This is a genomic window from Aeromonas sp. SE22, from assembly GCF_038739755.1.
In the GTDB taxonomy this organism is placed as follows: domain Bacteria; phylum Pseudomonadota; class Gammaproteobacteria; order Enterobacterales; family Aeromonadaceae; genus Aeromonas; species Aeromonas jandaei.
This window is the reverse complement of record NZ_JBCGFD010000004.1, coordinates 57,672-112,628: the sequence shown is the minus strand read 5'-3', so window position 1 is coordinate 112,628 and position 54,957 is coordinate 57,672. Positions and strand designations below refer to the sequence as shown.

Annotated in this window: 58 protein-coding genes, 2 tRNA genes and 1 riboswitch (1 of these 61 cut by a window edge); of the genes, 31 read left to right on the top strand and 29 right to left on the bottom strand. The window is 57.9% G+C overall.

What is annotated here, in order from left to right:
• The first annotated feature begins 35 nt into the window (after positions 1-35).
• The 6 genes from pspF to AAHA39_RS09980 all read left to right on the top strand — a co-directional run bounded on the left by pspF (position 36) and on the right by AAHA39_RS09980 (position 6,462).
• The gene (gene pspF / locus AAHA39_RS10005) at positions 36-1,076 is read left to right on the top strand and encodes a phage shock protein operon transcriptional activator (protein WP_320655946.1); all 1,041 of its coding nucleotides are present in this window, start codon (positions 36-38) and stop codon (positions 1,074-1,076) included.
• Positions 1,077-1,159: 83 nt separating this feature from the next.
• Positions 1,160-2,755: an ABC transporter substrate-binding protein SapA gene (sapA, locus tag AAHA39_RS10000; protein WP_201914228.1), complete on the top strand. Its 1,596-nt coding sequence runs from the start codon at positions 1,160-1,162 to the stop codon at positions 2,753-2,755.
• Positions 2,756-2,757: 2 nt separating this feature from the next.
• Positions 2,758-3,717, top strand: a complete 960-nt coding sequence (locus AAHA39_RS09995) for an ABC transporter permease (protein WP_041210362.1) — start codon at positions 2,758-2,760, stop codon at positions 3,715-3,717.
• A gap of 35 nt (positions 3,718-3,752) precedes the next feature.
• On the top strand, positions 3,753-4,646 hold the full coding sequence (locus AAHA39_RS09990) for an ABC transporter permease subunit (RefSeq protein WP_033114661.1): 894 nt from the start codon (positions 3,753-3,755) through the stop codon (positions 4,644-4,646).
• Positions 4,646-5,644 (top strand): peptide ABC transporter ATP-binding protein, encoded by a 999-nt coding sequence (locus AAHA39_RS09985; RefSeq protein WP_041210364.1) that lies wholly within the window; start codon positions 4,646-4,648, stop codon positions 5,642-5,644. The genes AAHA39_RS09990 and AAHA39_RS09985 overlap by 1 nt, the downstream gene beginning before the upstream one ends.
• Before the next feature lie 32 nt (positions 5,645-5,676).
• The gene (locus tag AAHA39_RS09980) at positions 5,677-6,462 is read left to right on the top strand and encodes a peptide ABC transporter ATP-binding protein (RefSeq protein WP_033114706.1); all 786 of its coding nucleotides are present in this window, start codon (positions 5,677-5,679) and stop codon (positions 6,460-6,462) included.
• Positions 6,463-6,567: 105 nt separating this feature from the next.
• Here the strand turns inward: AAHA39_RS09980 and htpG are convergent, their stop codons facing one another.
• From htpG to AAHA39_RS09960, 4 genes are all read right to left on the bottom strand, one after another.
• Complete coding sequence (gene htpG, locus AAHA39_RS09975) at positions 6,568-8,481, bottom strand: molecular chaperone HtpG (RefSeq protein WP_320655945.1); 1,914 nt, start codon at positions 8,479-8,481, stop codon at positions 6,568-6,570.
• 166 nt (positions 8,482-8,647) lie between these two features.
• Complete coding sequence (recR, locus tag AAHA39_RS09970) at positions 8,648-9,250, bottom strand: recombination mediator RecR (protein ID WP_005346280.1); 603 nt, start codon at positions 9,248-9,250, stop codon at positions 8,648-8,650.
• 184 nt (positions 9,251-9,434) lie between these two features.
• Positions 9,435-9,522 (bottom strand) — tRNA-Ser (locus AAHA39_RS09965).
• 134 nt (positions 9,523-9,656) lie between these two features.
• Positions 9,657-10,082: a YbjN domain-containing protein gene (locus tag AAHA39_RS09960; protein WP_033114573.1), complete on the bottom strand. Its 426-nt coding sequence runs from the start codon at positions 10,080-10,082 to the stop codon at positions 9,657-9,659.
• Positions 10,083-10,270: 188 nt separating this feature from the next.
• Here AAHA39_RS09960 and AAHA39_RS09955 point away from each other — a divergent pair, with 188 nt between their 5' ends.
• The gene (locus AAHA39_RS09955; RefSeq protein ID WP_219277309.1) at positions 10,271-11,608 is read left to right on the top strand and encodes a flavohemoglobin expression-modulating QEGLA motif protein; all 1,338 of its coding nucleotides are present in this window, start codon (positions 10,271-10,273) and stop codon (positions 11,606-11,608) included.
• A gap of 68 nt (positions 11,609-11,676) precedes the next feature.
• Here the strand turns inward: AAHA39_RS09955 and AAHA39_RS09950 are convergent, their stop codons facing one another.
• Positions 11,677-12,258 (bottom strand): thymidine kinase, encoded by a 582-nt coding sequence (locus tag AAHA39_RS09950; RefSeq protein WP_041207468.1) that lies wholly within the window; start codon positions 12,256-12,258, stop codon positions 11,677-11,679.
• 91 nt (positions 12,259-12,349) lie between these two features.
• Positions 12,350-13,930 carry a Na+/H+ antiporter NhaC family protein gene (locus AAHA39_RS09945; protein ID WP_320655944.1) on the bottom strand — a complete coding sequence of 527 codons (1,581 nt, stop codon included), beginning with the start codon at positions 13,928-13,930 and terminating at the stop codon, positions 12,350-12,352.
• Between the two features lie 88 nt (positions 13,931-14,018).
• A riboswitch (Lysine riboswitch) is annotated at positions 14,019-14,190 on the bottom strand.
• Positions 14,191-14,492: 302 nt separating this feature from the next.
• On the opposite strand from AAHA39_RS09945, the gene AAHA39_RS09940 reads away from it, so the two are divergent.
• Positions 14,493-14,897 (top strand): H-NS family histone-like protein, encoded by a 405-nt coding sequence (locus AAHA39_RS09940; RefSeq protein WP_033114565.1) that lies wholly within the window; start codon positions 14,493-14,495, stop codon positions 14,895-14,897.
• A 68-nt stretch (positions 14,898-14,965) separates the two neighbouring features.
• On the opposite strand, the gene AAHA39_RS09935 is transcribed toward AAHA39_RS09940, so the two are convergent.
• The 5 genes from AAHA39_RS09935 to AAHA39_RS09915 all read right to left on the bottom strand — a co-directional run bounded on the left by AAHA39_RS09935 (position 14,966) and on the right by AAHA39_RS09915 (position 17,842).
• A complete protein-coding gene (locus AAHA39_RS09935) occupies positions 14,966-15,529 on the bottom strand; it encodes a cob(I)yrinic acid a,c-diamide adenosyltransferase (protein ID WP_320655943.1) in 564 nt (187 codons plus the stop codon).
• Entirely contained in the window at positions 15,526-15,756 is a 231-nt protein-coding gene (locus tag AAHA39_RS09930) for a DUF3820 family protein (protein WP_033114563.1), read from the bottom strand. The genes AAHA39_RS09935 and AAHA39_RS09930 overlap by 4 nt, the downstream gene beginning before the upstream one ends.
• Position 15,757: 1 nt before the next feature.
• Positions 15,758-16,429, bottom strand: a complete 672-nt coding sequence (gene queE / locus AAHA39_RS09925; protein ID WP_320655942.1) for a 7-carboxy-7-deazaguanine synthase QueE — start codon at positions 16,427-16,429, stop codon at positions 15,758-15,760.
• Between the two features lie 61 nt (positions 16,430-16,490).
• Positions 16,491-17,198, bottom strand: coding sequence for a 7-cyano-7-deazaguanine synthase QueC (queC, locus tag AAHA39_RS09920; protein WP_320655941.1), 708 nt, complete (start codon positions 17,196-17,198; stop codon positions 16,491-16,493).
• 20 nt (positions 17,199-17,218) lie between these two features.
• On the bottom strand, positions 17,219-17,842 hold the full coding sequence (locus AAHA39_RS09915) for a tRNA-uridine aminocarboxypropyltransferase (RefSeq protein WP_320655940.1): 624 nt from the start codon (positions 17,840-17,842) through the stop codon (positions 17,219-17,221).
• Here AAHA39_RS09915 and rrtA point away from each other — a divergent pair.
• A complete protein-coding gene (gene rrtA / locus AAHA39_RS09910; protein WP_320655939.1) occupies positions 17,841-18,398 on the top strand; it encodes a rhombosortase in 558 nt (185 codons plus the stop codon). The two genes, AAHA39_RS09915 and rrtA, sit on opposite strands and share 2 nt — an antisense overlap.
• A gap of 9 nt (positions 18,399-18,407) precedes the next feature.
• Here the strand turns inward: rrtA and pyrF are convergent, their stop codons facing one another.
• The 6 genes from pyrF to cmk form a co-directional block, all read right to left on the bottom strand.
• Positions 18,408-19,109, bottom strand: a complete 702-nt coding sequence (gene pyrF / locus AAHA39_RS09905; protein WP_320655938.1) for an orotidine-5'-phosphate decarboxylase — start codon at positions 19,107-19,109, stop codon at positions 18,408-18,410.
• A gap of 18 nt (positions 19,110-19,127) precedes the next feature.
• A complete protein-coding gene (gene lapB, locus AAHA39_RS09900) occupies positions 19,128-20,294 on the bottom strand; it encodes a lipopolysaccharide assembly protein LapB (protein WP_320655937.1) in 1,167 nt (388 codons plus the stop codon).
• Between the two features lie 9 nt (positions 20,295-20,303).
• Complete coding sequence (locus AAHA39_RS09895; RefSeq protein WP_041207461.1) at positions 20,304-20,588, bottom strand: LapA family protein; 285 nt, start codon at positions 20,586-20,588, stop codon at positions 20,304-20,306.
• A gap of 157 nt (positions 20,589-20,745) precedes the next feature.
• Entirely contained in the window at positions 20,746-21,030 is a 285-nt protein-coding gene (gene ihfB / locus AAHA39_RS09890; RefSeq protein WP_005299934.1) for an integration host factor subunit beta, read from the bottom strand.
• 92 nt (positions 21,031-21,122) lie between these two features.
• Positions 21,123-22,793: a 30S ribosomal protein S1 gene (gene rpsA, locus AAHA39_RS09885; protein ID WP_005299919.1), complete on the bottom strand. Its 1,671-nt coding sequence runs from the start codon at positions 22,791-22,793 to the stop codon at positions 21,123-21,125.
• 95 nt (positions 22,794-22,888) lie between these two features.
• The gene (cmk, locus tag AAHA39_RS09880) at positions 22,889-23,581 is read right to left on the bottom strand and encodes a (d)CMP kinase (RefSeq protein WP_041207460.1); all 693 of its coding nucleotides are present in this window, start codon (positions 23,579-23,581) and stop codon (positions 22,889-22,891) included.
• A gap of 258 nt (positions 23,582-23,839) precedes the next feature.
• Between cmk and ribA the strand changes: the two genes are divergently transcribed.
• Positions 23,840-24,433 carry a GTP cyclohydrolase II gene (ribA, locus tag AAHA39_RS09875; protein ID WP_033114555.1) on the top strand — a complete coding sequence of 198 codons (594 nt, stop codon included), beginning with the start codon at positions 23,840-23,842 and terminating at the stop codon, positions 24,431-24,433.
• Between the two features lie 78 nt (positions 24,434-24,511).
• Here ribA and AAHA39_RS09870 read toward each other — a convergent pair whose 3' ends face one another.
• Both AAHA39_RS09870 and AAHA39_RS09865 read right to left on the bottom strand, forming a co-directional pair.
• Positions 24,512-25,459 carry a LysR substrate-binding domain-containing protein gene (locus tag AAHA39_RS09870; protein WP_320655936.1) on the bottom strand — a complete coding sequence of 316 codons (948 nt, stop codon included), beginning with the start codon at positions 25,457-25,459 and terminating at the stop codon, positions 24,512-24,514.
• A gap of 76 nt (positions 25,460-25,535) precedes the next feature.
• Entirely contained in the window at positions 25,536-26,411 is an 876-nt protein-coding gene (locus AAHA39_RS09865) for a LysR family transcriptional regulator (protein ID WP_219277320.1), read from the bottom strand.
• Between the two features lie 95 nt (positions 26,412-26,506).
• On the opposite strand from AAHA39_RS09865, the gene AAHA39_RS09860 reads away from it, so the two are divergent.
• A complete protein-coding gene (locus AAHA39_RS09860; protein WP_320655935.1) occupies positions 26,507-27,721 on the top strand; it encodes an MFS transporter in 1,215 nt (404 codons plus the stop codon).
• A 64-nt stretch (positions 27,722-27,785) separates the two neighbouring features.
• Here the strand turns inward: AAHA39_RS09860 and AAHA39_RS09855 are convergent, their stop codons facing one another.
• From AAHA39_RS09855 to AAHA39_RS09835, 5 genes are all read right to left on the bottom strand, one after another.
• Positions 27,786-28,340, bottom strand: a complete 555-nt coding sequence (locus AAHA39_RS09855; RefSeq protein WP_320655934.1) for a VOC family protein — start codon at positions 28,338-28,340, stop codon at positions 27,786-27,788.
• Complete coding sequence (locus AAHA39_RS09850) at positions 28,334-29,098, bottom strand: hypothetical protein (RefSeq protein ID WP_033114550.1); 765 nt, start codon at positions 29,096-29,098, stop codon at positions 28,334-28,336. The genes AAHA39_RS09855 and AAHA39_RS09850 overlap by 7 nt, the downstream gene beginning before the upstream one ends.
• 189 nt (positions 29,099-29,287) lie before the next feature.
• The gene (gene nfsA, locus AAHA39_RS09845) at positions 29,288-30,013 is read right to left on the bottom strand and encodes an oxygen-insensitive NADPH nitroreductase (RefSeq protein WP_320655933.1); all 726 of its coding nucleotides are present in this window, start codon (positions 30,011-30,013) and stop codon (positions 29,288-29,290) included.
• 71 nt (positions 30,014-30,084) lie between these two features.
• Positions 30,085-31,650: an AbgT family transporter gene (locus AAHA39_RS09840; protein WP_320655932.1), complete on the bottom strand. Its 1,566-nt coding sequence runs from the start codon at positions 31,648-31,650 to the stop codon at positions 30,085-30,087.
• Between the two features lie 155 nt (positions 31,651-31,805).
• Entirely contained in the window at positions 31,806-33,746 is a 1,941-nt protein-coding gene (locus AAHA39_RS09835) for a putative bifunctional diguanylate cyclase/phosphodiesterase (RefSeq protein WP_320655963.1), read from the bottom strand.
• Positions 33,747-34,600: 854 nt separating this feature from the next.
• On the opposite strand from AAHA39_RS09835, the gene AAHA39_RS09830 reads away from it, so the two are divergent.
• Genes AAHA39_RS09830 through AAHA39_RS09820 form a run of 3 tightly spaced genes read left to right on the top strand, consistent with a single transcriptional unit; the run spans position 34,601 to position 37,057 of the window.
• Positions 34,601-35,539: a LysR family transcriptional regulator gene (locus AAHA39_RS09830; protein ID WP_041207450.1), complete on the top strand. Its 939-nt coding sequence runs from the start codon at positions 34,601-34,603 to the stop codon at positions 35,537-35,539.
• A gap of 55 nt (positions 35,540-35,594) precedes the next feature.
• The gene (locus AAHA39_RS09825; RefSeq protein ID WP_043851470.1) at positions 35,595-36,617 is read left to right on the top strand and encodes a response regulator; all 1,023 of its coding nucleotides are present in this window, start codon (positions 35,595-35,597) and stop codon (positions 36,615-36,617) included.
• Between the two features lie 8 nt (positions 36,618-36,625).
• Positions 36,626-37,057 (top strand): PAS domain-containing protein, encoded by a 432-nt coding sequence (locus AAHA39_RS09820; RefSeq protein ID WP_033114543.1) that lies wholly within the window; start codon positions 36,626-36,628, stop codon positions 37,055-37,057.
• 95 nt (positions 37,058-37,152) lie between these two features.
• Here the strand turns inward: AAHA39_RS09820 and ltaE are convergent, their stop codons facing one another.
• From ltaE to AAHA39_RS09805, 3 genes are all read right to left on the bottom strand, one after another.
• A complete protein-coding gene (gene ltaE, locus AAHA39_RS09815; RefSeq protein ID WP_320655931.1) occupies positions 37,153-38,172 on the bottom strand; it encodes a low-specificity L-threonine aldolase in 1,020 nt (339 codons plus the stop codon).
• Between the two features lie 112 nt (positions 38,173-38,284).
• Positions 38,285-38,986: a short-chain dehydrogenase gene (locus tag AAHA39_RS09810; protein ID WP_320655930.1), complete on the bottom strand. Its 702-nt coding sequence runs from the start codon at positions 38,984-38,986 to the stop codon at positions 38,285-38,287.
• An 87-nt stretch (positions 38,987-39,073) separates the two neighbouring features.
• Positions 39,074-39,481, bottom strand: coding sequence for a transcriptional regulator (locus tag AAHA39_RS09805; RefSeq protein ID WP_071910606.1), 408 nt, complete (start codon positions 39,479-39,481; stop codon positions 39,074-39,076).
• A 124-nt stretch (positions 39,482-39,605) separates the two neighbouring features.
• On the opposite strand from AAHA39_RS09805, the gene AAHA39_RS09800 reads away from it, so the two are divergent.
• Positions 39,606-40,505 (top strand): aldo/keto reductase, encoded by a 900-nt coding sequence (locus tag AAHA39_RS09800; protein WP_216994461.1) that lies wholly within the window; start codon positions 39,606-39,608, stop codon positions 40,503-40,505.
• Between the two features lie 71 nt (positions 40,506-40,576).
• Here the strand turns inward: AAHA39_RS09800 and AAHA39_RS09795 are convergent, their stop codons facing one another.
• Positions 40,577-40,858, bottom strand: a complete 282-nt coding sequence (locus tag AAHA39_RS09795; RefSeq protein ID WP_071910610.1) for an RNA recognition motif domain-containing protein — start codon at positions 40,856-40,858, stop codon at positions 40,577-40,579.
• Between the two features lie 216 nt (positions 40,859-41,074).
• Entirely contained in the window at positions 41,075-41,617 is a 543-nt protein-coding gene (locus AAHA39_RS09790) for a hypothetical protein (protein ID WP_320655929.1), read from the bottom strand.
• A 106-nt stretch (positions 41,618-41,723) separates the two neighbouring features.
• Between AAHA39_RS09790 and AAHA39_RS09785 the strand changes: the two genes are divergently transcribed.
• The 16 genes from AAHA39_RS09785 to nuoF form a co-directional block, all read left to right on the top strand.
• A complete protein-coding gene (locus AAHA39_RS09785) occupies positions 41,724-42,494 on the top strand; it encodes an amino acid ABC transporter ATP-binding protein (protein WP_320655928.1) in 771 nt (256 codons plus the stop codon).
• Positions 42,487-43,290, top strand: a complete 804-nt coding sequence (locus AAHA39_RS09780) for an amino acid ABC transporter permease (protein WP_042033525.1) — start codon at positions 42,487-42,489, stop codon at positions 43,288-43,290. Before AAHA39_RS09785 ends, AAHA39_RS09780 begins: the two co-directional genes overlap by 8 nt.
• Entirely contained in the window at positions 43,287-44,108 is an 822-nt protein-coding gene (locus AAHA39_RS09775) for a transporter substrate-binding domain-containing protein (RefSeq protein WP_320655927.1), read from the top strand. The genes AAHA39_RS09780 and AAHA39_RS09775 overlap by 4 nt, the downstream gene beginning before the upstream one ends.
• A complete protein-coding gene (locus AAHA39_RS09770; protein ID WP_320655926.1) occupies positions 44,108-44,989 on the top strand; it encodes an amino acid ABC transporter permease in 882 nt (293 codons plus the stop codon). The genes AAHA39_RS09775 and AAHA39_RS09770 overlap by 1 nt, the downstream gene beginning before the upstream one ends.
• Positions 44,983-45,720: a penicillin-insensitive murein endopeptidase gene (gene mepA / locus AAHA39_RS09765; protein WP_320655925.1), complete on the top strand. Its 738-nt coding sequence runs from the start codon at positions 44,983-44,985 to the stop codon at positions 45,718-45,720. Before AAHA39_RS09770 ends, mepA begins: the two co-directional genes overlap by 7 nt.
• Before the next feature lie 44 nt (positions 45,721-45,764).
• On the top strand, positions 45,765-46,370 hold the full coding sequence (locus AAHA39_RS09760) for a LemA family protein (protein ID WP_043851512.1): 606 nt from the start codon (positions 45,765-45,767) through the stop codon (positions 46,368-46,370).
• On the top strand, positions 46,367-47,092 hold the full coding sequence (locus AAHA39_RS09755) for a TPM domain-containing protein (RefSeq protein ID WP_033114532.1): 726 nt from the start codon (positions 46,367-46,369) through the stop codon (positions 47,090-47,092). The genes AAHA39_RS09760 and AAHA39_RS09755 overlap by 4 nt, the downstream gene beginning before the upstream one ends.
• Positions 47,093-47,113: 21 nt before the next feature.
• Entirely contained in the window at positions 47,114-47,731 is a 618-nt protein-coding gene (locus AAHA39_RS09750; RefSeq protein ID WP_320655924.1) for a TPM domain-containing protein, read from the top strand.
• A gap of 145 nt (positions 47,732-47,876) precedes the next feature.
• Positions 47,877-47,964, top strand: a tRNA-Ser gene (locus AAHA39_RS09745).
• 230 nt (positions 47,965-48,194) lie between these two features.
• On the top strand, positions 48,195-48,953 hold the full coding sequence (locus AAHA39_RS09740) for a flagellar motor protein (protein ID WP_033114530.1): 759 nt from the start codon (positions 48,195-48,197) through the stop codon (positions 48,951-48,953).
• Complete coding sequence (locus tag AAHA39_RS09735; RefSeq protein WP_033114529.1) at positions 48,928-49,806, top strand: flagellar motor protein MotB; 879 nt, start codon at positions 48,928-48,930, stop codon at positions 49,804-49,806. Before AAHA39_RS09740 ends, AAHA39_RS09735 begins: the two co-directional genes overlap by 26 nt.
• Before the next feature lie 363 nt (positions 49,807-50,169).
• Complete coding sequence (locus tag AAHA39_RS09730) at positions 50,170-50,574, top strand: NADH-quinone oxidoreductase subunit A (RefSeq protein ID WP_033114528.1); 405 nt, start codon at positions 50,170-50,172, stop codon at positions 50,572-50,574.
• A gap of 29 nt (positions 50,575-50,603) precedes the next feature.
• Positions 50,604-51,278 (top strand): NuoB/complex I 20 kDa subunit family protein, encoded by a 675-nt coding sequence (locus AAHA39_RS09725; RefSeq protein ID WP_033114527.1) that lies wholly within the window; start codon positions 50,604-50,606, stop codon positions 51,276-51,278.
• A gap of 2 nt (positions 51,279-51,280) precedes the next feature.
• Positions 51,281-53,086 carry an NADH-quinone oxidoreductase subunit C/D gene (gene nuoC, locus AAHA39_RS09720; RefSeq protein WP_320655922.1) on the top strand — a complete coding sequence of 602 codons (1,806 nt, stop codon included), beginning with the start codon at positions 51,281-51,283 and terminating at the stop codon, positions 53,084-53,086.
• Between the two features lie 90 nt (positions 53,087-53,176).
• Positions 53,177-53,719: an NADH-quinone oxidoreductase subunit NuoE gene (gene nuoE / locus AAHA39_RS09715; RefSeq protein ID WP_071910629.1), complete on the top strand. Its 543-nt coding sequence runs from the start codon at positions 53,177-53,179 to the stop codon at positions 53,717-53,719.
• Positions 53,716-54,957 carry the 5' portion of an NADH-quinone oxidoreductase subunit NuoF gene (gene nuoF, locus AAHA39_RS09710; protein WP_042033539.1) on the top strand. The gene runs 144 nt beyond the window's last position, so the window shows 1,242 of its 1,386 coding nt (coding positions 1-1,242); it begins with the start codon at positions 53,716-53,718; the stop codon falls past the right edge of the window. Before nuoE ends, nuoF begins: the two co-directional genes overlap by 4 nt.

Below are 54,957 nucleotides of genomic sequence, written 5' to 3'. Positions count from 1 at the left end.
AGATTGACCAGCTTTAACAACCGACAGGGATCACTATGACCACGGCCACGGAAAGCCTGCTGGGGGAATCCAACGCATTCCTCGAGATCATCGAGCAGGCCTCACGGCTCGCCCCGCTGCGCAAACCCGTGCTGATCATCGGTGAGCGGGGAACGGGCAAGGAGCTCATCGCCCATCGCCTACATTATCTCTCGGCGCGCTGGGATCAAAGCTTTGTCACCATCAACTGCGCCACCTTGAGCGAGAGTCTGCTGGAGACCGAGCTGTTCGGTCACGAGGCGGGCTCCTTTACCGGCGCAGCCAAGCGCCATCAGGGCCGCTTCGAGCGGGCCGATGGCGGCACCCTCTTCATCGACGAGCTGGCCACCACCAGCGCCCGGGTGCAGGAGAAGCTGCTGCGGGTCATCGAGTATGGCGAGTTCGAGCGAGTGGGCGGGGCCAAGCCCCTCAAGGTGGATGTGCGGCTGGTCTGCGCTACCAACGAGGATCTCCCTGCGTTGGCAGATAAAGGACTGTTTCGCCACGATCTGCTGGACCGACTCGCGTTTGATGTGATTACCCTCCCCCCCTTGCGGGAGCGACGGGAAGATATCCTGATGCTGGCGGAGCACTTCGCCCACAGCATGACCCGGGAGCTGGGCTATCCGCTCTTTGCCGGTTTCTCGCGTAAAGCAACCCAGCTGCTGCTCGATTACCCCTGGCCTGGCAACGTGCGGGAGCTGAAAAACGTGGTGGAGCGCAGCATCTACCGCCAGGGCAACCCCCAGTTGCCGCTGGCCGAGCTGGTGATCAATCCGTTTGATTCCCCCTGGCGGCCCGTAGCCGCTCGCAGTCAGGAGAGTAAAAGCGAGCCGCAAGGTGTGACAACCGGGGCGTTGCCGCTCGATCTCAAGCAGGCGGTGGCGGAGTTCGAGATTAATTTACTCAAGCAGGCGATGCAGCAATCCCAGTATAATCAGCGCAAAGCCGCCCAACTGCTGGCCTTAAGCTATCACCAGTTTCGTGGCATGCTACGCAAGTATCAGCTGCAGGATGGCGACAACGATACGGAACAAGACCAGAAAGAGTCCGACTGACACCGGTACCAACAAAGCCAGCACAGTGCTGGCGTATTCATATAAAAACAGATGCGTATCAAAAACATGGTTCAACAATGAGAATGCTCACACCCTTGCTGCTCGGTCTGCTGGTTCTGCTCACCGGCTGCAACAAGCAATCCGAAGCTTCCAAGACCGGACTCATCTACTGCGCTGAGGGCTCTCCCCTCTCCTTCAACCCCCATGTTTCCAACACCGGGGTTACGCTGGATGCCAGCGCTCGTCCACTCTACGACCGTCTGCTGGAGGTCAACCCCAATACTCTGGCACTGGAGCCGGCGCTCGCCACCAACTGGCATGTGAGCGAGGATGGCCTCACCTATACCTTGACCCTGCGCAAGGGGGTGAGTTTCCACCACACCCCCTGGTTCAAGCCAAGCCGCACCCTCAATGCCGATGACGTGGTCTTTACCTACGCCCGTCAACTCGACGAGCACCACCCCTATCACAACGTCTCCGGTGGCGACTACCCCTTCTTCTACAGCCTGGGACAGGATCAGCTGATCAAGCGGGTCTACAAGAAGGGGCCGCAGCAGGTGGTGTTCGAGCTGAACCAGCCCAACGCCTCCTTCCTCGCGACCCTGGCCAGCGACTATGCGGTGATCCTCTCCGCCGAATACGCCGAGCAGATGCTCAAGGCGGGAACCCCGGCGCTGCTCGATACCCGCCCCATCGGCACCGGCCCGTTCAGCTTCAAGGAGTATCGCCACAACGAGTTCATCCGCTATCTGCGCCATCCCGGCTACTGGAACGGCCCGGCCCAGATCGAGCAACTGGTCTATGACATCACTCCGCGCTCGTCCAAGCGGCTGGCCAAACTGCTGACCGGCGAGTGCGACGTGATGAGCACACCAGCCGCCAGCCAGCTCTCGGTGATCAAGCAACATCCCGACCTCAGCCTCTCGGTACAGTCGGGGATGAACGTCGCCTTCCTGGCCCTCAATACCCGTAAGCCGCCGTTCAACAACGTCAAGGTGCGTCAGGCCATTGCCAGCACCATCAATATCGACAACCTGTTGCAGGCGGTCTATTTCGATACCGGTCTGCCGGCCAACAGCCTGCTGCCACCGCTCTCGTGGGGCTATAACCCCAGCCTGCCAATGCGCAAGCCGGATCTGACGCTGGCCCGCAAGCTGCTCAAGGAAGCAGGGCTCGAGAAGGGATTCGAGATGCAGGTGCTGGTGCAACCGGACGCCCGCCCCTACAACCCGGATGCGCTCAAGACCGCCCAGCTGATGCGAAGCGATCTGGCCAAGGTGGGCATCAAGCTCAAAATCGTCCAGCAGGCGTGGCCCGTCATCGAGAAACGCTTGGCCGCCGGTCAGTACGACAGCCTGCTCTCTGGCTGGATTGCCGACAACGCCGACCCGGACAACTTCTTCCGCCAGCTGCTGAGCTGCTCGGCGGTCGAGCGGGGCAACAACTACAGCCGCTGGTGCAGCCCGGCCTTCGATCAGCTGCTGGACGATGCGGTCACCACGCCCCAGCTGGCCTTCCGGCTGCGCAACTACTACTACGCCCAGACCCTGCTCAACGAGCAGCTGCCCCTCATTCCGCTGGCCCATGCCCTGCGCACCCAGGTCAGCCGCAGTGACATCGAGGGGCTGATCCTGATGCCCTTTGGCGGCACCTCCTTCAATCAGGCTCATCGGGAGTAAGCATGCTTCTATACACCTTGCGTCGCATCAACCTGCTGCTCATCACCCTGCTGGCCCTGACCTTTGTCGCCTACCTGCTGGACTATCGCCTGCTCGGCCATCAGCTGAGTTTCTGGAGCGGCTACCCCGACTTCCTGCGCCATATTCTGGCCGGGGATCTCGGCCTCTCCAGCGTCTCCGGCCTGCCGGTACTGGACGAAATCCGCCACTACTTCCCGGCGACCCTGATCCTCTGTCTGGCCGCTTTCACCGTCTCGCTGCTGGTGGGGATCCCGCTCGGTACCCTGGCCGCCCTGTCACAGGGCAAGCCGCTGGATCTCTCCATCATGACCGCCGGCCTTATCGGCTATGCGGTGCCGGTGTTCTGGCTGGCTTTGCTGGTGGTGATGCTCTTTTCGCTCGATCTCGGCTGGCTGCCGGCATCGGGCCAGATCAGCCTGCTCTATGACGTGCCCCCCATTACCGGGATCGCCGTCATCGACGTGCTGCTGAGTCAGGAGCCCTGGCGTCAGGCGGCGCTGCACGATGCCCTTCGCCACCTCATCCTCCCCTCGCTGGTGCTGGCGGTGGTGCCCACGACCGAGGTGATCCGCCATGTGCGCAGCTCGCTCATCGACGTGATGAAGCAGAACTACATCAGAGCGGCAGCCAGCCGTGGCCTCTCCAAGTGGCAGATTGTCTGGCGCCATGGTCTGAAAAACGCCCTGCCTCCGGTACTGCCTTTGCTCGGTCTGCAGCTGGGCAGTGTGCTCACCTCCGCCATGATCACCGAGGTGGTGTTCGAGTGGCATGGCATCGGCCGCTGGCTGGTCAGCAGCATCGCCCTGCAGGATTATGCCGCCATTCGCGGCGCGACCCTGGTCATCGCCAGTTTCGTCATCCTGATCAGTGTCAGCACCGAGCTGCTCACCACCCTTATCTATCCGGCACGGCGCAAAGAGCTCTATGCCAAACAAGATTGAACGCGCTCATGGCGTGACCAGGAGCCAGGTACCCTATGCAAGATAAATCGAACATCTATCCCGAGCTCAAGATCCTCTCGCCGCTGGAGCAAACGTGGGCCTCCTACAGCCGCAATCCGCTTGCCATGGCCGGACTGTGGGGCTTTTTGCTGCTGCTGATCATCACCCTGTTCGGCCCGCTGGTGGTGCCCTACGGCATCGATGAGCAGCACGCAGAGCATCTGCTGCTGGCCCCCTCCTGGGCCAACAACGGCAATATCGACTTCTTCCTCGGCACCGACGATCTGGGACGGGATATCCTCTCCCGGCTGGTGGTCGGCGCGCGGCTCACCTTCGGCTGCGCCCTCATCGTGGTGGTGATCGCCATGGTGGTCGGTTCTGCCATCGGCATCCTCGGCGGCATGAGCAAGGGGCTCAAATCGAGCGTATTGCACCATCTGCTCGATACCCTGCTCTCCATCCCCTCCCTGCTGATGGCCATCATCATGGTTGCCATCATGGGGCCCGGCCTTGGCAACACCCTGATCGCCATCACCCTCGCGTTGATCCCGCCGTTTATCCGGGCTACCTACAACGCAGTGCATGCCGAGATGCAGAAGGAGTACATCATCGCCAGCCGACTCGATGGTTCGCCCCCCTTGCGGATCATGCGGCTGGCCATTTTGCCCAATATCGTCGAGACCCTGGTGGCCCAGACCACCCGCACCCTCTCGGCCGCCATCCTCGATATCTCCGCGGTCGGTTTTCTCGGCCTCGGCGCCCAGACGCCCCAATCGGAGTGGGGCGCCATGCTCGCAGACTCGAGCGATCTCATCTATCTCGCCCCCTGGACCGTCACCCTACCCGGCATCGCCATCCTGTTCAGCGTGCTGGTGACCAACCTGGTTGGTGAGGGCATCCGCGAAGCGCTCAAAGAGGGGAATGACTGATGCCGTTGCTAGATATACGCAATCTCACCATCGAGATCGACACCCCGCAGGGCAAGGTGAAGGCGGTAGACAAGGTGAGCCTCACCCTCAACGAGGGGGAGATCCGCGGACTGGTCGGCGAATCCGGCTCGGGCAAGAGCCTGATCGCCAAAGTGATCGTCGGCATCGAAAAGGATAACTGGACGGTGCGCGCCGACCGGATGCGCTTCAACGACATGGATCTGCTGACCATGGCGCCCCGCGAGCGGCGCCGCATCATGGGCCGCGAGATCGCCATGATCTTCCAGGATCCCATCAGCTGTCTCGACCCCTCCGAGGAGATTGGCACCCAGCTGGAAGAGGCGATCCCGACCGATTCGTTCGAGGGACAGTTCTGGCAGCGCTTCCAGTGGCGCAAGAAGCGGGCGATTGCCCTGCTGCACCGGGTCGGGGTCAAGGATCATCGCAAGGTGATGCGCGCCTATCCCCATGAGCTGTCGGATGGCATGTGCCAGAAGGTGATGATCGCCATGGCGATTGCCAACCAGCCGCGCCTGCTGGTTGCCGACGAACCCACCAGTGCCATGGAGTCCACCACCCACTCCCAGATCCTGCGGCTGCTGGACAAGATGAACAAGCTGGGCAACACCACCATCCTGATCATCAGCAACGACATCGCCGCCATCGCCAACCTGACCGATACCATCAACGTGATGTACTGCGGCCAGATGGTGGAAGTAGGTACCCGCGAGCAGATCCTCGAGACGCCGCATCACCCCTATACCGATGCGCTGCTCAAGTCGATCCCCGACTTTGACAAGCTGGTGCGCCACAAGTCGCGCCTCGAAACCCTGCCCGGCGTCATCCCGCCGCTGCAGCACCTGCCCATCGGCTGCCGGCTCGGCCCGCGCTGCCCCTATGCCCAGAAGCAGTGCGTACAGACCCCGGTGATGAACAAGGTGAAGGGACACCAGTTCAGCTGCCACTTCCCGCTGAACATGGAGGAGCCGAAAAAATGATGACCAGCAACGCCCCCGCCAGAGAGGCGCATGTGATTGAGCCCTCCCTGCTGCAAGTGAGGGGCCTGAGCAAAACCTACCAGAACCGCACCGGCCTGTTCCGTCGTCAGGCAGTGGAGGCGATCAAGCCCCTCTCGTTCGATCTCGAAGTGGGCCAGACCCTGGCCATCGTCGGTGAAGCGGGCTCCGGCAAGAGCACCCTGGCCCGCATTCTGGCCGGGATGATTGAGCCCACCAGCGGTGACATCGCCATCGACGGCCAGCTGATGGTGCATGGCGATTACCAGACTCGCTGCAAGCTGCTGCGGATGATTTTTCAGGATCCCAATACCTCGCTGAACCGCAAGATCCGGGTTGGCCAAATTCTGGAGACACCGCTGCGTCTCAACACCGAAATGACCGAAGAGGAGCGCCGTGAAAAGGTGGTGCAGACCCTGCGCATGGTGGGTATGCTGCCCGATCACGCCCTCTTCTACCCGCAGATGCTCTCCTCCGGTCAGCAGCAGCGGGTCGCACTGGCCCGGGCGCTTATCCTCAACCCCAAAATCGTGGTGGCCGACGAAGCACTCACCACTCTGGATATCTCGGTACGCTCCCAGATCATCAACCTGCTGCTGGAGATGCAGGAGACCATGGGGCTGAGCTATGTGCTGGTCGCCAACGATCTGGGTATCGTCAGCCATATCAGCGACGAGGTGCTGGTAATGCATGAAGGGCGCGTGGTGGAGCGCGGCAAGACCCTCAAGGTGTTTGCCGACCCCCAGCACGAGGTGACCCGCCGCCTCATCCAGAACTACAACAACGAATATCGCAAATAGAGAGGAGCCGGCCGCCTCCCCTGCCGCTGTGTTTCACCGTTCTCACACGGCAGGATCAAAAAAGCCCACTGCATGCAGTGGGCTTTTTGTTATCGGAGTCGCGGCTTAGGCTTGCAGCAACAGGCGGTTGATGCGGGAGACGAAGCTCGCCGGATCGTTCAGCCCGCCCTGTTCGGCCAGCTGGGCCTGTTCGTGAAGCAGGGTGACCCACTCGCCAAACAGTGCCTCGTCCTGAATGGTGTCGAGTTTCTTCACAAGCGCATGGTCGGGGTTGAGCTCCAGAATGTACTTCTGCTCCGGTACCGGTTGGCCGGCGGCACGCATCAGCTTGATCATCTGGGTGCTCATGCCGTAGGCGTCGGTGACGATGCAGGAGGGGGAGTCGGTCAGACGATGGGTGACACGCACCTCTTTCACCGCTTCACCGAGGCTCTTCTTGACCCGCTCAACCAGACCGGCGTTGGCTTTTTCGGCCTCTTCCTGCGCCTGCTTGGATGCTTCATCTTCCAGATCGCCGAGATCCAGTTCGCCACGGGTGACGGAGATGAGCTGCTTGCCGTCGAACTCGGTCAGGTGGCTCATCAGCCACTCATCCACCCGCTCCCACATCAGCAGCACTTCGACACCCTTCTTGCGGAAGATCTCGAGGTGCGGGCTGTTCTTGGCAGCGGCATAAGAGTCGGCGGTGATGTAGTAAATCTTCTGCTGACCTTCCTTCATGCGGCCAACGTAATCCTCGAGAGAGACGGTCTGGGCCTCGCCTTCACCAGCGGTGCTGGCAAAGCGCAGCAGCTTGGCGATCTCTTCGCGGTTGGCGTAATCCTCGGCTGGGCCCTCTTTGAGCACATTGCCGAACTCGCTCCAGAACTTGGCGTACTTCTCGGCATCATCTTTCGCCAGCTTGGAGAGCATGGTCAGGACGCGCTTGGAGCAAGCCTTGCGCAGAGAGGCGGTCACCTTGTTGTCCTGCAGGATTTCACGGCTGACGTTGAGCGGCAGATCGTTCGAGTCCAGCACCCCTTTGACGAAGCGCAGGTAGGTCGGCATAAATTGCTCGGCGTCGTCCATGATGAAGACGCGCTGTACGTAGAGCTTCAGACCGTGCTTCTGCTCGCGGTTGTAGAGGTCGAACGGTGCGCGGGCCGGTACGTAGAGCAGGCTGGTGTACTCCTGCGCCCCTTCCACCCGGTTGTGACCCCAGAGCATCGGATCTTCAAAGTCGTGGGCGACGTGCTTGTAGAACTCCTGATACTCCTCGTCCTTGATATCTTTCGGGTTGCGGGTCCACAGTGCAGTCGCGCGGTTGACCTGCTCCCACTCACCCGGGGTGCCGACGATGGTTTCACCATCCTCTTCGCGATCCGGCGTACCCTCTTTGTACATTTCCACCGGCACGCTGATGTGGTCGGAGTATTTGCTCACCACAGAGCGCAGACGCCAGTCGTCGAGGAACTCGTCCTCTTCGGCACGCAGGTGCAGGATAACGTCGGTACCGCGACCGGCTTTGGTCACGTCAGCCACGGTGAAGGAACCTTCGCCTTCCGATTCCCACTGCACGCCCTGCTCCGGAGCAGTACCGGCGGCGCGGGAAACCACGGTCACCTTGTCGGCAACGATAAAGGCGGAGTAGAAACCGACCCCGAACTGGCCGATCAGCTGGGAGTCGCGTCCCTGATCGCCGGAGAGGTTTTTGAAGAATTCTGCGGTGCCGGACTTGGCGATGGTACCCAGGTGCTCGATCACCTGATCACGGGTCATACCGATCCCGTTATCGGAGATGGTCAGGGTACGCTTCTCTTTGTCCACCACCAGGCGCACACGCAACTGGCCGTCGTTTTCGAACAAAGAGGCATCGGAAAGCGCCTTGAAGCGCAGCTTGTCCGCCGCATCGGATGCGTTGGAGATCAGCTCGCGCAGGAATACTTCTTTGTTGGAGTAGAGGCTGTGAGCCATCAGGCTCAGCAGTTGTTTGACTTCAGTTTGAAAGCCGTGGGTTTCGGCATGAACACTTTGGGTCATGGACCAATCCTCAGAAACATCGGGTTGAACATACGCCCAACCTAGATGGGGACAGCGATCCAAATATCAAGGGGGCGAATGCGCAATCCTGCTCATTCGCCCCCTTTTTCCATTCAACTGCCGATTTTCTGATCAAGCCGCAATGATACAGCCCTATGCCCGCCCCTTATTTGAGGCGCTGACGCCCCATCAGGGAGTGGGAGAGCGTGGTGCCATCCACCAGCTCCAGCTCGCCCCCCACCGGCACGCCATGGGCGATGCGGCTCACCTCTACCCCGGCCGCACGGGCCATATCAGCGATATACCAGGCGGTGGCATCCCCCTCGATGGTGGGGTTGGTGGCGAGGATCAGTTCGCTGATCGCCTCATCCTTCAGGCGGCGCTCCAGAATATCGAGCCCCAGCTCCTCGGGGCCGATACCATCGAGCGGCGACAGATGGCCCATCAGCACAAAGTAACGACCGGAAAACTGGCCGGTCTGCTCGATGGCAGCCACGTCCGCCGGGCTCTCCACCACACAAAGCAGACCGTTCTCTTCCCGCTTGGGATTGGCGCAGATATCGCAGCGATCGTTCTCGGTAAAGGTGCGGCAGTGGCTGCAGTGACCAATCTCGGTCAGGGCGCGGGAGAGCAGCTGAGCCAGCCGCAAGCCGCCGCTGCGCTCGCGCTCAAGCAGGGTAAAGGCCATCCGCTGTGCCGATTTGGGCCCCACCCCCGGCAGTACCTGCAGGGCTTTCATCATCTCGTCGAGCAGGGGACTGAATTTCATAACACACCTCACACTGGCCAACCCGCACAACTCTCTGGATAACCGCGGGTAAGCTGAACTGGATAACACAACTGGCGCAGGACTATACCCGAGCCCGCCGCCCATCGCTATCGGCTTGCCAACAGAGTCCACAAAAAACGCGGATAACAAAAAGCCCTGACGTTTCCGTCAGGGCTTTGCAATTTGGCGGTGAGGGAGGGATTCGAACCCTCGATACGTTGCCGTATACACACTTTCCAGGCGTGCTCCTTCAGCCACTCGGACACCTCACCAAATTTTGGTCTGTTGTTTATCGTGTTCAGCCAACACTGTGTTCGCTGCGCCGTTGCGCTGGAACGGGGCGTAATTTAGGGGAAAGCCCCGCCCGCGTCAACGGCTTTTTTGGCAAAACAGAACGTTCGCGGAATTAATGTACAGATTCCGGCGCAACCTGCATTTCAGGCAGGTTGAGGAAGCCCAAACGCTCGCATTCGGAAACCACTTCATGGGTCGCGGCAATGGTGCTCTGCACAAACAGCAGGAACTGCTCGACACTCAGGCCCGCCTTGGTAAACACGGTGTGGCCAATGACCAGACGCGGCAGGTTGTCGTCGATGATATCGAGGAATACCTTGAGCGAGGGGTACTGCATATTAAAGCGACCGAGTTCAGCCACCAGCGGCAACAGGGCCGAAGGACGCACTTCCAGCTCGGATGAGAACAGCAGACCTTCCTCTTCCACGAAGATCCGGCTCTCCTGAATGCCATCGACCGACTGCAAGGAGACAATGTGGATACCATGGCACTGATCGCAAACGTAGTGCTCGATGCGAGCCTGTTGCAACCAACGCATGATCATTTCGGAGCTGGGGATATTCATTATTTCCACGACAAGATTGGGATCGAGGGGCGCAGTCTAAACCAATTTTCCGGCAACCAAAAGCACGCCAGCCCAATAACCGCGCAGCTTGCTTCTTTTTGGCAAGCGCTATGCATATACTCAGCCCAATCCACGGCTACGCTTGCCCCACAGGGGGCCCCATGACCATCCAAGAAAAGTATCGCCTCCATCTGAAATCCCTCTCGGATGAGCTGCTCGCCCTGCAAAAACCCATTCGCATTCTGGATGCCATCAAGTGGCCACGACAGACCCAGGAGCGCTTTCTGGCCGATGGGGGGCGTACCCTGCCCGCCATCGACCGCCGCTTCTACGAGTCCCTCCCGCTTGGCTTTGAGCCACGCAACAAATACCTCGAACTCAAGGAGCTGCGAGACAGGATCCGCAGAAAACTGGGACCACAAGATGATCTGGGGCTCATTCTGCAAGAGACGGTCGATCAATACATGGTGGTGATCGAGATGCTGCGCCAGCGCGGCCAGTCCGATTTTCAGCGTTATAGCCAGCTGCTCTACGGCTCGGCCAGCGATCATCTGCGCGGCGATCGCAAGACCCTCAAGGAGCTGGGTGCTCGCCTGTGCGATATCTTCTCCCTGCCCGGCGCTCGCCATCTGGTACGCCCCTACCCCAAGGAGTTCGAAGGGGAAGCGGCGGTGGCCAAATTGCAGGGCAAGCTGTCGAGCTATTTCAGTGACGGCACAGTACAGGTCAAGCTGAGCGATGGCATCGTGTCGGATGCAGCGGCCGGCGGCGATTACATCAAGCTCAACTCCCACGCCCGCTTCTCCGAGCTCGATCTGCAAGTGCTGGAAGTGCATGAGGGGTGGGTACATGTGGGCACCACCCTAAACGGCCGCCAGCAGCCCTACGCTACCTGGCTGAGCGCAGGTTCGCCGCGTATTACCGCCTGTCAGGAGGGGTTGGCCGTCCTGATAGAGACCCTCACCTTTAGCTCCTTCCCGGATCGGGCCAAGCGCATCTCCGATCGGGTTATGGCCATCGACATGGCCGAGCATGGAGCCGACTTTATCGAGGTGTTTCAGCACTTTGTAGGCCAGGGTACCAGCGAGCACGATGCCTACAAGATCACCCAGCGGGTATTTCGCGGCGGCATGGTCGAAGGGGGCGCCTGCTTTACCAAGGACCTCTCCTATGTGCGGGGTTATGTGGAAACGGTCAACTTCATCCGCAGCGCCGTGCTGGAAGGAGTGCCCGAGATCCTGCCGATGCTGTTTGTCGGCAAGGTGACGCTGGACGATATTCCGGTGATCTATCAGCACTATCTGGAGGGATTGATCGCCGCGCCCCGCTACCTGCCGCCGATGTTTCGCGATCTCACCGGCCTCTATGTCTGGTTTGGCTTTGCCTCCGGCATGTCGCTGGTCGATATCGGCCGAGTACAGCAGCACTTTCGTCAGCTGTTTCACCGCCTGCCAGTGGCTGATCCCATCATTGCCCCCGTCGATATCGAGATCGACTGAACGGCAAATAGAGAAAAAGGGGCGCCAGATTGGCGCCCCATTTTATTCATACCTTGTCCAAACGCGGGTTATTTGAACGCCCGCCCCTCCAGATAGTGTTTGCGGCAGAGCGACACATAGCGATCGTTACCACCGATCTCTACCTGCTCGCCATCGCGCATCACCTGCCCGGCTTCATTGACCCGGGAGTTCATATGCGCCTTGTTGCCACACCAGCAGATGCTCTTCAGCTCTTCGAATTTGTCAGCCAGACAGAGCAGATGGTAGGAGCCGGGAAACAACTCGCCACGAAAATCGGTCTTGAGGCCATAGGCAATCACCGGAATATCCTGCTCGTCAACGATACGGGCCAGCTGATAGACCTGCTCCTTGGTCAGGAACTGAGCCTCATCCACGATAAACACATCGATGTGCTTGTTGGCATGGCGCTCTTTGACCATCTCGAACAGATCGCAGGTATCGCTGAACACTTCCACTCTCAGCTCGAGACCCACCCGGGCACTGATCACGCCGACACCGAAACGATCGTCGATGGCAGGGGTCATGGCCAGCGGGTGCATCCCCCGCTCCAGATAGTTGAAGTGTGCCTGAATGAGCTGGGTCGATTTGCCTGAATTCATGGTGGCAAACTTGTAGTGCAGTGAAGCCATGATACTGTTCCGAAACTGAATTTATGGGGCGCATGCTAACCAAAGCCCCCGCCAAAACCAAGGGGCCCGTGGGCCCCTTGCTCTATTAATGTTATGCCGTCGCGAGCGCTGGCTGCGCTTTGGCCTTTTTCAGGTGGTAACTGGTAAAGAGCACAAACCAGAGGGCGCTGACGCTGAAACCGGCAAAACCGGAGTGCATCAACCCCATCACCAGATAACCGAGAGCGGCACCGAAGGCGATGGCCAGTGCATAGGGAAGCTGGGTCATCACGTGATCGATGTGATGGCAACCTGCCCCCGTCGCAGAGAGGATGCTGGTACTGGAGATGGGAGAGCTGTGATCCCCGAACACCGAGCCCGCCAAAACAGCTGCCAGCATCGGCAGCATCAGACTGATATCGCTCGCTGCAGCCATGTCACCGGCCAGCGGCAACATGATGCCGAAGGTGCCCCAACTGGTGCCGGTGGCAAACGCCATGGCACAGGAGAGGATGAAGACCACAGCCGGCAGCACCTCGATTGGCAGATTGCCGTTGGCCAGAGATGCCAAGTACTTGCCGGTCTCCACATCGCGCACTACGGCACCGATGGTCCATGCAAACAGCAGGATATTGATGGCCGGCAACATGGCCATAACGCCTTGCGGGGCGGCCTTGATCCAGTTCTTGGCGCCGAGCTTCAGACGCATCGCCAAACCGATGGAGACCACCAGACTGCAGATCGCGCCATAGACCAGCGAGGAGCCCACATTGGTGTTTTCAAACGAACCGAGCAAGCTGAAAGGCAGGCCCTTTTCGCTCAGGGCAGCGGCACCCGAGTCAATCATGAAATAGACGGTGGCGGTGGTCAGAGTCAGGATCGGCAGCACCATGTCGATCATGCCGCCATTGCTCTCCTCCGGGCTCTCCATATCCAGCCCGATGGGACGCCCCTTGGATTCATCCCACAGCTTGCCTTCCAGCGCCCACTGTTCGTGTTGACGCATCGGGCCGATATCGAGCTGAAACGCGATGACGACCAGCACCATGATCAGGGTGAAGACAGCGTAGAGGTTCATCGGGATCATCTCGACGAACGCAGAGATGGGGCTCTGATCGGTCAGACCGTGGGCCGCCATGATGCCACCAACCAGCGCGATGATATAAGCGCCCCAGGAAGAGATCGGCATCAATACGCAGACTGGCGCAGCGGTTGAGTCCAGCAGATAAGCCAGCTTGGCACGGGAGATCTGGAAGCGGTCGGTCACCGGACGGCAGATAGCACCCACCGACAAGCTATGGAAGAAGTCATCGATAAAGAAGGCAAACACCATCATGCCGGTGAGGGTCTTGGCCCCTTTGCGGGTCTTGGCGCGCTTGGCGGCCCACTCGGCAAAGGCACGGGTTGCACCGGATACGCTCATCAGGCTGATGAGACCGCCAAGCAGCAGCATAAAGAGCAGCATGTTGATGTTGTCACGGTTGAGTGCGCCATCAACCCAGAAAATCTTCAGCACGGTACCCAGCAGATATTGCAGGGAGTCGAGAGGAGAAAACTGATTGAGCAACAGACTGCCGGTTAAAATACCGACGCCAAGCGACAACAGCACGCGGCGGGTCAGGATCGCCAAGGCGACAGCCAATAAGGGGGGAAGTACGGACCAACCGGAGTCGGCAAAATGACTAATGTCCATGATCTCTTTTCACCTAAAGAAAACAGGTGGAGATCTACCGAGAGGATCTAAAGAAACAAAACCTATGGGGAGGTTATACTCCTCAGCCCCTTCAGGTAGCGCTCCATAGTGGATGACTATGGCAGTCCTGCACCTATTAGATGCAGAACCAGCAGCCCGGTATGATGGCCTGGCCACTTCGGCGCTGACTCCTTTCCTTGTGCATCATCGGCATCACCCTCCGCACAAGTAGTCATAGGCAGCGCGCCTCTACTTAAAGGTATTCGAGAGACATTTTATCCAGCTGGCAGCTTATAGCAAGTTTTTTGATTAAATAATCATGATGTATGACGTTAGCACCCAAAAAGGTAGTCAATTGATGCAGCTTCGCTTCTTTTTGCGACACATTTAACCAATCAAAGCCTCATAAGCATCCATTAATATGATTGAATGCCGAATATAATCTCTCGTGATGACGATTTATCTTCTACTTATTATTTTTGCCCTTCTTGACTTATTTAAAGTGACACGTAAAAATCAGGATGAACATAATATTTCCTTCTGACTTGACGTGGACAATCCTATGAATGAATTTTTGAAAGTGCTGCTTAATATCCGCAGTCTGCGTGCCACCTGCCGTGAACTCTCTCTGGAGCAGCTGGAAGAAGCGCTGGAAAAACTCTCAGCAATCGTTGCCGAACGTCAGCAGGATGAAGCCGCTGAGCGTCAGGCTCGTGAAGAGCATCTGCGTAAAATCAATGAATATACCGAAATGCTGAAAGCTGCCGGTATTGATCCTGCAGAGCTGGTCAGCGCTGTTGCAGCTACTCCAGCCAAGGCAGAAAAAGCCAAGCGCGCCCCTCGCCCTGCCAAATATCGTTATGATGATAACGGCGTAGAGAAGACCTGGACCGGTCAGGGTCGTATGCCTTCTGCTATTGCCAAAGCAGTTGAAGCAGGTAAATCACTGGAAGATTTCGCTATCTGATTTCAGTGATAGATACCAATAAAAAACCTCGCTATTGCGAGGTTTTTTATTGGCTATGTTCTGAATGTTTATCTGCGATCCGTGGCTTTGATCCAGAATACTTCTTGTCCCTTTGACCGGCAGATAAGATAACGGGCAATAGTAAAGAACCAGTCGCTCATCCGGTTGAGATAGGCCAGCGCATCGAGATTCACGCACTCTTCGCGACTCAGGGTCAACAGCAGGCGCTCGCAGTGACGAACTAGCGTCCGCACCACATGGGCCTGCGCAGCCGCACGGGAACCGCCAGGCAGAATAAACTGGCGCAACGGCGGCAAATGTTCACTGTAGCTGTCGATCTGTTGTTCCAGTCTGACAATCCAGCTCTCATTGACTTGCCAAATTGACTCATTTTGGGCTGCGCTGGAAAATGCCAATTCACCGCCCAGATCAAATAGCTCTTGCTGCAACAACTGCAGATCCGCCAATAAACCGGCTTCTTGCTGGGGGATCTCGCAAATCAGCAGACCTATATGAGAGTTGAGCTCGTCAATATAGCCATAGGTTTCTACCCGCAAATGATCCTTGGCCAAACGGGTACCATCTGCCAACCGGGTCATCCCCTTGTCACCCTGCCGGGTATATATTCTCATTCTGACATCCTGTTAATAATGGGAATAATCATCGACTCCAGCCCGTTGAGCTTGATCTCGTATGCAAGAGCCAATGTCTGGCCCAGTTTACCCGCCGGAAAACCACTGCGGGCCATCCACACCAGATAAGGCTCCGGAATATCGATGATGCGCCGCCCCTGATATTTGCCGTAAGGCATTTTATGGCTCAGGGTAAGCAGCACCTGCTCATCGGATAGCCACTCCATATTAATCGATATCCAGATATTTATGGGTCTGAATAGAGAGTCGCCAATTACGTGCAATACAGGTTGCCATCGCGAGCTGGGTGGCTCGTGGTTTCTGACTGATAGGCTGCAATGCAATAACAACATCCGGACGCAGGTTTGCGGTAACCAGCAGAGCGTCAAGCTCTTCAATATGATGTTCTGTTGCCACCGGATGCTTGATCTCGTTGGCCCGCTCAAGCGCAGAGACCAGCACCGGCAACCCGCCTTTCATGCCGATCTTGGGTGATACCGTGACCCAGGTCTGCTCATGAGTCTTGATTTCGCTGGTACCACTGGTTTCAATCTGAACCTGATAACCCGCAGCCAACAGCGCTGACGAGAGCTCGGTCAGATCGTAGAGACAGGGCTCACCACCGGTGATCACCACATGACGCGCCTGATAGCCAAGCTCGACAAAGCTGGCAAGGATCTGCTCGGTTGTGAGCTGGCTCCAGCAATCCGACTCGTTGGAGCGATCCAGCACACGCACTCTGCCCACTTCACGAGCAGGATCGACCACCCAGGTATGTCGGGTATCGCACCAGGGGCAGCCCACCGGGCACCCTTGCAGGCGAACAAAGATGGCGGGCAGGCCGGTAAAGACCCCCTCCCCCTGGATGGTCTGGAATATCTCGTTGATTGGGTAGTGCATCTTGGTCACAGCTTGTTGCAAAAGCCGCGGATTATACCCCAATCATCAGCCAGAGGCAGGCTCATGCTCCGCTTTTCTCACCCAGTCCGGTTTTCTCACGCATTTTGGCCATGATCCCCGCTTTGTCTGCCAGATAACCGTCCAGTCCGCGGCTACGCAGATTACATGCGGGACAGGTGCCACAGCCATCGCCAGCGATGCCGTTGTAGCAGGTCAGCGTCTGCTGGCGCACCGTATCGAGATGGCCATAGTGATCCGCCAGCGCCCAGGTTTCGGCCTTGTCGAGCCACATCAGTGGAGTTTCAAAACGGATGCCGCGATCCAGCCCTAGGGAGACCGCCTGATTGAGCGCCTTCACGAACTCGTCGCGACAGTCGGGATAACCGGAAAAATCGGTCTCGCATACCCCGGTGATCACCGCTTCGGCACCGACCTGATAGGCATAGATAGAGGCCAGCGTGAGGAACAGGATATTGCGGCCCGGCACGAAGGTATTGGGCAGGCCATTATCCTGCAGATCACAGCTCACCGGGATATCGTCACGAGTAAGTGCAGAGATAGCCAGTTCGTTGAGCAAGGTAACATCCATTACCTTGTGAGCGGTGACACCCAGCAGTTGCACCAGATGGCGGGCGGTATCGATCTCTTCCCGATGACGCTGGCCATAGTCGAATGTGATCGCATGAACTTCGTCATAATTGGCCTGCGCCTGCACCAGACAGGTAGTGCTGTCCTGACCGCCACTAAATACCACAACTGCTTTTTTCATACTGAGAACTCCTTGCAATGTCATGTCCGGCGCCCCTCGGCAAAGGCTTGCCACTGGGTATTGAGCCGTTCGAAAAGGGTAAGCAGGGGGGCATAGCGTTCGGGCTCGCCCTCCCATTGAGATAACAGATGGTAGCCCGCCTCTATCGTCGAGAGGGCTTCAGGAAACGGCTTTTTACGAATCGCATATTGCCCTGCGATGGCGCCAAGCCCAATCCGCGGCAAGCGGGCCAGTGCCGGGTTGCTCTGCAACATCCGAAAGGCTTTGCGCCAGGTGCCATCGAGCAGAATAAACGCTACGGCGGTCGCAGCTGGTGAGACGCTCGCCATCTTCTCTCTGAGTTCAGCAGGTGAAATGGACTCTTCATCCGGCCAGAGCAGATAACAGCGCAAAGAGGGGTCGGCAAGCAGGTCGTTGAGCCACCTATCGCCGGAAAAATCCTCCCCGACCCGGATCTCTGCTTGCTGCAGCGAGGCAGCCAGCAGTACTGCGGTGCCCTTTGGGTGGGCCACTTCATAGGGATGCTGAAGAATGAAGAGAGGCGTACGGTTTTCAAGTGGCACGATATATTCACACAGGCACGCTTTGAGGGCTCGGGCACAGCGTGTACAGTATCGACTGTTTTTGTCGTTGGGCTGTTTCATGTCGTCAGAAAAATCTGGATTGCTCTGGGTTATCACGCTCTCTCTCACCAGCTTGCTGCTCTTTTTTACCGTGCCTGATCTCCAGCTCTCCTTCGACCGGACAGAGATTGCTCACGGTGAAGGGTGGCGGATCATAACAGGCAATCTGGCTCATACCAATCTGTGGCATCTGCTGCTCAATCTGGCAGGTTTAATTATCCTCTACTGCCTGTTTCGCGACTACCTGGGCAATAACCGGCTGCCACTCCTGATGCTGCTGCTCTGGAGTGCCGTGGGGCTCGGGATCTGGTTCTGGTGCCCGCACACCCAGTGGTATATGGGGCTGTCGGGCTCACTGCACGGACTGTTTGTCTGGGGAGCCATCCAGGATATCCGCCATGGTCGCCGTACATCGGGTTGGCTGTTGCTGGCTGGCGTGGGGCTCAAGCTGGCAATGGATTTCTACAATGCGGGCGAGAGTCCTATATCGACGCTGATCGGTGCCAGAGTCCACATAGAATCTCATCTGATTGGTGCAGGTGCAGGCCTGCTACTCGGCCTGCACCGGTCTCGGTGACGGCCGGGATTACGCCCCCGCCAGCTCGCGATTGATGGCAGCCAGCATGGCCGCCGGATCTGCGGCCTGAGTGATGGGACGGCCAACCACCAGATAGTCGGATCCCGCATCCACAGCGGCTTTTGGCGTCATCACGCGGCGCTGATCACCTGCTTCTGAGCCGCTTGGACGGATCCCCGGGGTCACTAGCTTGAAATCAGCGCCCAGCAACGCCTTCAGCTCGCGCGCTTCGTTGGCCGAGCAAACCACACCGTCAAGCCCGGACTCTTTGGTCAGCCTGGCTAGCCGGATCACCTGCTCGGCAGGGGTCACATCAAGGCCCAGCGGCGCCATGTCGGATTGTTCCATGCTGGTCAGCACAGTCACCCCAATCAGCAGTGGCGCCTTGTCGCCATAAGGCTGCAGCGCATCGACGGCTGCCCGCATCATTCGCTCGCCACCACTGGCATGCACGTTGACCATCCAGACGCCGAGCTCGGCACTGGCGGCTACCGCCTTGGCGACGGTATTGGGAATATCGTGAAATTTCAGATCCAGAAAGACATCAAATCCCTTGGCAACCAGCAGGCGTACAAACTGCGGGCCAAACAGGGTAAACATCTCCTTGCCAACCTTGAGACGGCACTCGGCCGGAGAAATACGTTCAATGAACGCCAAGGCATCAGCTTCGTTCTGATAATCCAGCGCTACCAGTACTTTTGGATCGAGCATCTCACTTCCTATTGATGGTTATTCACCGTCCAGACCACGGATCGGCTTGATGGAACCCCACTGCCGGCAGGATGGGCACTGCCAGAACAACGAGTGAGTGGCAAAGCCGCACTGCCGACACTTGTGGGTTGATTTGATTTTGATCTGTTCGCCAACCAGCTGCTGCAACAGCTCGAGACTCTCCTTGGCAGGCCCCTCCTCTGCACTGGCCAGCTGAAAGCCGACCAGTTGATAGAACCCTTTCATGGAGGGGTGACGGCGCAACTGGCGTAGCACCAGGGCGCGAGCCTGACTCAAGCCATCGCGCTCCTCGACCAGCTGGGCCAGAGCCAGCGTAACCGTCACGCCAGCATGCTCTTCAACCGCTTTCTCGAGCAGCGGGATCAGGGTGTAAGTACGCCCCAATTGCTGATAGCACTCAAGCAGCTTGGGCATCGCTTCCGAGGCAAAATCGATGTCCTGCTCAAATACCCGCAGCAGCTCCTTGCTGGCCTGTTCATACTCCCCCTCTTCCATTGCCAGCTCAGCCAGACGCAGACTGGCGCGGGCACAGCCCGAATTGACGCTGAGCGCTCGCTTGAACTTGGCAAGCGCAGTGGACTTGTCGCCGTCACGCAGCGCGCTTTCAGCCTGCTCGCAATAAAAGTGGGAGATAGGTTCGGCCAGCTTCTTGCCTTGATACTTTTGCAGGCGAACCGCCACCGAGATGGCATTGTCCCAGTCACGCAGTTGCTGATGGATGATCAACAACTGGGCCAGCGCCGTCTCCTCGAAGTCACTGTCTTCACACAGCTCGTTCCAGAGCGCTTCGGCCCGGTCCAGCAAACCAGCGGCAAGAAAGTCACGGGCCAACTCCTGCAGCGCAAGCTGGCGCTGCTCGCGAGTCAACTGGCGGGTGACCAGGTTCTGGTGGATCTTGATGGCCCTGTCAACTTCACCACGCTGGCGAAACAGGTTGCCGAGAGAGATATGGGTTTCGATGGTTTCACTGTCCACTTCCAGCAGCTGGATAAAGAGATCCACCGCCTTGTCAGATTCATCGGACAGCAAATAGTTGAGGCCCGCCACATATTGGCGGGAAAACTGGTTACTCTGTTTCTGGGTGTCCTGGCGAACACTCCTGCGCCCCATGTACCAGCCATAACCGGCGGCAATGGGCAGCAGCAGGAAAAGCAGTTCAAGCATTGAGGAACATTATTCCTTACCCGCTGAACGGGCCAGCTCCAACTCGCGGGTTTGACGACGCATGGTGCGGTTGAGGGTGCGGTTTTGCAGCTTCAAGCGCAGGAAAAGCAAGCCGAATACCAGCCAGCCCAGCATGAAACCACCGGCAAAAAAGAATCCCAGCAACATGGCGAGGGAGAATTCGCCCTGAGCAATCAGGTAATTGAACTGAACCAGTTGGCCATTTTGTGAGCCTAACGCCAGGGTGAGGACAAACACCAGCACCAGCGGAATGAGGGCCAAAATACGCTTCATAAGAGCTCCCTGTCAGTATCTAATGAGAGGCTGATTATCCTTAAAATCACAGGCAGACTCTAGAGTGAATGGGAAAAGAGTTTGATAAACAAGATAGTTGGCACGATTTGTGTGCCAAAAACAAAAAAGGCATACCCGAGGTATGCCCATTTTCGCATTATTCGATGATGTTGACGCGCTCGCGCAACTCTTTGCCAGGCTTGAAGTGCGGGACATATTTCCCGGTCAGTTCAACCTTGTCCCCGGTCTTGGGGTTACGGCCCACACGAGGGGCACGATAGTGCAGTGAAAAACTGCCGAATCCACGGATTTCAATCCGGTCGCCGTTTTGCAAGGTCGACGCCATCTGCTCAAGGATCTCCTTGATGGCGGCTTCGACATCCTTGGCCGGCATATGCATGCGGCTGGCTGCCAGTTGTTCGATGAGATCTGATTTGGTCATAACGTTAAATCTCCTTCCCCGATCACATGCAATAATCATTTTGCCAGGATAAAAAAGGGCGGCGCAATGCCGCCCTTTTCTTGCATCAAGGATTACTCACCCTTGGCGGCTTTGAACGCTTCAGCCATAGCATTGCTGAACACAACTTCTTCTTGCTGGTTCAGGTTATCGATAGCAACGCGCTCGTCAGCTTCGTCCTTAGCACGGACAGACAGGCTTACGGTGCGGTTCTTACGATCAACGCCCATGAATTTAGCTTCAACTTCGTCACCAACAGACAGCACCAGAGTGGCGTCTTCTACGCGGTCACGAGCAGCGTCGGAGGCACGCAGGTAGCCTTCTACGCCGTCAGCCAGTTCGATAACGGCACCTTTGGCATCAACCTCGGTAACCTTACCCTTCACAATAGCACCTTTCTTGTTGTCAGACAGGTACTTATTGAACGGGTCTTCTTCGATCTGCTTGACGCCCAGGGAGATGCGCTCACGCTCCGGGTCAACTTGCAGAACAACGGCTTCGATCTCGTCGCCTTTCTTGAATTCACGAACTGCTTCTTCGCCCTGGTTGTTCCAGGAGATGTCAGACAGGTGAACCAGACCGTCGATGCCGCCGTCCAGACCGATGAAGATACCGAAGTCAGTGATAGACTTGATCTTGCCGGAAACACGGTCGCCTTTGGCGTGAGTTTCAGCAAACAGCTGCCACGGGTTGGATTTGCACTGCTTCAGACCCAGGGAGATACGACGACGCTCTTCGTCGATGTCCAGAACCATCACGTCAACCACGTCACCAACGTTAACAACTTTGGACGGGTGGATGTTCTTGTTGGTCCAATCCATCTCAGATACGTGTACCAGGCCTTCAACGCCTTCTTCGATTTCAACGAAGCAGCCGTAGTCGGTCAGGTTGGTCACGCGGCCAGACAGACGGGTGGTCTCCGGGTAACGCTTGGCGATAGCAACCCACGGATCTTCGCCCAGTTGCTTCAGACCCAGAGATACACGGGTACGCTCGCGGTCGAACTTCAGAACCTTGACAGCGATCTCGTCGCCAACGTTGACGATTTCGGAAGGATGCTTAACGCGCTTCCACGCCATGTCGGTGATGTGCAGCAGGCCGTCAACACCGCCCAGATCTACGAATGCACCGTAGTCGGTCAGGTTCTTGACGATACCCTTAACTTCTTGACCTTCTTGCAGGTTAGCCAGCAGGCTTTCACGCTCGGAGGTGTTCTCGGTTTCGATCACTGCGCGACGGGAAACAACAACGTTGTTGCGCTTCTGGTCCAGCTTGATGACTTTGAACTCGAGTTCTTTGTTTTCCAGGTGAGCGGTGTCACGGATCGGACGCACGTCAACCAGAGAACCCGGCAGGAAGGCACGGATGCCGTTCAGCTCAACGGTGAAACCACCCTTGACCTTGCCGTTGATGATACCGATAACGGTAGCTTGCTCTTCGTAAGCTTTTTCAAGCTGCAGCCAGGCTTCGTGGCGCTTGGCTTTTTCGCGGGACAGCTTGGTTTCGCCGAAACCATCTTCGATAGAGTCCAGAGCCACGTCAACGGAGTCACCTACGTTGATTTCCAGCTCGCCCATGGCGTTCTTGAATTCTTCAGCCGGGATAGCGGACTCGGATTTCAGACCGGCGTCAACCAGTACGAAACCGTTCTCGATAGCAACGACAGTACCCTTGACGATGGAACCTTGACGGGTTTCAACGGCGTTCAGGGACTCTTCAAAGAGTTGAGCAAAAGATTCGATCATTAGTTTATGTCACAAATGAAACATCCACTTGTCATCCAGCACAAGCGGGGTTGTTTTTAATAATCTGCGCCATCCATGGTGCAGACGACCGGATGTCAGCTTGCGCTGGCATCTCCGAGTTGTTGCTCTGCATAGGCGAGCACTGTTGCCAGTACCTCTTCTATGGTCATGGTGGTTGAATCCACCACGAGAGCATCTTCTGCCGGTTTCAGGGGGGCAACGGCGCGATTTCTATCGCGATCGTCACGCTCACGGATCTCGGTTAAAAGACACTCAAAGTTAACATCAAAGCCCTTATCTTGCAACTGCTTATAGCGGCGCTGAGCCCGCTCTTCGGCACTTGCGTCGAGGAAAATCTTCACTTCGGCTTCAGGGAAAACCACTGTACCCATGTCACGGCCATCAGCAATCAGCCCCGGCGCCTGACGAAATGCCCGCTGACGGCGCAGCAGCGCTTCACGCACGCGCGGGAATGCCGCGATTTTACTGGCGGCGTTGCCGACCTGCTCGGTCCGGATGGTACGGGAGACATCCTCCCCCTCCAGGATCACCTTGACCAGATCACCTTCCACCTGAAACTGCACATCCAGATTGGCGGCCAGCGGCACCAGCGCGGCTTCGGAATCGAGCTCGACATCATGATGCAGGGCAGCCAGTGACAACACCCGATAGATGGCGCCGGAGTCGAGCAGGTGCCAACCCAGCTTTTCTGCCAGCAACTGGCACAAGGTGCCCTTGCCCGCACCACTTGGGCCATCAATTGTCATTACGGGGGCCATCTGAGGCATAACTTCTCTCCTGCACAATGTTGCTCCCGCTCCTTGGAGCGAGTTAATGGGCGCCGATTATACCCGAATGTGCCGGCGCTGGCAGTTATCTGTCACCAGATTTGCGCAAAAGGGGAAAATAGGGATACCAACGACGCCATCTGTTGATTTGCTTCACTATTTCATTAATCAATGCGGGGACTTGTTCTTATGGTCGTCATCCAGAAGGCGCGCTAAACTGGGCCCCTTTTTCTGAGCAGTTGTAGTAAGGAGCAACCTATGAGCAGCGTTACCCTAGTGGCCAAATCCAAGTTGCCAACCCCTTGGGGCACCTTCACGCTGGTAGGTTTTCAGGAAACCGGCACAGGCAAGGATCACGCAGCCCTGGTGATGGGCGATATCACTGGTGCTGAACCCGTTCTCGGGCGTATTCACTCCGAATGTCTGACCGGCGACGCCCTGTTCAGTTTGCGCTGTGATTGCGGTTTCCAGCTGCAGGCCGCATTGGAGAACATCGCCAAGGCGGGCCGCGGCGTGCTGTTGTATGTCCGTCAGGAGGGTCGCGGTATCGGCCTGTTGAACAAGATCCGCGCCTATCACCTGCAAGATCAGGGCGCTGATACCGTTGAGGCCAACGTAGCGCTCGGCTTTGCCGCCGACATGCGCGACTACACCATCTGTGCCGACATGCTCAAACAGCTGGAGGTGCAATCCCTCAAGCTGATGACCAACAACCCGCGCAAGATGAAGGCGATGGAATCCTTTGGCATTCCGGTGGCCGAGCGAGTTCCCCTGCAGGAGGGGCGCAATCCCCACAACGAATTCTACCTCTCGACCAAGGCCAGCAAACTGGATCACATGTTGAAAAAGTGATGTTGGCTGACAGAGATGCTGACCGGCAATGAAAAACGCCTCCCTGTGGAGGCGTTTTTTATTTGTACTACAGGCCTCTCAGCGCTCGGGCAAGGTGGCCAGCAGCGCCTGCCACTCCCGCTGATTCGGTGCGGCAAGATACGCATCAAGCCGTTCACGGCTGAGCGTCGGAGCAAGCCGTGCAATAAAATCATAAAGATAGGCTGGCACGAATGCCCCTCTGCGCAGACCAATAGCCGCCATACCGGCCGGCAGATCGGGCAGCGCCTTCATCACCAGATCATCATCGCGGCCCGTTTCCCGGGCCAGCATTGCCATGATCCCAAACCCCATCCCCTGCCTGACATAGGTTTTCAGCACGTCGCTGTCACTGGCCAGACAGGCTATGCGATGCTCTTCATGATGGGCTGACGTTGGAGCCAATGATCGTCCGTCGCTGATCAGCGCCACATTGCCCAAGTCAGCCAGTGAACTCGGCGAGCGTGCCGCCACAGGATGGCCCGCTGGCACCACCAGCCCCCGCAGCCAGCGAAAGCTCGGCAGGATCAGCAACACCTCGTCGTGATGCTCTTCGATATCATCAAGCAACATCAGGTGAGCGCTACCGCTTTGCAGGGCACTGCAACATGTTGCTGCATCTCCCTGCATCAGGGTGAACGTCACCTTGGGAAAACGGGCGGTAAATCCCTTGATAAGGTCGGGGAGAATATAGCGAGCTTGCAGATGGGTCGCGGCGACGGTGAGTTGTCCCTGTTCCGGGTGGATATGAGCCCTCGCCATCGTCTTGATGGTTGCCACCTTCTCCAGCACGTCGGTCGCGACCTTGAGCACTTCCTGACCGATCGGGGTGATCCGGGTCAGATGCTTGCCGCTTCGCTCGAAGATCTGGATGCCAAGCTCATCTTCCAGCATTCGTACCTGCTTGCTGATCCCGGGCTGGGAGGTATAGAGGCTCTCGGCTGTCGCCGACAGATTAAGGCCGTGATTCGCCACTTCGACGATATAACGCAGTTGCTGCAGCTTCATGGCGCAATCCTCTGGCGGAGACACCACTAATAGTAAACAACTTTTGCCAGCCCACTGTCGATACGACCCGGCCCCATCAGGCCGGGCGATCTTTGAGCAAGAAATCGCGCAAGGCACGGTTGGCCATGGAGAGCGGATCACCCCGTCGCCACGCTACGCAGAGATCGAGAAAAATCGGAGGTTCGAAAGGCACGCCGCACAAGTCCGGCTCCTCCTCCAGCACCATCCGCAAAAAGGTGGTCACGGCAAAACCCTGACGCACCACAGCCTTGAGCAGGGGGATCAGGTTGCTCTCGAAGGCGATGTCGGGCTCAACCCCCAGCTTCTGCGCCAGCGCCTCCATGTGCTCCCGGTGGTAAAAGCCACGCCGGAACAGTGCCAGCTCCTGGGTAAAGAACTGGGCGAGCGTGACGGAGTCTGCGCCGCGCAGCGGATGATCCTCCCCCACCACCATCAACATCTCTTCGCTCAGCAGATGGGCCCCTTCAATGGCCGGGGGCAGATCACTGGTGATCAGGATGGCGAGATCCAGAGTGCCATCCACCATCCGGCTCAGCAGCTCCCGGGTGCCCGCCTCCTCCACCCGGATCTTGAGCCCGGGATAGCGGTGTTTGAAAGCCATCAGGCGCGAAGGAAAGTAGTAAGAGCCCATCATGTAGGGGATCCCGATACGCACCTCCCCCCGCTCCAGCCCCTTGAGCTCAGCCATCTCGGCCTCAGCCTGGTGCATCTGCAACAACAGACGCTCGGCGTGGCGACAGAGCACCTCCCCCTCCGGCGTCAGCCGTACCGCCCTGTCCTGACGGTCGAACAGGCGCAGCTCAAGCTGCTGCTCCAGCTTGGCAATGGCCATACTGATGGCGGGCTGGGCCACATGCAGGCTGTTGGCCGCCCGGGTAAAAGAGCCGGCATCCCTGACCGCCAGCAGATAGGTGAGTTGTTTCAGGTCCATGTATCAATTCATCTTATGAGATGGATAACTTAAATATATTATATTTATATCTATGCGTGCCTTACCCTGATGAAAAATGGTCAGGACGATATGCAATGATCGAAGCCGGTAGTCGTGAATGGATACGCGCCACCCTGGCGCTCAGCCTGGGATCCTTTCTGGTCTTTCTCAATCTCTATCAAACCCATCCCCTGCTCCCGCTGCTGGCTCAGGTCTTCTCGGTCAACTCGCTCGCCGCCAGCTGGACGCTGGCGGGCTGTACCGCCGGGCTGGCTACCTCCCTGCTGCTCTGTGCCCGACTGGCGGATCGCCATGGCCGTCGCCAGATCATGCTGGGAACCCTCACCCTGGCCATCCTGCTCTCCCTGCTGATCCCTCTCGTCGAACAGTTTCGCACCCTGCTCATACTGCGCGTGCTGCAAGGCGCGCTGCTTGCGGGCCTGCCGGCAACAGCTATCGCCTATATGGGCGAGGAGTTCAGCAAGCGGGCACTGCTCTCGGCGGTCGGAGTCTATATCGCCGCCAACTCCCTTGGTGGGATCGCGGGGCGCGTGGTGGGCGGGCTGCTGGCCGGCTGGTTTGGCGACTGGCAACACACCTTCCTCGGGGTTGGCGTGATCAGCCTGTCGCTCTTGCCGCTGGTCTTCTGGCTACTGCCAAAACAGGCCCGCTTTGTTCCCGTCAATCCGGCCCCGGGCCAGTTTGCCCGCGCCCTGCGTGGTCATCTGACCAACCCGCTGCTGGTGGGGGCCTATCTGATTGGCGGGCTCAATTTCATGGTCTTTTTGAACCAGTTCAGTTATCTCACCTTTTTGCTGGCCAAGCCCCCCTTCTCCCTGCCGACCCAGTGGCTCGGCATGCTCTTTCTCACCTATCTCTCGGGTACGGTCGCCTCTTCTCTCAGCGGTCGCTGCGCCAATCGCTGGGGTGCACAGCGCATGTTGCTTGGCGGCATTGCCCTCATGGCGCTCGGTAGCCTCTGCTTGCTGCAAGGCACTCTGCCCGCCATTTTGAGCGGCCTGCTCATCTCGAGCTTCGGTTTTTTCATGGCGCACGCTTGTGCCAGCGCCTGGGTCGGCCACCATGTCGAACACAATCGGGCGCTCGCCTCCTCCCTCTATCTGGTGGCCTACTATCTGGGCGCCAGTCTGGGCGGGCTCTACCTCCACCCCTTCTGGGAGAAGGGAGGGCTGGGCGGTCTGGTGCTGGGGATCGAGCTGGTGCTGCTCCTGACCGCAGGCCTTGGGATTTGGCTAGGCCGTCTGAAACAACGCGGCGAGCATGAGCTGACGCCTCACCACTTTGCGTAAACAAAGAAAAAGAGAGGGGCCCCCGGGTGCCCCTCTCTTCATCCGATATCAATCTTCCAAGCCCTTAGTGGGTCTCGAAATAGTCGTCGGGTACCGCCACTACCGAGCCAGTGGCCACCTCTTCGGCGATCACCTCCGCCAGCGGGCGCAGGTGAAACTTGATCTGCCCGGAAGGCAGCATCAGCGCCACATCGGGATTGCGACTATCCAGCATGTTGCCGGTTTTAAAGGGAAGCTTGGGATGGCACTCCACCAGCGCCTGAAGGGAAGGCACCACCAGCTCGATATGCTCAAGCCCGGCCTGATGAGTGCGGCCCGGTTTGGGCGCAGCCAGCTCGATGCAGGGAACGCGTACCGCTCCGACCTGCACTGGCTGATGCAGCTGATAAGTAGCGATGGGACGGCCACCTATCATCCCCTCCACCAACAACTCCCCTGCCCCCGTCAGCAACTCGTTGAGGTGCTGATATTCGGGCAAGGTAGCGGCACGATAGCAGAGGTGATCGATGTGAGGTTCAGTGAAAGAGAGGCCACATTTGGCCAATTCAGCCAGCAACCGGGAAACAAAAGGGGCCATCGGCCCCAAAGTAGAATCGAGTGGGTGAGACATGCTTACCATTTCTTCTTGGGTTGAAACAGGACATCGAGCTCGTCGGCTTCCTTGTCCTTGATGTTTTGCAGATCCTGCGCACTGTTTTGCTGCTGCAGCTCTTCGAGCTCCTTGAGCCCCTGCCGCATATCCTCTTCTCGAGCCAGCAGATAGGGATCCTTGTCCACTACGCTGGCCATGGCGGAGAGCCCTTTGGTGTAGAGCTGGCGGCAAGTGCCGTACTGGCCCTGAATGCGGGCATCCATCGCCCGCTTGACCAGATTCGAGATATTGATCTTCAGCTGCATCAGCTCGAGGCGGCGATCTTCCTGGGCAAACCCTTGCGGATCAATCTTGCCCTTGTTGTGCTCGACCCGCAGCACGGCACGCATCTTCTTGACCAGCTGCAGCATCTGGATGGCCTGGCGATCGGACTCGGGCGTCTTGAAGTGCCCCTCATCCTGCGCGCTGTAGTTCTCCTGCACATTCTTGATCTGGGTCTGAACATCGATGATGCGCTGCTTGATCTGGCTGTTTGGCATCACCTGGGCAATGGCGCGATAGGCATCCAGAATGCGGTGTTGCATCAGCAGCACCATGTTTTTGGAAAAGGGCACCAGATTGACGTTCAGCAGCACCTCTTCGGTCTCGTCAGCCACCGTTTTGTGTCTGGCAACCGCGTGGCGCTTGTCCGACTCAGCTTTCTGCTTATATTGCTGCACCACGTTATAGGCGATAACCAAAAACAGGAGTGCGCCAATCGACAGCAATACCAAAGTTAAAATCATAGGATGTTCAAACCCCTGTCCCAATCCAATTGCGTGATCCTACAACAGCTTACCCACTTAAGGTAGCCTGCAGATCCCCCCTTGCCCACGATTTGTCACCAAGCTGGGCGGCAGCTCCCGGAGAGATAGCAGGATCAAGAGGGGGCGCACAAGATGCACGCTCCCTTTTAGTATCGCCCATCAGGCTCATTACTTGAGGTTAAAGCCTCGGGATTGCAGGAAGCCCAGCATAAAAGGACGGGACTCCTTGGTCAGGATGGCACGGATCTGGCCGCTCCAGGTCTGCTGCTTGTTGTTGCTGCTGCGAGCCTGATAGTAGGCCTCAATCTGCTGATCGTAGTGAGCCAGCAAGTCGCGATCCAGCTCGCGCTGATAGCACTCCTGATGCACAACCAGTGCCCGTGGCAAACGGGGCTTCTGCTCAGGCTGCTGGGCAGGATGACCGAGGCAGAGGCCAAAGAGCGGGATCACCCGATCAGGCAAGCCCAGCAGCTCGCTCACCTCGGCCGGATGGTTGCGCAGACCACCGATATAAACCCCGCCGAGCCCCAGCGACTGCGCCGCCAGCAGGGCATTTTGCCCCATGATGGCACCGTCGATGGCACCGATCAGCAGCTGCTCCGCATAGCCGGTCTGGGCATCTGGCACTATCTGGCCGTGGCGGTGGTAATCGGCGCAAAACACCAGAAACTCCGCCGCTTGTTCAACATAGGGTTGATTGCCCGCCAGTTGTGCCAGCTGCTTGCGCGCTTCAGGCCCGGTCACCCGAATGATGCTGGTCACCTGCAGAAAACTTGAGGTCGATGCCGACTGGGCGGCGGCCAGAATGGCATCCAGCTGCTGCGAGCTGATGGGCTCGGCAGTGAACTGACGAATGGAACGATGGGAAAGGATAAGATCGATGGTCTGATTCATGGCACCTCCAGAGTGAGGTAACACCATAACGAAAAAAACGAGGGAGCCCAAGGCTCCCTCGCATACCCCGTTCAGGGGGCCGGATAGACATACGGTGCTTGCAACCCGAGCGGGAAGCCAAGTGCCCAGTAGAGCAGCAGGAAGATGGTCCAGCTCACCAGGAAGGCCAGCGAGTAAGGCAGCATCATGGAGACCAGGGTGCCGATCCCGGTGCTCTTCACATACTGCTGGCAATAGACCACCACCAGCGGGAAGAAGACCATCAACGGGGTGATGATGTTGGAAGCGGAATCACCGACACGGTATGCCGCCTGGGTCAGCTCGGGGGAGATCCCGACAGCCATCAGCATAGGTACCAGAATGGGGCTGATCAGCGCCCACTTGGCGGATGCCGACCCCACCACCAGATTGACGGTCGCGGTCAGCAGGATCATCCCGACAATGGTGATTTCACCGGGCAGCGCCAGTGCATGGAGCACCTCGGCACCGGAAAGGGCCAGCAGGGTGCCCAGATTGGAATCGCCAAACGCCTTGATGAAGAGCGCGCAGAAGAAGGCCATCACCATGTAGGAGCCCATCTTGTTCATGGTGGCCGACATGGCATCGATCACATCCTTGCCGCTCTTGAAGTTGCCCGCCACGAAGCCGTAGACAATCCCGGGCAGGATAAAGAGCAGGAAGATGAGCGGCACGATGGATTTCATCACGGGGGCGGCAAAAGTGGTCAGCGAACCATCGGCAGCACGCAGCGGGGAATCGCTCGGGGAGAGCGCCAGCGCCAGCAGCACGATGGCAGCCAGCATGGCAAACCCGGCCCAGTTGAAAGCACGGCTCTCCTGAGCGGTGTAGCTTCCCATTTCGTCGGCACTCTCCAGATCGTCATTGAGCTCGACATGCTTGAGACGGGGCTCCACTACCTTCTCGGTGACAAACCAGCCGACGCAGATGATCAGCAGGGAGGATGCACCGGTAAAGATGATGTTGCACAGGGTATTGACCATGTACTCGGGGTCAAGGATTTGCGCAGCTGACTGGGTAAAGCCCTGCAGCAAGGCATCGCCACCGGATGGCAGGAAGTTGGCGGCGAAACCGCCTGAAACACCGGCAAACGCGGCAGCGATACCCGCCAGCGGATGACGCCCCGCGGCGTGGAAGATGATGCCGCCAATGGGGATCACCAGCACATACCCCGCATCCGCTGCGGTATGACTGACGATGGCCACCAGGATCAACATGGGGGTGAGGAAACGGGCCGGGGTCACTTTCAGCAGCTTTTTCAGGCCGGTATTGATAAAACCGGACTGCTCGGCCACCCCTACCCCCAGCATAGCCACCAGCACGATGCCTAACGGGGCAAAGCCGGTAAAGGTCGTGACCATGGTGGAGAGAAACTCGGCCAGACCGGCGCCAGTCAGCAGGTTGTTGACCACTACCGCTTCGCCAGTACGGGGATTGACCAGATCAAACTGGAATTGGGACAACACCCAGGAGCCGACCCAGACGATCAGCAGGGCGTAGAGAAACAGCATGGCGGGGTCGGGTAACTTGTTCCCGGCTTTCTCGACGCCATTGAGGAAACGGTTCAGCCAGCCACTGGGTGGGCTGGCCGGGCGGGCCTTGGTTGCAGCATGACTCATTATTGCGATTCTCCTTTCCCTAGAAATGAGGCCGCATGCTAGCAATCCTTACCGTTAACACCTATGACGCACTGCAAAGAATCGATTAATTTAGATTAATTAATTCAATATAAAATGCCAAATTGTGGCCTGACGCACATTCACTATCCTGCCATTCAAATGCTGACCAGTGGATAACGCCCTACCGGACACTCGACCACAAAGCCGCTCTCCTCGACTTGTGCCACAGTCAGCGGCTTGCTGAAGAGATAGCCCTGGAACACATGGCACCCCTGAGTCTGCAGTGCATCAAGCTCATGTGGCTCCTCTACCCCTTCGGCCATGATGCCGAGACCAAGGCTGGTGGCCATGGCGGCTGTCGCCCGGATCACCGGCAGATTGAGCCCGACCACAAAGGAGCGATCCAGCTTGATGGTGTCGATAGGCAACCGATTGAGGTAGGCCAGTGACGAGTAGCCGGTGCCGAAGTCGTCGATGGCGATATTGATCCCCTGATCACTCAAGGCATCCAGAATACCGAGACACCCCTTCATATCGAGCATCAATACGGTTTCGGTCAGCTCCAGAGTCAGGAGCGATGCCTCAACGCCATACAGCTCAAGCAGCTGATGCACCTGCACCGGCAACGAGGAAGAGAGCTGGAAACCGGAGAGGTTCACCGAAACGGGCACTCGCTTGCCAAACTGCTTTTCCCACTGCGCCACCTGAGCCAGCGCGGTGCCAAGCACCCAGCTGCCGATCTCGCGGATCAGCCCCATCTCCTCGGCCAGCGGAATAAACTCCACAGGCGAGACATGACCGAGTATCGGGTTGTACCAGCGCAGCAGCGCTTCGTAGCCAATCAGCGCGCCTTTTGCTGTATCCACCTGCGGCTGGTAACAGAGACTCAGCTCCTGTCGGCCAATTGCCTTGGCCAGGAACTGTTTGAGGTTCAACTTGCGCTGCAGGGTCTGCTGCATGCTGGGAGTAAAACGCTGCCAACGCAGCCGTCCCATCTGCTTGGCCTGATACATGGCCATATCGGCCCGGGTGATCAGGTTGTCACCGTCATCCGCGTCATCGGGATAGATGGCAATACCGATACTGCCGCCAATGGTCACTTCCGGCAGGCCACTCAGTTGCAGCGGGCGCGTCATCTGGGAGAGCATCTGATCGGCGATTTCCTGAGCCCGTTCGCCGTTGCTGCCAAGCGGCACCAGCGCGGTAAATTCATCCCCGCCAAGGCGCGCCAGCTCCACGTCTCGCGGGCAAATCTGCTTGAGACGACCGGCGACCCGCTCCAGCAGGCGATCGCCCGCCTTGTGGCCGTAGTTGTCGTTGACCAGCTTGAAGTTGTCCAGATCCATGAAGACCAGCGCGAAACGCTCGCCCAGGCCGCAATAGGCCTCGAGGGATTTCATCAAGCCATAGCGGTTGAGCAATCCGGTCAGGGAGTCGTGCCAGGCAAGGTGGCGATGCTCCAGCTCTTCGAGTTTGCGATCGGTGATATCCCGCATGGTGAGCAGGATCCGCGCCCCTTGCTGGATATAACGGAACTGATACTGGAACCAGCGCATCCCCTTGAGGGTTCGGCACTCCCCCTCGGTTACTACCTCATCAAGACGGGACAGCTTCTGGTAAAAGCCGCCATCCTTGTTGGCAAAAACCTGGGAGAGCTGGGTGATCCGGTGGCCAAAGCACATCTCGAAGTGGTAATTGCCACTCTCGAACGCCCCTTTGCTGTCAAACAGACAGGCCAGGGTATCGCCAGTCGCCAGAGAAGATTCCTGATAGAGGGTATCCGAGTCGAGCACCGCCTCGGTCATCATCATCAAACGCCCCGCGATCTGCACCCCGGAAAGACGCAGATAAATCTGCTTTTTGATCCCCTTTGGAGAGAGGGTCCACCACTCGTTGTAGCTGCGCCCCAGCTGAAAATCGCCGAGATAGCGCTGCAGCAGCAGATCGATGGCGGTTGCCATATCGGCAGAGAAATCCCGCGCGCACAACTCGTCGAGGGAGGCAGCCTCCCACACCAAGAGTGCGGCACGGTTTGCCCAGAAAATATGGTGATGCTCGATGTCATACACCCAGATCGGTGTATGCAGCACGTCCATGGTTTTCAGTAACCGTTCATCAAGCGTATTCATCTGGTTAATGTCATTCATGCGGAAGGGTCACTGGCCACCGGAAAACGGATCACGCAAGCTGCTACAGGCAGAATGCAAGATGCAAATATCTCTCGACTCGTATCTCACTAACCTGGTCAAGAGCAGGAAAACCATTTCATATATCGACGACAGAGCTGCATATCTTGAATTACTGACAATGACGCAATCCGAAGCTCACTCTGTCAAAAAACATTGTCTGCTCGATTTTTATCTTTTTTTCTCAGATAAAACAAGCACTAAGAGTTGCTCACTCGAGACCATACAGGTCAATTTTTCAATTCAATACAATATCTTTACTATCAATAAACTAATCAAAAACAATAACTCTCGCTCTACTCTGCGATAAAACTTTCATTAATTAACCAAGCGGATGGTTAAACAGACAAAAAGACGCCAGCATGTGCAAAAATGAAGCAATGACGGCAAAATGTCGGTTCATAAATTCAGGTGATGTTTGAAAAGAGACAAAACTGCAAATATATGACCTGGCTCACATTTTCTTGCAACGGAAAATAGCCGACCAGAGGGAGCGATCATCCCCTCTGTCACCCACCGGTTGCAGTTTCTGGCAAGAGATAAGGCTGTTTTTCAGATCAGCACCTCCTTGTATCGCCAATCAGCACCCTGCGAAACTAACCTCTCCTGCCCGGACCAGCAGCCAGCCTTCACACTACCTATAAGTGAGTAACAAAATAGTATCAATAGAAATCGAACCCAGATCAATTAAACGCTGAATTACGCTTGCCAACCCTGAATGCTCTTTTTAAGGTGGCCCCCTTGTTACACCAAGAACAGCGTTTATGAAGCACATCGAAGAGTTCTACCTGTTCGTCAAGGTGGTGCAAGAGGGAGGTTTCTCCCACGCCGCAGCCGCACTGGGCATGCCAACAGGCACCATCAGTCGACGCATATCCCAGCTTGAAGAGCATCTGGGATGTTCCCTGCTACACCGCTCGACCCGCAAACTTCGAATGACCGACGAGGGGCTGCGCTACTATGAGCGCCTCTGCACCCCGCTTGGCGAAATCGAACAGGCCACCGGCGAGATCCGGGGCAAAGAGGCCGACATCTCCGGCATTATCCGGATTGCTGCGCCCATCGCCCTCTCCAATACCATCCTGATCGATATGCTGGCCGAGTTCGGGTTGCACTATCCCGCGGTGCAATTCGAGATCTCCCAGACCAACGATCACCAGCACCTGTTCGATAACGACCGGGATCTGGTCTTCTTCAACGGTGAGCTGCCCCAATCACTGCCCAATGCGCGCTGTCTTGGCCACATCGAGTACGGGCTCTTTGCCTCACCGCTCTATCTGGCCAAAAAAGGGACTCCAGCCCACCCCAATCAGCTGGAAGAGCACGATCTCATCTACTGCTGGCCTCACCAGCACTGGCAGCTGACCGACAAAGAGGGGCAGCTTGTCTGCATCAAACGGGGGGCCAAGCTGGCGGTTAACCAGACCCAGGCGGCCGTGCGTGCCGCCAGACGCCACCTCGGGATCGTCAATGCCCCGCTCCACTACGTGCATAGCTTCTTGCAGGATGAGCAGTTGCGCCCGGTGCTGCCCGACTGGCAAACCGGCAATCGCCCCTTCTACATGCTCTGCTGCCAGCACCAGTTCGCCCCGTTGCGTGTTAAGATGTTTGCTGAATTTGTTGAAAAATATTCCGCGCGCTATCGCAACAGACAGTGGGACAATCAATTTTCACAAGGTGATACCCTCACCCATTGCATCTGACCGTTAGCGGGCCACACTTAATAGCACTCCTTGCCAACAGAGCCTGCCTAACACCATGAATGTATTGATCTGTGATGACTCCGGGTTCGCCCGCAAACAGTTGGCGCGGGCCCTCCCCGCCGACTGGAAAGTCGACTTGCACTATGCAGCCAATGGTCTCGAAGGGATCGAGCAGGTGCTGATGGGCCATGGTGACCTCATCTTTCTCGACCTCACCATGCCAGAAATGGATGGTTATGGCGTGCTGGAGACCCTCCAGCGGGAAGGGCTGCGCAACAAGGTCATCGTCGTCTCCGGCGACATCCAGCCAGAGGCCTATCAACGGGTGATGGGGCTGGGTGCGCTCGATTTCATCAAGAAACCTGCGGCCCCCGAAACCCTGCTTGCCCTGCTCAAACAGCACGGTTTCTGGAGTGCAGAGCCAGGCAACACGGCCGCAACGGCTGCGGCGCCAACCGGTGGCGTCGTCGCCGATGCAGGCGTCAAGATCACTCCGGAGATCCGCGACGTTTATCAGGAGCTGGCCAACGTCTCCATGGGCCAGGCAGCCGACCTGCTGGCCCGGCTGCTCAACGCCTTCGTGGTATTGCCGATCCCCAACGTCAACGTGCTGGAAGTATCAGAGTTGCATATGGCACTTTCTGCCGCCGCCGACTCGGATACCCTCTCCGCCGTCTGTCAGGGCTTTATCGGAGCGGGGATCGCCGGCGAAGCGCTGATCCTGTTCCATGACTCCAGCTTCAAGGATCTGGCCAAGCTGATGAACCATCAGGGAACGCTGGATCGCACTGCTGAGCTGGAGCTGCTGATGGATACCGCCAACGTGCTGATCGGTGCCTTCCTGCGCGGCTACGCCAACCAGCTCGACACCCCCTTCAGTCAGGGCCATCCGGTGGTACTCGGCCAGCACAGACCCATCAACGAGCTCATCAACACCAACAAGAGCCGCTGGCGCCGCACGCTGGCCATCGAGATCAACTACCGGATCCAGGATTACGCGGTACAGTGCGATCTGCTGCTGCTGTTTACCGAAGATTCCATCGCCACCATGAACAACAAAATCATGCACATGCTCTAGGAGTGACTATGGAAATCCGCGAATTTCACTGGTTGATGAACATAGTCCAGAACCTGGACGTCGGATTGGTGGTGCTCGACAAGGAGTACAAGGTTCAGGTGTGGAACGGCTTTATGGAGAGCCACAGCGGACGGCTGGCAGGCGAAGTCCGTGATGGCGTGCTGTTCGACCTATTCCCCGATGTGGATCGGGCCTGGTTCGAGCGCAAGGCCAATATGGTATTCAAGCTGAACAACCGCGCCTTCAGCACCTGGGAACAGAAACCCTATCTGCTGCGCTTCTCCAACTACCGCCCCATCACCGGCTCGGCACCCCATATGTTCCAGAATCTGACTCTGGTGCCACTCGCCGATTTCGGTGGTCAGGTGACCCACATCGCGGTGATGATCTACGATGCCACCGATGAAGCCATGCTGATGAGCGGCCAGCGACAGGCTTGAGCGTGCGGCTCATAAAACAGGGCGCCGTGGCGCCCTGTTTTATTTCGATATGAACAAGCCCCGCTATAAACGAGAGTCAGTATCACCAAGCGCTATTAACGTGCCCCGAGATACTCGGTGAAGGCGTCGATAACCTCTTCGATATCGTCGTCATTGATCTGCAGATGGGTCACCAGCCGCAGCTCGCCATAACCGGAGAAGAGAATGCCCCGCTCCTTCATAAAAGCGAGCAGCTGTGCCGGCTCCCCTTTGGCAAGGCGCAGAAATACCATGTTGCTCTGTACCAGCGAGAGATCGAGCTCAATGCCCGGCAGCGCAGCCAACCCTTCGGCCAACCGTTTGGCTCGGCGATGATCATCAGCCAGGCGCGCAACATGTTGCTCGAGGGCAAACAGGCCTGCTTGTGCCAGCATCCCCGCCTGACGCATGCCACCACCTACCATTTTGCGCAGACGACGTGCCCGGGCGATAAAGTCACGATCACCGACCAGCAGAGATCCCACCGGCGCACCCAGCCCCTTGGAAAGACAAATCGAGATGCTGTCAAACGGTGCGGCAATAACCTCCGCCGGGATATCGCTGGCAACGGCTGCATTGAACAGCCGGGCCCCGTCGAGATGCAGTTTCAGACCATGCTTGGCAACGAAGGCTCCCATCTCTTGCAGGTAGGAGAGTGGTAGCACCTTGCCGTTATGGGTGTTCTCAAGACAGATAAGCCGAGTCTGGACAAAATGTGCATCGTCTGGCGCCAGAGCAGCCTTGATGTCGTCGAAGGCCAGGGTGCCATCACGCTGCATGGGCAGCGGTTGCAGCGCCACAGAGCCGAGCACCGCACTCCCCTGCGCTTCAAACCGGTAGATATGGGCGCCAGCACCAAGAATGGCGCCTTCACCCCGCTGGCAATGGCCCATGACCGCCAGCAGATTGGACATGGTTCCCGATGGCACAAACAGAGCAGCCTGCTTGCCAAGCAACTTGGCCCCATATGCTTCCAGCGCATTGACGCTCGGATCTTCGCCGTAAACATCGTCACCGACTTCGGCATGGAGCATGGCCTGACGCATGGCATCAGTCGGCTGGGTAACCGTATCACTTCGTAAATCGATATAGCGCATGAGATCCCTCCTGAAACAGGAGAGTGACGTTAGCCATGGCCCCCCTGTTTGGCAAGGGGAGAGGCCGGATTATGTGAGGTAAACGGGGGCACAGATAGCCATGCAACTCCCTTTACCAGGGAAGTTGCTGACCATTGAGATCCAGTAGCTGACCCGATTGAGACAAAGACAAGCCATCGATCAGGTTGAGCAGCTTGCTCGCCACTTCGGCAGGATCCTGCAGCTGGTCTGCAGGCAGTTCAGCCAGAAAGGGAGCATTCATCGGAGAGTCCATCAAGCCGGGCGCGACCGCAATCACACCCGCCTGTGCAAAACGCCCCGCCCACTCAAGTGCAAGGGTCTTCACCCCCATATCGAGCGCCGCCTTACTCATCCGATAGCTGTAACGCCCCCCCGACTCGTTGGCAGTAATAGAGCCCGCCAGATCCGAGATCGCACAGAGCCAGACCTGGTGATCACCCTTCATCATCCTGCTCAGGCGCGCCGCCAAAGCCAGCGTTGGCCAGGCATTGGCCAGCAGGCTGTCACACAACCACTTGGGCACTACCTCCTCCACCCGTCGCTCCGGCATGGAGCGGGCATCATGGAGCAGGCCTATGGTGTTGATGACGACGGAGGGGAGCGGATCCACATCATAGGTCGTAAACAGCGCATCAAACGAGATGACGTCAACCTCCTGCAGCGGGAAAAAGGATCCGACAGGAAGCCCTTTTGGATAGTCGCGCCCAGCCAGCAGAAAAGTCTCATCCCTTGCCATCAGCTCTCTTGCCAGCGCCGAGCCAAGCGCACCGCTTCCGAGGATCAGATAACTCATCGCCATTCCCTGGTTCATGAATTTGTTTAGAGCGTATCAGAATAATCGCGGCCCGTGACCCGGCCTGAACACAGCTCGTTAACCCACCTAAGCTTCTCCAATGTGCCGACCAAACTCGCGGGCCAGCGCCAGATCGAGAAAACCGTCGCCCTTTTTATGGGTGCGCAAAAACTGGTAGTAAGCGAGCAGGATCACCAGCGCCTCCTCATCCGGCAGCACGACCTCGGGTTGCTGCTCCTGGAGCAGTTGCTGCGCCGCCCCGAGCGCCTCTCTATCCACAACTTCAGCCTGTCGATAGAGATAACCGCAGCCGGTTGCCAGCCATTCGAGCGAACAGTTGGCCCCCATCGCAATCTGGTTGGCCCGCGCCAACCCGGGCTCGGCCCCCTTCAGGTACTTGCGGATCAGCGCCTCGCTCAATCCTACCTTACGGGCAAAGGCGCTGATGCTCCCCTCTCCGATGAGACTCTGCAGCCGCTCGGCAAACCCATCCATCTATCACTCTCCAATCAGAACTAAAGTACGAACCGTGCCAACCCACATTATTGCTTTGCCAGCGACATAGGGCCAAGATGCCGGCAGTCGCAATTTATCTTTCTGACCTTTCAAGGAGTCAACCATGTCTGTATCCCGCGTCAGCCTGCATCCGCAAGGCCCCACCTTCTCCCGCATCATCATGGGGTACTGGCGCCTGATGGAGTGGCATCTCACCCCGGCCGCCCTGCTCGATCTGATGAAATACCATCTGGATCTGGGCGTTACCACTGTCGACCACGCCGACATCTACGGTGGCTACCAGTGCGAGGAGGCCTTTGGCAACGCCCTGCGTCTTGAGCCTTCCCTGCGCGACCGGATGGAGATCGTCACCAAATGCGGTATCGCCCTCACTGCCAAACCGCAGCACGCTCTCAACCACTACAACACCGGCAAGGCCCATATCATCGCCAGTGCCGACGCCTCGCTGCACAAACTCGGCACCGACTATCTGGATCTGCTGCTGATCCACCGTCCGGATCCCCTGATGAACGCCGATGAGGTAGCCGATGCCTTCATCACCCTGAAGCAGGCTGGCAAGATCAAGCATGCCGGTGTCTCCAACTTCACCGCGCGCCAGTTTGAACTGCTGCAATCCCGCCTCCCCTTCCCGCTGGTAACCAATCAGCTGGAGATCTCGCCGCTGCATCAGGAGGGGACGCTCGATGGCACTCTGGACCAATGCCAACAGCTCAATATCAAACCGATGGCATGGTCATGCCTGGGCGGTGGCCGGCTGTTCAACGATCACGCTTGCGAGCCGCTGCGGGCTGAGCTTGAGCGGATCCGCACTGAAGTGGGGGCCCAGACCATCGAACAGGTGGTCTATGCCTGGGTCATGATGCTGCCAAGCCAGCCGCTGCCACTGATCGGTTCAGGCAAGCGGGAACGGATTGCTGCCGCCGTTGCATCGGAGTCCATCAAACTTGATCGTCAACAGTGGTTCCGCATTCGCAAGGCTGCGCTCGGTTACGACGTACCCTGATCCGGGCGAAAGCCAGCAGAAACAAAAACGGCATGGGGATAACCCATGCCGTTTTGCATTACTGAGGCACCTTAGCGATGGCGCTGCTGAGGGCGGCCACGGGGGGCATCTGTCTTCGGTTTGGCCTGGTTGACCGTTACGGTGCGCCCACCAACTTCAGTGCCATGCAGGCCCGCAATCGCCTTTTCAGCGTCAGCGTTGGCCGGCATTTCAATGAAACCAAACCCCTTTGACTGGCCTGTATCGCGGTCGATGATGATATCAACCTTGTCGACCTGTCCAAACTGGCTGAACAGAGTTTTCAGTTCGTCGGCCGTCATGCGGTACGACAGATTACCTACGTAAATCTTCATGCCATCCACTCTCGATTCAAGGTGCCTTCTCTATGCAATCACCAGCATAACGGTAAGGGCACAACCCCTATGCCAGCCCTGCCATGGCTTCATGCCGTGGCTCTCTCCACACTGTTTTCAAGTGATTGATCTCTTGGGTGAACAGTGCAGACAAGATCAATTCGAGTCACTGGCAGTATCCGAGCTTTACCGGGAATTGTCGAGAAAATAGTCTGTTCAGGCTGGCTGTAACGCCGCCAGCTGCCGCAGCAGAGCACGACGGCCATGCCAAGCCCGTTTAAACCCGAAGCGATAGACAGAGGGGCTGACCAGATGCAGCTCACCCGCCTTGAGATCCAGCAGTGCCACGGCAGCGGCAAGTTCAGGCTCGCTCAACTGCAGATCCAGACTGAAATCGAGCCACTGGCCATCGTGGCCTACCCGCCGCTCCTGTTCGAGAGCAACCAGCTGGCTGCGCGGCACAGCCAATGCCTCGTTCTTGTTGCCATTGAGCAGATAGATGTGAGCTCCATCCCAGCCAAGCTCTGCCAGCCGCCACGGTTGCCAGCTGCGCGGCAGGGCCACCATCAGCGCTATGATGCCGCCAAAGAGGGTACCGACCCAGTTGAGCAGCGTCATCCCCTCCCGACCATCCCACAAGGAGACCGCCACCACGCTCCAGCTCACCAGCAACAGCAGAAAAATGACGCAGCGATAGCTGAGTGCCGGCGGCATCAGCAGTTGTACCTGCTTGTTGGCCAGCAAGGATGTAATAGGCATGAAAAGCTCCTGTCATCACGAAATGGCGCCATTGTGAATAGCCATAGCGCGGCTGACAAGGGGCTTTTCTTTGTCATCCTCCTATAAAATCAATACCATGGCGTAAATGATTCTCAGTGGAACCTGCTCCTTGCTCAGCTCGCAACCCTGCGTACGCTTTTGTGGCGTCAACAAATTCTACGGCGACTTTCAAGCCCTCAATCAGATTGACCTCACCATAGAGCGGGGAGAGAAGTGGGTGATCTGCGGCCCCTCGGGCTCCGGCAAATCGACCCTGATCCGTACCATCAACGGGCTGGAGGGGATCGATAGCGGCCAGCTATCCCTCTTTGGCGAACCGGTAAGCCCCGCCTATGTGCGCCGCCTCAAGGGGCGGGTCGGCATGGTATTTCAGCAATTCAACCTCTTTCCCCATATGACGGTGTTGGAAAACCTGATGGTGGCACCGATGCATACCCTGGGATTGTCGCCACAGGCAGCGCGGGATCGCGCCCTCGGCTTGCTCGAGCGGGTACGCATTCAGGCACAGGCTGACAAATACCCCCACCAGCTCTCCGGCGGTCAGCAACAACGGGTCGCCATCGCCCGCTCTCTCTGCATGCAGCCAGAGTTGATGCTGTTCGACGAGCCCACCTCGGCCCTCGACCCCGAGATGATCCGCGAAGTGCTGGATGTGATCCGCGAGCTGGCGGACGAAGGCATGACCCTGATCTGCGTTACCCACGAGATGGGCTTTGCCCGCCAGGTGGCCGATCGGGTCATCTTTATGGACGAGGGGCGGATCATCGAATCGGCGCCACCCGCCCAGCTGTTTGGCAACCCGGCCCAGCCGCGAACCAGAGCCTTTCTGGAGCAGGTACTCAGCTACCATGACTAACGCAAAACCCGTGCGGCTGCTCGGCTGGCTCTGTGGCACTCTTGTGCTCTCTCTGCTGCTCGGCTGGAGCATATATAGCGGTGCGCAAGCGATGGGATATGAGTGGCAATGGCCACGGGTATTGCCTTTTTTAGGCGAGTGGGATGAAGGGACATTTTATGCCGGTCCCCTGCTAAACGGCTTGCTGGTGACCTTGCAGGTCGCGCTGCTCAGTCTGCTCGGTACGCTGGTGGTCGGGATCTGCGTGGTGAGTCTGCGTCTGCTCCCCTCCCGACTCGGGCCACTGCTTGCCATCACCTATTTGGGCTTGGTGCGAACCACACCACAGCTGGTACAGCTCTATATTCTCTACTTCCTGCTCGGCCCCATGCTGGGGCTGGCGCCACTGACCTGCGCCGTGCTGAGTCTCTCTCTCTATCAGGGCGCCTTCACCGCCGAAGTGCTGCGGGCGGGGATCAAGGCGATCCCCCAAGGCCAGTGGGAGGCGGCGCGCACCCTCGGCCTGTCGCGGGCCATTACCCTGCGCAAGGTGATCCTGCCGCAGTTGGTGCGTATCACGCTGCCGCCCCTCACCAACGAGCTGGTATCGCTGATCAAACATTCGGCACTGGTCAGCGTTATCGCCATCTTCGATCTGACCAACGAAGGGCGTACTCTGGTGGCCGATACATTTCTGACTTTCGAGGTATGGTTCACCGTAGCCGCCCTCTATTTGCTGTTAACGCTGACCCTCTCCGGCTGTGCCCGGCTGCTCGCCCGGCATCTGGATCCGGAACAACAAGGACGCCAATCATGACGATTTCCATCAAAACCGCGCTATCGGGTGCCGCCCTGCTGCTGGCGACCCTCTTGACACCGGCACATGCAGACACGGCCCCTTCCGCTACCCAGGCCCGAATCGAGCAGAGCGGCACCCTGCGGGTCGGCATGTCCACCTTCGCCCCTTGGGCGATGCGAGACAAGCAAGGGGCGCTTATCGGCTTTGAGATCGATGTCGCCCGGCGCCTCGCCACCGATCTCGGCTGGCAAGTGGAGTTTGTACCCACCGCCTGGGATGGCATCATCCCCTCCCTGCTGGCGAAAAAGTACGACGTCATCATCGGTGGCCTCACCATCACCCCGGAACGGGAGAAGAGCGTGCGCTTCACTCACCCCTATTCCCACTCGGGCGTCCAGCTGGCCGCCTCCAGCACGCTGGCCAAAGAGAAGAAAACCATTGCCGACTTCAACGAGCGCGGGGTGATCCTGGCGGTACGCCGGGGCGCATCGCCAGTACAGGTGGCCAAGGCCAACTTCCCCAAGGCAACCCTGCGCCAGTTTGACGATGAATCTCAGGTATTTCAGGAAGTGTTGAACGGTCGCGCCCACGGCGCTCTCTCCTCCTCGCCAAAACCGGAGCAGGAGACGCTGCGCCACCCCGATGCCCTGTTCATGCCCTTTGCCAAGCAGCTGGCTCAGGGCGATGAGGGGTTTGCCCTGCGCAAGGGGGATGACGCGCTGGCCGAACAGTTCAACGAGTGGATCGCCGCCCGTCAGGCCGATGGCTGGCTCAAGGCCCGTCACGACTACTGGTTCAAGTCGCTGGCATGGGAATCACAGGTCGCCAACCCCTGATGCAACGCTTGATAAGCCGAACTATCAAACGATTCAGCTGGCTGGACGGAGTCATAGTGCTACTGCTGGCACTGGCGGGACTCTGGCTGGCCAGCCGCATCCACATCGGGGTCGCCTATGAGTGGCACTGGCACGATGCCTTCGCGCTGCTCTTTACGCATGGCCCCCATGGCGAGATGCCCTACTTTTTCAGCGGTCTGCTTACTACCTTGCGTATCGCGCTGCTTGGCATGGTGCTGGCGCTGCTTCTCGGCACTGTGCTGGGCGTGGCGGCGTTCAGTCGCCGCCCGTTTCTGGTGCTGCCAGCCACCCTCTTTATCCAGCTCATCCGCAATCTGCCGCCGCTGGTCTTTATCTTCATCTTCTACTTCTTTATCGCCAACCAACTGTTGCCTGCGAGTGGTCTCTCAAGCTGGCTCGGCAACATCTCATTTCCCACTTGGCTGGAAGTGCTGTTTGGCCCGCCGGCTCGCTGGGAGAACCTCATCTCCGGTACCCTCTGCGTCGGCATGATCAGCGCCGCCTTCGTTGCCGAGATCGTCCGCGCCGGTCTTGCCGCCATCCCCAAAGGACAGTGGGAAGCGGCCCACAGCCTCGGGTTATCCCCCTGGGTGCGGTTGCGCCATGTGATCCTGCCGCAGGCGATGCTGTTGATGTTGCCTCCCCTCACCGGCCAGCTCATCGCACTGGTGAAAGATACGGCCATTGTTTCGCTTATCTCGGTGCAGGAGCTCACCTTCGTCGGTACCGAGATGGCCAACTCGAGCGGGCTGGTTTACGAGATCTGGCTGCTGGTGGCGGCTGCCTATTTGTTGATATGTTTGAGTCTGTTTATTCTGCTCAGCCGACTCGAAGCAAGACAAGGAGCACGCAAATGCTGACGTCCCTGTTACTGGCTACTGTGTTGCAAGCCGAAGCGATCGGCGGATACACCGCAGGCTGCCTCAAAAACGGAATGGCACTGCCGCTGGAGGGCCCTGGCTATCAGGTGATCCGCACCAAGCGGCTACGTTACTACGGCCATCCCGATCTCATCCACTATCTGCAGACACTGGCCAACCAGACCCGGATGGCCGGATTGCCGGATCTCTACATCGCCGATCTGGCGATGGCCCATGGTGGCCCCTTTACCACCGGCCATCGCAGCCACCAGACCGGCCTTGATGCCGATATCTGGTTTCGCATGGCCAACCGCCCCATCAGCAAATGGGAGCAGGATGCTCCCAAGGAGTGGGCGCTCATCGACGAGCCCAGCTACAAGATGCTGCCGGGCCGCTTCGGGCCGCAACAGCTCACCCTGTTGCGGCTGGCGGCCAGCAAACCCGAGGTGGCCCGCATCTTTGTCAATCCGGTGATCAAGTCGGCGGTCTGCCAGCAGGCTGGTGATGAACCCTGGGTTGCCAAGCTTCGCCCCTGGGTTGGCCACTTCAGCCATTTTCACGTGCGGCTGCACTGCCCGGCGGGCAGTCCTGATTGCGAGCAGCAAGCGCCTATTCCCCCCGGCAACGGCTGCGGAGCCGAACTGGCCTCTTGGCTGAAAGACAAACCTCAGCTGCCCAAGGTGTCCAGTATCAACAAGATGCCTGTGCTGCCCGCGCGTTGTCGCAACTGACCCCAAGCTGTTATGGTGGTTCCCTGTTTCGCAAGCCATTAATGATGGAGAACGACAAGATGGCCATATCAATCTGGCGCAAAACCACGCAGAGCCTCCTGACTCTGACCCTGCTGCTGAGCCTGACCGGCTGCGGCATGAACAACATCCCGACGCTGGATGAGCAGGTCAAGGCCACGTGGGGACAGGTTGAAAACCAGTACCAGCGCCGGGCAGATCTCATCCCCAATCTGGTTGCAACCGTGAAAGGCTATGCCAACCATGAACAGGAGACCCTCAAGGCGGTCACTGATGCCCGCGCCCGGGTTGGCAGCCTGCAGGTGAGCGACCCGGCCCAGCTCAAGGAGTTTGAAGCGGCACAAAATCAGCTCACCAGCGCCCTCTCCCGCCTGATGGTGGTAGTGGAACGTTATCCGGAGCTCAAGGCGGATCAACAGTTCCTCACCCTGCAGGCCCAGCTGGAAGGGACGGAGAACCGTATCGCCGTAGCCCGCCGCGACTATATCGAGGCGGTGCGCCAGTTCAACACCGAGATCCGCACCTTCCCCGGAGTGATCTGGCACAAGATGCTCTACTCAGATCTGGAGGCAAAACCCAGCTTCAGTGCCAAACCCGGAGCGGATGAAGCGCCCAAGGTGAGCTTCCAATGAAAATGATGCTGCGCTGGTTTCTTCCCTGCCTGCTGCTCTGGGCCAGTGCCCTGCAAGCAGCACCGGACTTCCCGACGCTGAGCGGACGAGTCGTGGATGAAGCCAGTCTGATGTCCCGCAAACAGGCCCACCAGCTGACCCAGCAGCTGGCCGCTTTTGAAAAGCGCAGCGGCATCCAGCTGGTCGTGGTCTCCGTCGACAGCTTGCAGGGCGAGACCATCGAAGAGTATGGCTATCAGCTGGGCCGGCACTGGGGGATCGGGCAGAAGGGCAAGGATAACGGCGTCCTGCTGCTGATCGCTCAGGACGAGCGCAAAGTTCGCATCGAAGTGGGCTATGGGCTGGAAGGTGATCTGCCCGATGCCATTGCCGCCAACATCATTCAGACCCGGATCCTGCCAGCGTTCAAACGGGGTGACATGGTGGCCGGGGTCGTTGCCGGCAGTCAGGCCATCATGCAGGCGCTGGGTGGCCAGTATCAGCCGACCGACAACGCCAGCAAGGAGGACAAACTCGGTGGCCCCTGGTTATTCATCCTGATGGTAATTGCGATGATCGTGCTCCATAACCTGCGGGGCGGCGGCGGTGGCCCAGGCGGGCGACGTCGTTCGGCCTACATGGCAGGGGGATTTGGAGCAGGCTCTTTTGGCAACCGCTCTGGCGGTGGCTTCAGCGGCGGTGGCGGCAGTTTTGGAGGCGGTGGTGCCTCTGGTGGTTGGTAACAGGGATTAAGAGACGACAACATGATTTCCAAACAGTTTTATCACACGCTTCAGGCCAGGGTCAGACAAGCCGAACAGGCCACGGATGCCGAACTGGTGACCGTGCTGGCCCCGGCCAGCGATGGATATCGCTATATTCCCACCCTCTGGGCCGCTCTACTGGCTATGCTGACCCCGCTGCTGGTATTCCAGCTTGGCTTCTGGCTCGGCTGGTACGAGATCCTGCTGGTGCAGTGGTCGGTCTGGCTGCTGCTGAGTCTGCTATTCCACTGGACACCCATCAAGATGCGGCTGATCCCGAAACAGTTACGCCAGCACAGGGCCGCCCTGATGGCTCGCCTGCAATTTGTCGAGCAGGGGCTGCACCGCACCCGCGATCGTCTGGGTGTGCTCATTTTTGTCTCGGCTGCCGAGCACTATGTCGAGATCCTGGTGGATGACGGCATTGCCCAGCATATCGATAACAGCCAGTGGCAGGAGATCATCAACGACTTCGTGATGCGGGTACGTAACAACGAGATCGAGCAAGGTTTTCTGGAGTGTGTGGAGCGCACCAGCGCCATTCTGACCGACGCCTTCCCTGCAACCCGTGACCAGAACGAGCTGCCGGACAGCCTGATCATCCTCGACAAGCCCTGAATCGGATTAAAAAAACGGCTTTCTGTTCAAGGGTTAGGCACTCGAGAAAGATTATGAAAAATAAGGGGAAAAATGGTTGACCCGCCCAGCCATTTCCCCTAAATTACGCCCCGTTCCAGCGCAACGGCGCAACGAACGAAAATTTGGTGAGGTGTCCGAGTGGCTGAAGGAGCACGCCTGGAAAGTGTGTATACGGCAACGTATCGAGGGTTCGAATCCCTCCCTCACCGCCAAATTTAGAAAAGCCGACCTCAGGGTCGGCTTTTTGCTTTTCTACTGCTTGCTCGCTCTATCTTCCCTATTATTTATCCTGCACTGCCTGCTTTTTAAGCGCCCTCGATATCCATGCCATGCAGACTTGGCCAGAGCTCTAATTTATTGCTCGCAGATTGGATATCATTTTGAAAAACTGATACTTAAATAGCTAAACTAGCCATTATCAACATTCAGGGATGTGTAAAAAATGAGCTTAATCGGCTTGGTGCTGGCGTTGATCGCCATCTTGGGCGGTAACATGATCGAGGGCGGCCATCCCAGTGCGCTACTTGACCTGCCCGCCTTTCTTATCGTAATCGGCGGTACCATCGGCGCCGCACTGACCCAGTTTCCCTTCTCCGTAGTAGGTAACAGCCTGAAACGATTCAAATGGCTGCTTGCCCCTCTCAAACTCGACATGCTGGAACAAGCCCAGCTGCTCGAAACTCTGGCAGGCAATGCCCGGCGCAGCGGTATGCTGGCGCTTGAGGGGATGATTGAAGAGATTAAGGATCCCTTTTTGAAAAAAGGGGTACAGATGATGGTCGATGGCTACGAGAAGACCAAGATCCATGAGGTGCTGGAAAACGAGATCGAATTTGAACAGGAAGATCTCGAGCAAACCGTCAAATTCTATGAAGCCATGGGGGGCTACTGCCCGACCATGGGGATCGTGGGTGCGGTATTCGGCCTCATCCACGCAATGGGCTTGCTGGATGCCCCGGACAAACTCGGTGGAGCCATCGCGGTAGCCTTTATCGCAACCATCTACGGTGTATCAGCCGCCAACCTCATCTTTTTGCCATTTGGCAACCGCTACAAGGCGTTTGCTCACCAGATCCGCCACTACAAGGAGATGACCCTCACCGGCATTCTTTGCATCGTGGATGGCGAGTCTCAAGCCAGACTGCAAGTAACCCTCGAACCCTATCTGGGAGGTCATGGTGGCCAAAAAGAAAAAGGCTGAAGCGCCAGAGAACCACGAACGCTGGCTGGTCTCCTATGCCGACTTCATGACTCTGCTGTTTGCCCTGTTCGTGGTGCTCTACTCCTTTGCGATGGCCAAACAGTCCGAGACCCGAGTGCTGATCCAGGGCTTTATCGAGTCGCTGGGTAAAATTGGTCTGGTCTCCCCTCCCGCCGGTTCACCTGTTATGCAGGGGGGGACAGGCATCCTCGAGCCGGAATCCAAAACCACACCGAGCAGCCCGAAGAAAGAGACGGTGCTGGAGAAAGATGCTCCGATGGCGGCATCTGACCCGTTCAACGAGACCATAGGCGCCTCGGAGAAGCCGAGCGCCACCGAATCCTGGCCACACAAGACCAAAGAGCAGGAGTGGGTTCAGGTCACCAAGAAGAAGCTTGAACAGCAACTCAAGGCACAGATTGAATCCAAGGATCTGGAAGTAGAGCAGCTTGGCAGTCAGTTGGTGATCCGCATCGGCGAGAAGGCGCTCTTCCCGGCCGACTCGGCATTTCTGCAGCCCCAGTTTGTACCGCTGGTCAACAAGATATCGGGCATTCTTGCCGATATTCCGGGGGCCATAGTCGTCACTGGTCACACCGATGATTCACAGGCTCCGGTAGAGCTCTACCGCAACAACTGGGAACTGTCAGTACTGCGCGCCTCCGCGATAGTGCAGACACTGCTTGGCAATCCCAAACTGGATGCCAAGCGGGTTATTGCCCAGGGCGTAGCTGATACCCAGCCACGCTATGCCAATGACACAGCAGATCACCGGCAGGCCAACCGCCGGGTCGAGATCACCCTCTCTCAAGGCAAAGCCGCCGAACAGGCTCTTCCCCTGCTCAAACCCTGAGCGATAACACCCTCCGCATAAAACCACCGCCCTGACTTGATACAGGGCGGCGGGTTACTCCTTTCAAAAAGCACAGACATATAGCCACTTATTTGAAATGGCTATTCCAGACAGAAATGCAGCCACTTGTCGCTGGATAATAATCAACCTTCTAAAGCTCAAATTTCAGACATGTCATCTGATCTGACCAGCGTCAATTACATACATTTTTCTCAATAAAATTGAGCTCCGTAACAAAATTTAATTTCCACTTAACCGATTAATAATTAATCCATAAAAATGACATGTAAATCAGTACTAAAGTGTCATAATGCGTGACATCATTGTTACACCGCATGATTAATTCGGTTAGGGAAAACCTCTATGTTTGCTGATATTGCTGTTCAACATTGGGCTTTTGCCATTTACGTCATTGCAGCTATTTGCCTCTGCCTGGGGATGATCGGCCTCGCGGCCGTGCTGGGTGGCCGTGCTCATGGCCGCACCAAAAACAAACCCTTCGAATCGGGCGTTGACTCGGTCGGCAGTGCCCGGCTGCGTTTTTCCGCCAAGTTCTATCTGGTCGCCATGTTCTTCGTCATCTTCGATGTCGAGGCACTCTATCTGTTCGCCTGGTCAGTTTCCGTTCGCGAAAGCGGCTGGGTCGGTTTCATTGAAGCCACCATTTTCATCGGTCTGCTGTTGATCGGTCTGGTCTACCTCTGGCGCATCGGTGCGCTGGAGTGGTCGCCGCGCAAACCGCAGCTGAACAACAAAAACAGTGACTGAATCACAGACCCTTTCCTTGAGGTTGCACCATGAAGTACACCCTTACCCGGATAGACCCGGACGCACCGGTTGAACGCTATCCCCAGGAGCAGAGCCAAACCGTCGATGACCCTCTGATGCAGCAAGCCGAGCGCGGCATCCTGATGGGACGGGTCGAGGAGGTGTTGCAAAATGCCGTCAACTGGGGTCGCAAGAACTCCCTGTGGCCCTACAACTTCGGTATCTCCTGCTGCTACGTGGAGATGTGTACCGCCTTCACCTCACCCCACGATGTGGCCCGCTTCGGGGCCGAAGTTATCCGAGCCTCTCCCCGTCAGGCCGATTTCATGGTGATTGCCGGAACTCCGTTCATCAAGATGGCCCCCGTCATCCAGCGTCTCTATGAGCAGTTGCTCGAGCCCAAATGGGTGATCTCGATGGGTGCCTGTGCCAACTCGGGTGGTATGTACGACATCTACTCAGTGGTTCAGGGCGTCGACAAGTTCCTGCCGGTTGATGTTTACATTCCGGGTTGCCCGCCCCGTCCCGAAGCCTTTTTGCAAGCCCTGATGCTGCTGCAAGACTCTATCGGCAAGGAGCGTCGCCCCCTCTCCTGGGTGGTTGGCGATCAGGGGATCTATCGTCCCGAGATGCCAGCCGAGAAGGACCGCAAGCGCGGCGAGCGCATCGATGTGACCAACCTGCGCACGCCGGATGAGATCTGACCATGAAACTGACTCGCGATTTTCCCAGCAATTATGCAATGGCCCAGTGGCAACCCACCGATCATAAGGATGCCAAGGTCATTGGTGAACTGTTCGCCCATTTCGGGGCGCAGCATTTCACCGTGCAGACTACCCGTACCGGCGTGCCTGTCGTCTGGCTTGCCCGAGAGCTGCTGCTCGATGTGATGAGCTTTTTGCGCAATGTGCCCTCCCCGTTCGTGATGCTCTTCGATCTGAGTGCCACTGACGAGCGGCTGCGCACCCACCGTGAAGGTCTGCCGCAAAGCGACTTCACTGTTTTCTATCACCTCATCTCCATTGACCGTAACGCCGATGTGATGCTGAAGGTGCCGCTTGCCGAAAGCGATCTACATCTGCCGACCGTCACCGGCCACTTCCCCAATGCCAACTGGTATGAACGGGAAGTGTGGGATCTGCTGGGTATCACCTTTGATGGTCACCCCCACCTGACCCGTATCATGATGCCCAAGAGCTGGCAGGGACATCCGCTGCGCAAGGATTATCCCGCGCGCGCCACCGAATTTGATCCCTTCATGCTCGATGCGGCCAAGCAGGACATGGAGCAGGAGAACCTGCTGTTCAAACCGGAAGAGTGGGGTCTGGCACGTGGTAACGAGAACGAGGACTACATGTTCCTCAACCTCGGCCCCAACCACCCCTCGGCTCACGGTGCCTTCCGTCTGGTACTGCAACTCGATGGCGAGGAGATCCGCAACTGCGTGCCCGATATCGGCTACCACCATCGCGGTGCCGAGAAGATGGGCGAGCGCCAGTCCTGGCACAGCTACATTCCCTATACCGACCGGGTCGAGTATCTGGGCGGGGTGATGAACAACCTCCCCTACGTGCTGGCAGTCGAGAAGCTGGCCGGCATCAAGGTGCCCCAGCGGGTCGACATGATCCGGGTGATGATGGCGGAGCTGTTCCGCATCCAGAGTCACCTGTTGTTCCTCGGTACCTATATCCAGGACGTCGGGGCCATGACCCCGGTCTTCTTCACCTTTACCGACCGCCAGAAGATCTACACCATCATCGAAGCGATCACCGGCGCCCGTATGCATCCGGCCTGGTTCCGCATCGGCGGTGTTGCCCACGACCTGCCCAACGGATGGCAACGTCTGATCCAGGACAACCTGCTGAGCTGGCTGCCCAAGCGACTGATGGATTACGAGAAAGCCGCGATGCGCAACAGCATTCTGCGTGGTCGTACTATCGGGGTCTCCGCCTACACCACCGAACAGGCACTGGCCTGGGGTACTACGGGGGCGGGCTTGCGCGCTACCGGCCTCAACTTCGACGTGCGCAAGTGGCGTCCCTACTCCGGTTACGATCAATTCGACTTCGAAGTGCCAGTCGGCAGCAACGGCGATGCGTATGATCGCGCCACCGTTCGCATCGAGGAGATCCGCCAAAGCCTCTCCATCATTGAGCAGTGCATGAAGAACATGCCGGAGGGCCCGTTCAAGGCAGATCACCCGCTGACCACTCCGCCGCCCAAAGAGCGCACGCTGCAGCACATCGAGACCCTGATCAACCACTTCCTGCAAGTGTCTTGGGGCCCGGTCATGCCGGCAGCCGAGTCGTTCCAGATGATTGAGGCGACCAAGGGGGTCAACAGTTACTACCTGACCAGCGATGGCTCAACCATGAGCTACCGGACCCGGATCCGCACCCCGAGCTTTGCTCACCTGCAACAGATCCCCTCGGTGATCAAAGGCAGCATGGTGTCTGATCTCATCGTCTATCTGGGCAGTATCGATTTTGTTATGTCGGATGTGGACCGTTAACTCATCACGGGTTGCTCGCCAAGGCGAGTGACCCGCAATGACGAGACAACAGGACTCGCAGTAAAAGGACAAGCCACAAAAGGTCAAGTCATGAGCCAGCAATGTCAGTGTCACAATAATCAGACCCCGCAGGGGCAAGGGGCTTGCAGCAGCAAACGGGACGACTTTGTCCTGAGTCAGGCTGAACGCGACGCCATCGAGCATGAGAAACACCATTACGAAGATCCCCGTGCTGCCAGCATCGAAGCGCTCAAGATAGTGCAGCAGGCCCGTGGCTGGGTGCCTGACGGCGCCATTTCAGCGATTGCCACCGAACTTGGCATTCCCGCCAGCGACGTGGAGGGGGTTGCCACCTTCTATAGCCAGATTTTCCGTCAGCCAGTTGGTCGCCATGTCATCCGCGTTTGCGACAGCATGGTCTGCTATATCAACGGTCACGAAGAGCTGCTGGCTGGCCTCAAGGAGGTGATGAACCTCGCACCCGGCCAGACCACAGCCGATGGCCGCTTCACCCTGCTGCCGGTCTGCTGCCTTGGCAACTGCGACAAAGGGCCAGCCATCATGATCGATGACGACACCTATGGCGGGCTCGACCCCGTTACCTTGCTGAAAACCCTGGAGGCTTACCCATGAGCCTGCAACAGAGCAAGATCCTCACCTCCTTTGGCACTGCCAACCGCACCCCGCGTGCGGCCGAGACCCATCCGCTCACCTGGCGGCTGCGTGACGACGGCCAGCCGGTATGGCTGGAGGAGTATCAGGCCAAGCAGGGTTATGAAGCGGTGCGCAAAGCGCTCGGCCAGATGAGTCCGGACGAGATCGTCAGCACCGTCAAGGATGCCGGTCTCAAGGGGCGTGGCGGCGCGGGCTTCCCCACAGGCGTGAAGTGGGGGCTGATGCCCAAAGACGAGAGCATGAACATCCGCTACCTGCTCTGTAACGCCGACGAGATGGAGCCCAACACCTGGAAAGACCGTCTGCTGATGGAGCAACTGCCCCACCTGCTGATCGAAGGGATGATCATCTCGGCCCGGGCGCTGAAAGCCTATCGCGGTTATATCTTCCTGCGCGGCGAGTATGTCGATGCCGCCATCAACCTGCGCCGTGCGGTAGAAGAGGCAAAAGCCGCCGGTTTGCTTGGCAAGAACATTCTGGGCTCGGGTTTTGACTTCGAGCTGTTTGTTCACACTGGCGCCGGTCGCTACATCTGTGGCGAAGAGACAGCACTGATCAACTCGCTGGAAGGGCGCCGCGCCAACCCGCGTGCCAAACCGCCCTTCCCCGCCGTTTCCGGTGTCTGGGGCAAACCCACCTGCGTCAACAACGTCGAGACCCTCTGCAACGTGCCCGCCATTATCGGCAACGGGGTGGCCTGGTATCACGGGCTGGCGCTGCCGGGCTCTGAAGACCACGGTACCAAGCTGATGGGCTTCTCCGGCAAGGTAAACAACCCCGGGGTGTGGGAGCTGCCATTTGGCATCACCGCCCGCGAGCTGTTCGAAAACTACGCCGGCGGCATGAAGAGCGGCTATCGCCTGAAAGCCTGGCAACCGGGCGGCGCGGGAACCGGTTTCTTGCTGCCAGAGCACCTCGATGCCCAGATGTATACCGCAGGTATCGGCAAGGTAGGCACCCGGATGGGGACCGGCCTCGCCATGGCGGTGGATGACTCCATCAGCATGGTCTCCCTGCTGCGCAACATGGAGGAGTTCTTCGCCCGCGAGTCATGTGGCTGGTGTACTCCCTGTCGCGATGGCCTGCCTTGGAGCGTCAAGCTGCTGCGCGCGCTGGAACGTGGTGAGGGGCAATCAGGCGATCTGGCTACGCTGGAGCAGCTCTGCAATTTCCTGGGCCCGGGTAAAACCTTCTGC

Excerpts from the sequence above, each read along its gene's own strand:
- pspF (WP_320655946.1), top strand. The coding sequence starts at position 36 with ATGACCACGGCCACGGAAAGCCTGCTGGGGGAATCCAACGCATTCCTC.
- sapA (WP_201914228.1), top strand. The coding sequence starts at position 1,160 with ATGCTCACACCCTTGCTGCTCGGTCTGCTGGTTCTGCTCACCGGCTGC.
- AAHA39_RS09995 (WP_041210362.1), top strand. The coding sequence starts at position 2,758 with ATGCTTCTATACACCTTGCGTCGCATCAACCTGCTGCTCATCACCCTG.
- AAHA39_RS09990 (WP_033114661.1), top strand. The coding sequence starts at position 3,753 with ATGCAAGATAAATCGAACATCTATCCCGAGCTCAAGATCCTCTCGCCG.
- AAHA39_RS09985 (WP_041210364.1), top strand. The coding sequence starts at position 4,646 with ATGCCGTTGCTAGATATACGCAATCTCACCATCGAGATCGACACCCCG.
- htpG (WP_320655945.1), bottom strand. The coding sequence starts at position 8,481 with ATGACCCAAAGTGTTCATGCCGAAACCCACGGCTTTCAAACTGAAGTC.
- recR (WP_005346280.1), bottom strand. The coding sequence starts at position 9,250 with ATGAAATTCAGTCCCCTGCTCGACGAGATGATGAAAGCCCTGCAGGTA.
- AAHA39_RS09960 (WP_033114573.1), bottom strand. The coding sequence starts at position 10,082 with ATGCGTTGGTTGCAACAGGCTCGCATCGAGCACTACGTTTGCGATCAG.
- AAHA39_RS09955 (WP_219277309.1), top strand. The coding sequence starts at position 10,271 with ATGACCATCCAAGAAAAGTATCGCCTCCATCTGAAATCCCTCTCGGAT.
- AAHA39_RS09950 (WP_041207468.1), bottom strand. The coding sequence starts at position 12,258 with ATGGCTTCACTGCACTACAAGTTTGCCACCATGAATTCAGGCAAATCG.
- AAHA39_RS09945 (WP_320655944.1), bottom strand. The coding sequence starts at position 13,930 with ATGGACATTAGTCATTTTGCCGACTCCGGTTGGTCCGTACTTCCCCCC.
- AAHA39_RS09940 (WP_033114565.1), top strand. The coding sequence starts at position 14,493 with ATGAATGAATTTTTGAAAGTGCTGCTTAATATCCGCAGTCTGCGTGCC.
- AAHA39_RS09935 (WP_320655943.1), bottom strand. The coding sequence starts at position 15,529 with ATGAGAATATATACCCGGCAGGGTGACAAGGGGATGACCCGGTTGGCA.
- AAHA39_RS09930 (WP_033114563.1), bottom strand. The coding sequence starts at position 15,756 with ATGGAGTGGCTATCCGATGAGCAGGTGCTGCTTACCCTGAGCCATAAA.
- queE (WP_320655942.1), bottom strand. The coding sequence starts at position 16,429 with ATGCACTACCCAATCAACGAGATATTCCAGACCATCCAGGGGGAGGGG.
- queC (WP_320655941.1), bottom strand. The coding sequence starts at position 17,198 with ATGAAAAAAGCAGTTGTGGTATTTAGTGGCGGTCAGGACAGCACTACC.
- rrtA (WP_320655939.1), top strand. The coding sequence starts at position 17,841 with ATGTCGTCAGAAAAATCTGGATTGCTCTGGGTTATCACGCTCTCTCTC.
- AAHA39_RS09915 (WP_320655940.1), bottom strand. The coding sequence starts at position 17,842 with ATGAAACAGCCCAACGACAAAAACAGTCGATACTGTACACGCTGTGCC.
- pyrF (WP_320655938.1), bottom strand. The coding sequence starts at position 19,109 with ATGCTCGATCCAAAAGTACTGGTAGCGCTGGATTATCAGAACGAAGCT.
- lapB (WP_320655937.1), bottom strand. The coding sequence starts at position 20,294 with ATGCTTGAACTGCTTTTCCTGCTGCTGCCCATTGCCGCCGGTTATGGC.
- AAHA39_RS09895 (WP_041207461.1), bottom strand. The coding sequence starts at position 20,588 with ATGAAGCGTATTTTGGCCCTCATTCCGCTGGTGCTGGTGTTTGTCCTC.
- ihfB (WP_005299934.1), bottom strand. The coding sequence starts at position 21,030 with ATGACCAAATCAGATCTCATCGAACAACTGGCAGCCAGCCGCATGCAT.
- rpsA (WP_005299919.1), bottom strand. The coding sequence starts at position 22,793 with ATGATCGAATCTTTTGCTCAACTCTTTGAAGAGTCCCTGAACGCCGTT.
- cmk (WP_041207460.1), bottom strand. The coding sequence starts at position 23,581 with ATGCCTCAGATGGCCCCCGTAATGACAATTGATGGCCCAAGTGGTGCG.
- ribA (WP_033114555.1), top strand. The coding sequence starts at position 23,840 with ATGAGCAGCGTTACCCTAGTGGCCAAATCCAAGTTGCCAACCCCTTGG.
- AAHA39_RS09870 (WP_320655936.1), bottom strand. The coding sequence starts at position 25,459 with ATGAAGCTGCAGCAACTGCGTTATATCGTCGAAGTGGCGAATCACGGC.
- AAHA39_RS09865 (WP_219277320.1), bottom strand. The coding sequence starts at position 26,411 with ATGGACCTGAAACAACTCACCTATCTGCTGGCGGTCAGGGATGCCGGC.
- AAHA39_RS09860 (WP_320655935.1), top strand. The coding sequence starts at position 26,507 with ATGATCGAAGCCGGTAGTCGTGAATGGATACGCGCCACCCTGGCGCTC.
- AAHA39_RS09855 (WP_320655934.1), bottom strand. The coding sequence starts at position 28,340 with ATGGTAAGCATGTCTCACCCACTCGATTCTACTTTGGGGCCGATGGCC.
- AAHA39_RS09850 (WP_033114550.1), bottom strand. The coding sequence starts at position 29,098 with ATGATTTTAACTTTGGTATTGCTGTCGATTGGCGCACTCCTGTTTTTG.
- nfsA (WP_320655933.1), bottom strand. The coding sequence starts at position 30,013 with ATGAATCAGACCATCGATCTTATCCTTTCCCATCGTTCCATTCGTCAG.
- AAHA39_RS09840 (WP_320655932.1), bottom strand. The coding sequence starts at position 31,650 with ATGAGTCATGCTGCAACCAAGGCCCGCCCGGCCAGCCCACCCAGTGGC.
- AAHA39_RS09835 (WP_320655963.1), bottom strand. The coding sequence starts at position 33,746 with ATGGACGTGCTGCATACACCGATCTGGGTGTATGACATCGAGCATCAC.
- AAHA39_RS09830 (WP_041207450.1), top strand. The coding sequence starts at position 34,601 with ATGAAGCACATCGAAGAGTTCTACCTGTTCGTCAAGGTGGTGCAAGAG.
- AAHA39_RS09825 (WP_043851470.1), top strand. The coding sequence starts at position 35,595 with ATGAATGTATTGATCTGTGATGACTCCGGGTTCGCCCGCAAACAGTTG.
- AAHA39_RS09820 (WP_033114543.1), top strand. The coding sequence starts at position 36,626 with ATGGAAATCCGCGAATTTCACTGGTTGATGAACATAGTCCAGAACCTG.
- ltaE (WP_320655931.1), bottom strand. The coding sequence starts at position 38,172 with ATGCGCTATATCGATTTACGAAGTGATACGGTTACCCAGCCGACTGAT.
- AAHA39_RS09810 (WP_320655930.1), bottom strand. The coding sequence starts at position 38,986 with ATGAGTTATCTGATCCTCGGAAGCGGTGCGCTTGGCTCGGCGCTGGCA.
- AAHA39_RS09805 (WP_071910606.1), bottom strand. The coding sequence starts at position 39,481 with ATGGATGGGTTTGCCGAGCGGCTGCAGAGTCTCATCGGAGAGGGGAGC.
- AAHA39_RS09800 (WP_216994461.1), top strand. The coding sequence starts at position 39,606 with ATGTCTGTATCCCGCGTCAGCCTGCATCCGCAAGGCCCCACCTTCTCC.
- AAHA39_RS09795 (WP_071910610.1), bottom strand. The coding sequence starts at position 40,858 with ATGAAGATTTACGTAGGTAATCTGTCGTACCGCATGACGGCCGACGAA.
- AAHA39_RS09790 (WP_320655929.1), bottom strand. The coding sequence starts at position 41,617 with ATGCCTATTACATCCTTGCTGGCCAACAAGCAGGTACAACTGCTGATG.
- AAHA39_RS09785 (WP_320655928.1), top strand. The coding sequence starts at position 41,724 with ATGATTCTCAGTGGAACCTGCTCCTTGCTCAGCTCGCAACCCTGCGTA.
- AAHA39_RS09780 (WP_042033525.1), top strand. The coding sequence starts at position 42,487 with ATGACTAACGCAAAACCCGTGCGGCTGCTCGGCTGGCTCTGTGGCACT.
- AAHA39_RS09775 (WP_320655927.1), top strand. The coding sequence starts at position 43,287 with ATGACGATTTCCATCAAAACCGCGCTATCGGGTGCCGCCCTGCTGCTG.
- AAHA39_RS09770 (WP_320655926.1), top strand. The coding sequence starts at position 44,108 with ATGCAACGCTTGATAAGCCGAACTATCAAACGATTCAGCTGGCTGGAC.
- mepA (WP_320655925.1), top strand. The coding sequence starts at position 44,983 with ATGCTGACGTCCCTGTTACTGGCTACTGTGTTGCAAGCCGAAGCGATC.
- AAHA39_RS09760 (WP_043851512.1), top strand. The coding sequence starts at position 45,765 with ATGGAGAACGACAAGATGGCCATATCAATCTGGCGCAAAACCACGCAG.
- AAHA39_RS09755 (WP_033114532.1), top strand. The coding sequence starts at position 46,367 with ATGAAAATGATGCTGCGCTGGTTTCTTCCCTGCCTGCTGCTCTGGGCC.
- AAHA39_RS09750 (WP_320655924.1), top strand. The coding sequence starts at position 47,114 with ATGATTTCCAAACAGTTTTATCACACGCTTCAGGCCAGGGTCAGACAA.
- AAHA39_RS09740 (WP_033114530.1), top strand. The coding sequence starts at position 48,195 with ATGAGCTTAATCGGCTTGGTGCTGGCGTTGATCGCCATCTTGGGCGGT.
- AAHA39_RS09735 (WP_033114529.1), top strand. The coding sequence starts at position 48,928 with ATGGTGGCCAAAAAGAAAAAGGCTGAAGCGCCAGAGAACCACGAACGC.
- AAHA39_RS09730 (WP_033114528.1), top strand. The coding sequence starts at position 50,170 with ATGTTTGCTGATATTGCTGTTCAACATTGGGCTTTTGCCATTTACGTC.
- AAHA39_RS09725 (WP_033114527.1), top strand. The coding sequence starts at position 50,604 with ATGAAGTACACCCTTACCCGGATAGACCCGGACGCACCGGTTGAACGC.
- nuoC (WP_320655922.1), top strand. The coding sequence starts at position 51,281 with ATGAAACTGACTCGCGATTTTCCCAGCAATTATGCAATGGCCCAGTGG.
- nuoE (WP_071910629.1), top strand. The coding sequence starts at position 53,177 with ATGAGCCAGCAATGTCAGTGTCACAATAATCAGACCCCGCAGGGGCAA.